Source organism: Flavobacterium fluviatile (assembly GCF_010645065.1).
Lineage (GTDB): Bacteria > Bacteroidota > Bacteroidia > Flavobacteriales > Flavobacteriaceae > Flavobacterium > Flavobacterium fluviatile.
The window spans coordinates 1-57,671 of the sequence record NZ_JAADZW010000018.1; the positions used below are offsets into that span (position 1 = coordinate 1).

52 protein-coding genes and 1 pseudogene (1 of these 53 running past the window's edge) are annotated in these 57,671 nt (G+C 35.2%); 27 read left to right on the forward strand and 26 right to left on the reverse strand.

Annotated features, from left to right (window positions below; translation table 11 throughout):
- On the forward strand, positions 1–690 hold a 690-nt coding region (locus GXM17_RS15960; RefSeq protein ID WP_208796456.1), incomplete at its 5' end, for a hypothetical protein.
- Positions 691–901: 211 nt separating this feature from the next.
- On the opposite strand, the gene GXM17_RS22005 is transcribed toward GXM17_RS15960, so the two are convergent.
- Positions 902–1,090 (reverse strand): hypothetical protein, encoded by a 189-nt coding sequence (locus tag GXM17_RS22005; protein WP_425280023.1) that lies wholly within the window; start codon positions 1,088–1,090, stop codon positions 902–904.
- Between the two features lie 26 nt (positions 1,091–1,116).
- Between GXM17_RS22005 and GXM17_RS15970 the strand changes: the two are divergent.
- The 17 genes and pseudogenes from GXM17_RS15970 to GXM17_RS16050 all read left to right on the forward strand — a co-directional run.
- Positions 1,117–1,335, forward strand: a pseudogene (locus GXM17_RS15970) (hypothetical protein); the annotation flags it as partial.
- Positions 1,336–1,418: 83 nt separating this feature from the next.
- A complete protein-coding gene (locus tag GXM17_RS15975; RefSeq protein WP_341872909.1) occupies positions 1,419–1,718 on the forward strand; it encodes a type II toxin-antitoxin system RelE/ParE family toxin in 300 nt (99 codons plus the stop codon).
- A 40-nt stretch (positions 1,719–1,758) separates the two neighbouring features.
- A complete protein-coding gene (locus GXM17_RS15980; protein WP_163400324.1) occupies positions 1,759–2,058 on the forward strand; it encodes a helix-turn-helix domain-containing protein in 300 nt (99 codons plus the stop codon).
- A gap of 310 nt (positions 2,059–2,368) precedes the next feature.
- Entirely contained in the window at positions 2,369–2,794 is a 426-nt protein-coding gene (locus GXM17_RS15985; protein WP_163400325.1) for a VOC family protein, read from the forward strand.
- 92 nt (positions 2,795–2,886) lie between these two features.
- Complete coding sequence (locus tag GXM17_RS15990) at positions 2,887–3,498, forward strand: leucine-rich repeat domain-containing protein (RefSeq protein WP_163400326.1); 612 nt, start codon at positions 2,887–2,889, stop codon at positions 3,496–3,498.
- Positions 3,467–3,853, forward strand: a complete 387-nt coding sequence (locus tag GXM17_RS15995; protein ID WP_244307417.1) for a DUF1801 domain-containing protein — start codon at positions 3,467–3,469, stop codon at positions 3,851–3,853. The genes GXM17_RS15990 and GXM17_RS15995 overlap by 32 nt, the downstream gene beginning before the upstream one ends.
- 171 nt (positions 3,854–4,024) lie before the next feature.
- Complete coding sequence (locus GXM17_RS16000) at positions 4,025–4,393, forward strand: nuclear transport factor 2 family protein (RefSeq protein WP_163400327.1); 369 nt, start codon at positions 4,025–4,027, stop codon at positions 4,391–4,393.
- 61 nt (positions 4,394–4,454) lie between these two features.
- On the forward strand, positions 4,455–5,495 hold the full coding sequence (locus tag GXM17_RS16005; RefSeq protein WP_163400328.1) for a serine hydrolase domain-containing protein: 1,041 nt from the start codon (positions 4,455–4,457) through the stop codon (positions 5,493–5,495).
- Between the two features lie 6 nt (positions 5,496–5,501).
- Positions 5,502–5,924 (forward strand): DUF1801 domain-containing protein, encoded by a 423-nt coding sequence (locus GXM17_RS16010; RefSeq protein WP_163400329.1) that lies wholly within the window; start codon positions 5,502–5,504, stop codon positions 5,922–5,924.
- A gap of 8 nt (positions 5,925–5,932) precedes the next feature.
- Complete coding sequence (locus tag GXM17_RS16015; RefSeq protein ID WP_163400331.1) at positions 5,933–7,030, forward strand: MBL fold metallo-hydrolase; 1,098 nt, start codon at positions 5,933–5,935, stop codon at positions 7,028–7,030.
- A gap of 186 nt (positions 7,031–7,216) precedes the next feature.
- Positions 7,217–8,233: a lactonase family protein gene (locus GXM17_RS16020; RefSeq protein WP_244307418.1), complete on the forward strand. Its 1,017-nt coding sequence runs from the start codon at positions 7,217–7,219 to the stop codon at positions 8,231–8,233.
- Between the two features lie 231 nt (positions 8,234–8,464).
- Positions 8,465–8,989, forward strand: coding sequence for a GNAT family N-acetyltransferase (locus GXM17_RS16025; protein ID WP_163400333.1), 525 nt, complete (start codon positions 8,465–8,467; stop codon positions 8,987–8,989).
- A gap of 3 nt (positions 8,990–8,992) precedes the next feature.
- A complete protein-coding gene (locus tag GXM17_RS16030) occupies positions 8,993–9,574 on the forward strand; it encodes an LOG family protein (RefSeq protein ID WP_163400335.1) in 582 nt (193 codons plus the stop codon).
- Positions 9,575–9,669: 95 nt separating this feature from the next.
- Positions 9,670–10,356, forward strand: coding sequence for a DUF2490 domain-containing protein (locus GXM17_RS16035; RefSeq protein ID WP_163400336.1), 687 nt, complete (start codon positions 9,670–9,672; stop codon positions 10,354–10,356).
- 19 nt (positions 10,357–10,375) lie between these two features.
- Entirely contained in the window at positions 10,376–10,843 is a 468-nt protein-coding gene (locus GXM17_RS16040) for an SRPBCC family protein (RefSeq protein ID WP_163400337.1), read from the forward strand.
- A gap of 18 nt (positions 10,844–10,861) precedes the next feature.
- Positions 10,862–11,239 carry an iron chaperone gene (locus GXM17_RS16045; protein ID WP_163400339.1) on the forward strand — a complete coding sequence of 126 codons (378 nt, stop codon included), beginning with the start codon at positions 10,862–10,864 and terminating at the stop codon, positions 11,237–11,239.
- Between the two features lie 7 nt (positions 11,240–11,246).
- A complete protein-coding gene (locus tag GXM17_RS16050; RefSeq protein WP_163400341.1) occupies positions 11,247–11,936 on the forward strand; it encodes a 2'-5' RNA ligase family protein in 690 nt (229 codons plus the stop codon).
- 11 nt (positions 11,937–11,947) lie between these two features.
- Here GXM17_RS16050 and GXM17_RS16055 read toward each other — a convergent pair whose 3' ends face one another.
- A complete protein-coding gene (locus tag GXM17_RS16055; protein ID WP_163400343.1) occupies positions 11,948–14,095 on the reverse strand; it encodes a cation:proton antiporter in 2,148 nt (715 codons plus the stop codon).
- A gap of 298 nt (positions 14,096–14,393) precedes the next feature.
- Here GXM17_RS16055 and GXM17_RS16060 point away from each other — a divergent pair, with 298 nt between their 5' ends.
- The 7 genes from GXM17_RS16060 (at position 14,394) to ypfJ (ending at position 24,854) form a co-directional block, all read left to right on the forward strand.
- Complete coding sequence (locus tag GXM17_RS16060; RefSeq protein WP_163400345.1) at positions 14,394–15,821, forward strand: L-serine ammonia-lyase; 1,428 nt, start codon at positions 14,394–14,396, stop codon at positions 15,819–15,821.
- A gap of 86 nt (positions 15,822–15,907) precedes the next feature.
- Entirely contained in the window at positions 15,908–16,726 is an 819-nt protein-coding gene (panB, locus tag GXM17_RS16065; RefSeq protein WP_163400347.1) for a 3-methyl-2-oxobutanoate hydroxymethyltransferase, read from the forward strand.
- A 94-nt stretch (positions 16,727–16,820) separates the two neighbouring features.
- Positions 16,821–17,510, forward strand: coding sequence for an RluA family pseudouridine synthase (locus tag GXM17_RS16070; protein WP_163400349.1), 690 nt, complete (start codon positions 16,821–16,823; stop codon positions 17,508–17,510).
- 75 nt (positions 17,511–17,585) lie between these two features.
- On the forward strand, positions 17,586–18,914 hold the full coding sequence (locus GXM17_RS16075) for an aldehyde dehydrogenase (RefSeq protein ID WP_163400350.1): 1,329 nt from the start codon (positions 17,586–17,588) through the stop codon (positions 18,912–18,914).
- 122 nt (positions 18,915–19,036) lie between these two features.
- Positions 19,037–19,828: a hypothetical protein gene (locus GXM17_RS16080; RefSeq protein WP_163400351.1), complete on the forward strand. Its 792-nt coding sequence runs from the start codon at positions 19,037–19,039 to the stop codon at positions 19,826–19,828.
- 36 nt (positions 19,829–19,864) lie between these two features.
- A complete protein-coding gene (locus GXM17_RS16085) occupies positions 19,865–23,914 on the forward strand; it encodes a PAS domain S-box protein (protein WP_163400353.1) in 4,050 nt (1,349 codons plus the stop codon).
- A gap of 85 nt (positions 23,915–23,999) precedes the next feature.
- Complete coding sequence (gene ypfJ, locus GXM17_RS16090) at positions 24,000–24,854, forward strand: KPN_02809 family neutral zinc metallopeptidase (protein ID WP_163400354.1); 855 nt, start codon at positions 24,000–24,002, stop codon at positions 24,852–24,854.
- 77 nt (positions 24,855–24,931) lie between these two features.
- Here the strand turns inward: ypfJ and GXM17_RS16095 are convergent, their stop codons facing one another.
- The 21 genes from GXM17_RS16095 to GXM17_RS16195 all read right to left on the reverse strand — a co-directional run bounded on the left by GXM17_RS16095 (position 24,932) and on the right by GXM17_RS16195 (position 46,475).
- Complete coding sequence (locus GXM17_RS16095) at positions 24,932–26,764, reverse strand: type VI secretion system baseplate subunit TssF (protein WP_163400356.1); 1,833 nt, start codon at positions 26,762–26,764, stop codon at positions 24,932–24,934.
- 488 nt (positions 26,765–27,252) lie between these two features.
- Positions 27,253–27,594 carry a hypothetical protein gene (locus GXM17_RS16100; protein WP_163400357.1) on the reverse strand — a complete coding sequence of 114 codons (342 nt, stop codon included), beginning with the start codon at positions 27,592–27,594 and terminating at the stop codon, positions 27,253–27,255.
- A gap of 2 nt (positions 27,595–27,596) precedes the next feature.
- Complete coding sequence (locus GXM17_RS16105; RefSeq protein ID WP_163400359.1) at positions 27,597–28,865, reverse strand: hypothetical protein; 1,269 nt, start codon at positions 28,863–28,865, stop codon at positions 27,597–27,599.
- 3 nt (positions 28,866–28,868) lie between these two features.
- Complete coding sequence (locus GXM17_RS16110; protein ID WP_163400361.1) at positions 28,869–30,671, reverse strand: type VI secretion system Vgr family protein; 1,803 nt, start codon at positions 30,669–30,671, stop codon at positions 28,869–28,871.
- A gap of 28 nt (positions 30,672–30,699) precedes the next feature.
- A complete protein-coding gene (gene tssD / locus GXM17_RS16115) occupies positions 30,700–31,095 on the reverse strand; it encodes a type VI secretion system tube protein TssD (protein WP_163400363.1) in 396 nt (131 codons plus the stop codon).
- A gap of 129 nt (positions 31,096–31,224) precedes the next feature.
- Positions 31,225–31,611 (reverse strand): type VI secretion system tube protein TssD, encoded by a 387-nt coding sequence (gene tssD, locus GXM17_RS16120; protein WP_110345063.1) that lies wholly within the window; start codon positions 31,609–31,611, stop codon positions 31,225–31,227.
- A 106-nt stretch (positions 31,612–31,717) separates the two neighbouring features.
- Positions 31,718–32,149 carry a GPW/gp25 family protein gene (locus tag GXM17_RS16125; RefSeq protein WP_163400364.1) on the reverse strand — a complete coding sequence of 144 codons (432 nt, stop codon included), beginning with the start codon at positions 32,147–32,149 and terminating at the stop codon, positions 31,718–31,720.
- 12 nt (positions 32,150–32,161) lie between these two features.
- Positions 32,162–32,875, reverse strand: a complete 714-nt coding sequence (locus GXM17_RS16130; protein ID WP_163400366.1) for a hypothetical protein — start codon at positions 32,873–32,875, stop codon at positions 32,162–32,164.
- Between the two features lie 83 nt (positions 32,876–32,958).
- Positions 32,959–33,486: a hypothetical protein gene (locus GXM17_RS16135; protein WP_163400368.1), complete on the reverse strand. Its 528-nt coding sequence runs from the start codon at positions 33,484–33,486 to the stop codon at positions 32,959–32,961.
- Positions 33,487–33,582: 96 nt separating this feature from the next.
- Positions 33,583–34,962, reverse strand: coding sequence for a DUF5458 family protein (locus GXM17_RS16140; RefSeq protein WP_163400369.1), 1,380 nt, complete (start codon positions 34,960–34,962; stop codon positions 33,583–33,585).
- A gap of 21 nt (positions 34,963–34,983) precedes the next feature.
- Positions 34,984–35,433, reverse strand: coding sequence for a hypothetical protein (locus GXM17_RS16145; protein WP_208796457.1), 450 nt, complete (start codon positions 35,431–35,433; stop codon positions 34,984–34,986).
- A gap of 52 nt (positions 35,434–35,485) precedes the next feature.
- Positions 35,486–35,998 (reverse strand): type VI secretion system TssO, encoded by a 513-nt coding sequence (tssO, locus tag GXM17_RS16150; protein WP_031457441.1) that lies wholly within the window; start codon positions 35,996–35,998, stop codon positions 35,486–35,488.
- A 21-nt stretch (positions 35,999–36,019) separates the two neighbouring features.
- Positions 36,020–37,189 carry a hypothetical protein gene (locus GXM17_RS16155; RefSeq protein WP_163400371.1) on the reverse strand — a complete coding sequence of 390 codons (1,170 nt, stop codon included), beginning with the start codon at positions 37,187–37,189 and terminating at the stop codon, positions 36,020–36,022.
- A gap of 30 nt (positions 37,190–37,219) precedes the next feature.
- A complete protein-coding gene (locus GXM17_RS16160; RefSeq protein ID WP_163400373.1) occupies positions 37,220–38,380 on the reverse strand; it encodes a tetratricopeptide repeat protein in 1,161 nt (386 codons plus the stop codon).
- Positions 38,381–38,705: 325 nt separating this feature from the next.
- Positions 38,706–39,497: a hypothetical protein gene (locus GXM17_RS16165; protein WP_163400375.1), complete on the reverse strand. Its 792-nt coding sequence runs from the start codon at positions 39,495–39,497 to the stop codon at positions 38,706–38,708.
- Between the two features lie 11 nt (positions 39,498–39,508).
- The gene (locus GXM17_RS16170; protein ID WP_163400377.1) at positions 39,509–42,283 is read right to left on the reverse strand and encodes a M23 family metallopeptidase; all 2,775 of its coding nucleotides are present in this window, start codon (positions 42,281–42,283) and stop codon (positions 39,509–39,511) included.
- Positions 42,284–42,314: 31 nt separating this feature from the next.
- Positions 42,315–42,812, reverse strand: coding sequence for a DUF4280 domain-containing protein (locus tag GXM17_RS16175; protein WP_163400379.1), 498 nt, complete (start codon positions 42,810–42,812; stop codon positions 42,315–42,317).
- A 48-nt stretch (positions 42,813–42,860) separates the two neighbouring features.
- Positions 42,861–43,928: a LysM peptidoglycan-binding domain-containing protein gene (locus GXM17_RS16180; protein ID WP_163400380.1), complete on the reverse strand. Its 1,068-nt coding sequence runs from the start codon at positions 43,926–43,928 to the stop codon at positions 42,861–42,863.
- Positions 43,929–43,949: 21 nt separating this feature from the next.
- On the reverse strand, positions 43,950–44,903 hold the full coding sequence (locus GXM17_RS16185) for a TssN family type VI secretion system protein (RefSeq protein ID WP_163400382.1): 954 nt from the start codon (positions 44,901–44,903) through the stop codon (positions 43,950–43,952).
- A 2-nt stretch (positions 44,904–44,905) separates the two neighbouring features.
- On the reverse strand, positions 44,906–45,832 hold the full coding sequence (locus GXM17_RS16190; RefSeq protein WP_244307419.1) for a type VI secretion system baseplate subunit TssG: 927 nt from the start codon (positions 45,830–45,832) through the stop codon (positions 44,906–44,908).
- A gap of 1 nt (position 45,833) precedes the next feature.
- Positions 45,834–46,475 carry a C40 family peptidase gene (locus GXM17_RS16195; RefSeq protein ID WP_163400386.1) on the reverse strand — a complete coding sequence of 214 codons (642 nt, stop codon included), beginning with the start codon at positions 46,473–46,475 and terminating at the stop codon, positions 45,834–45,836.
- A 303-nt stretch (positions 46,476–46,778) separates the two neighbouring features.
- On the opposite strand from GXM17_RS16195, the gene GXM17_RS16200 reads away from it, so the two are divergent.
- The gene (locus GXM17_RS16200; protein ID WP_163400388.1) at positions 46,779–47,831 is read left to right on the forward strand and encodes a PKD domain-containing protein; all 1,053 of its coding nucleotides are present in this window, start codon (positions 46,779–46,781) and stop codon (positions 47,829–47,831) included.
- Positions 47,832–47,838: 7 nt separating this feature from the next.
- Complete coding sequence (locus GXM17_RS16205; RefSeq protein WP_163400390.1) at positions 47,839–50,298, forward strand: AAA family ATPase; 2,460 nt, start codon at positions 47,839–47,841, stop codon at positions 50,296–50,298.
- Positions 50,299–50,412: 114 nt separating this feature from the next.
- Here GXM17_RS16205 and GXM17_RS16210 read toward each other — a convergent pair whose 3' ends face one another.
- From GXM17_RS16210 to GXM17_RS16220, 3 genes are all read right to left on the reverse strand, one after another.
- Entirely contained in the window at positions 50,413–50,805 is a 393-nt protein-coding gene (locus GXM17_RS16210) for a hypothetical protein (RefSeq protein ID WP_163400392.1), read from the reverse strand.
- Between the two features lie 2 nt (positions 50,806–50,807).
- A complete protein-coding gene (locus GXM17_RS16215; RefSeq protein ID WP_163400394.1) occupies positions 50,808–51,722 on the reverse strand; it encodes a hypothetical protein in 915 nt (304 codons plus the stop codon).
- 76 nt (positions 51,723–51,798) lie between these two features.
- Positions 51,799–57,671, reverse strand: the 3' portion of a protein-coding gene (locus GXM17_RS16220; protein WP_163400455.1) for a LamG-like jellyroll fold domain-containing protein. It continues 2,680 nt past the right edge of the window; only the last 5,873 of its 8,553 coding nucleotides appear in the window; the start codon falls outside the window, past its right edge; it ends in the stop codon at positions 51,799–51,801.

Below are 57,671 nucleotides of genomic sequence, written 5' to 3' on the forward strand. Positions count from 1 at the left end.
GCATTATTAAATATAAACCTTTTCTGCCTTTTATACAATTGTTTTGCTATATTTGGAACTCAACAAACGGAAGTTTTATCACAGACTGACGTTAGCCGTCAGTTTGGCGCGACAGCGGAGAATAAGAATATTGATAAAAGGAAAAATAAAATGAATCTTTTCAGTAAACTATTTAATAGCAACGAAAAACCAAATTTAAATTTATTGTTCGAGAATGAAAAGTTCAAAAAGTTCATTTCAAAAGCAGAAAACATATCGATTGGCTTTAGCGAAATAAATGTATTCAAATTAGAGCAAATTGAAAAAGAACAAATCGGATATAGCGTAACAGAAAATGGAAAATCATTAGTCGGAAATAAGAATGGAGATTGGAAAAAAAATTGGATTGTAATTGCGACTGACAATATGGATGATCCAATATTTGTAGATATTGAAAATCCGAATTTACCAGTTTTTATCTCTGAACACGGAAACGGAGAATGGGAAGAAAATTACATATCAATTTCAATTGAAAAATTTCTATCAATTTTAAGTGATTTAAAAGTTTTATCGTTCAACAGACAAAATCCAGTTGAAATCGAGAAAAATCCAATTTCACAAACTGAATTAGAATTGTTTTTAGCTAAAACTAAAAATGATAATAATTGGATGGATATTGAATATTGGAAAATATTTTTAGAAAATGATTAATAAAAAACCGAACGGCTAAATCGAGTAGACGGCTCCGCCAGTAACTGACGGAGTGCTCCTCTCACACCACCGAGCCCTTCGGCTTAGCTCAGGATAAACCAAGCGGGTCACGTACCCGGCGGTTCGAAAAGTGATGGGTTAAGTTCGATGTAAACATCCGTCAAGGATTGATAGCCTTTCTGTTTTAGTCGTTTCAAGGTAATGGTGGTACTTAAAACCGGACTCTGAGCAATTCCCAACCGCCTTTTCGGGTGCGACTAAAAGCATAGGCGTGGTCTGGGTCAACTCCTAATCGGATGAGATTTTTTCTCTTCCTTTCAGGCTTCTTCCAGTCGTGCCAGATGCAGTAACGCAGTCGGTTTCTGAGCCAGCCGTCTAAATCTCGTAGTTTGCCTGCGATATTCGTTCCCCGAAAATAGTTTAACCATCCTCGTTGCCAGACTTAAAAAAATGGTAAATTGGCAATTCGTAGATAAGGAGCTTTATTTACAAGCTATGGAAAGAAGCCCGATTAATGATTTGGAATTGAGAACATTATTAAATGCTAACTTAACAGAAGACATCAATAATAGAGAAATAATTTTTAAAGGAATCGAACAATCCTATTATTATGAAGGATATAAAAAGGAAGATGATGACGAATAATTTTCTCAATATCACTTAAAGAAAACGTAGAAAAGAACTTCAAAAAATTTGCTTCTTGTTAACTTTTAAGATAACTTTGCTGAATGAGCAGAGAAATCATATTTTATGAAAATCACTTTATTGAATTTTACCAACAACAAGATGGAAAGGTAAAAGAGAAAATAAAATACGTTCTTGAATTAATAAAACAGGTTGAAAAAGTTCCTGAAAAATTCCTAAAATACTTAACTGGTACAAATGGATTGTATGAAATTCGAATTGAATATCAATCAAATATTTACCGAATATTTTGCTGTTTTGACAAAGGAAAGTTGGTTATTCTTTTTAATGGTTTTCAAAAAAAGACACAAAAAACTCCAAAATGGAATTGGAAAAAGCTTTAGGTTTAATGAATGAATATTTTCAACAGAAAAACAAATAATTATGAAAGAATATAAAAACATAAAAACATTTGATCAACTTATTGAAGTTGAGCATGGAAAAATTGGAACCGAAAGTAGAAACACTTATGAAGAAAAAACTCAAATGTTTATAATCAGTGAAATGCTAAAAGAAGCAAGAAAAGAAGCGAAAATTACACAAGAAGAACTTGCTCAAAAAACTGGCACAAAGAAAAGTTACATTTCAAGAATTGAGAATGCAAAAGGAAATATTCAACTTTCTACATTGATTAGAATTTTCGAAATTGGGCTCAATAAAAGAATCGGGTTAACTTTCTTATAAAATTACAGCACCTAATCGAGTAGACGGCTCCGCCAGTAACTGATGGAGTGCACCTCTCACACCACCGAGCCATCCGGCTTAGTTCAGGATAAAACAAGCGGTCACGTATCCGGCGGTTCAAAGTTATGGGTTAATCTTAACCTGTCCTTATTTTAAACTTACCCACTTTTGGGAGAGTGTCTCCATAATTTTCTGAAACATCTGGACATTAATTGCAAGTTATACAAACAAAACAACATTAAGTTGGCAAGAAAACTCTACACAGCACTGCCAGAATAAAAAAACAAAAATCAATTTAAAAGATAAACTCATGGCAATTATCAATCCGCACATTAACTTCAACGGAAATGCTGAACCAGCATTCCACTTCTACAAATCAGTATTTGGTGGAGAATTCATCAAAATTATACGCTTCAAAGATATATCAGGCTCTGAATATCAAGTACCGGAAAATGAAGCAAATAAGATAATGTATATTGCGTTGCCTGTTGGTCCAAATCTTTTAATAGCGAATGACGTTCCGGAAAGTATGGGGAAAGTAAATGAAAATGAAAACAGATCTAAGATTTCTATAAGTGCAGAAAGCCGCGAAGAAGCCGACAAATTATTTATCGGACTTTCAGCAGGCGGAAATGTCGAAGTACATCCCGGAGATCATCCTGGCGATTCTTATTTTGCGATGTTTAGAGACAAATTCGGCATTGAATGGATAGTAGATTTTAACCAGAAAGTATAATGGAATGTATAAACTAACAAACGTATAAAGCGGTTGTGTTGGTAAAAAGCATCTAAAATCTTGCAAGTACAATTAAACAGAGTGTTAACTTCATGGAAGAAGGATTTCAAAAAGCAAAAGGGCGAAATAAAATTCTCATTCAGAAACGTTTGGGTGAAATTGAAATCGAACAAATCAAAAAACATAAAAACAGCCCCGAAATTGGGTTATGGCACATCAAAAAAAGAGATTTGGATTTTTTAGAATTCCTTCCAAAATTAAAGATTGTGGAATTGTACAGTGTGCATACAGTTAATTTTGACGCATTGGCCAGGATAGATACACTGGAAAGTCTTTTTTTGCATACTATCAAAAATCACGAAGATTTGTCGTTTATTAATCAGTTGACACAAATTAAAGAACTTGATTTACTGTATCTGCCCAAACTTGAAAAATTTCCTGATTTGAGCAACTGTAAAAATCTGAAACGATTAAGAATTTGGCAGTGCAAAAGGCTTACGGATATTCAGTCTCTAACTTTAATTCCGAATCTTGAAGAATTTGAAATCGCAGATACACCGCAAGCTCCCGATGATTTGGAATTTCTAATAAAAGCACCCAACATAAAATATATCTCAGGAGAGTTTGGAGGAACTAAAAAAAACAATCTGTTTGAAGAATTGCTTAAAAAGCATGGAAAAGAAAAATATGGATCAACAACCTGATAACTTTTATTTAAACAAAGCAGAGCCAAATAAGAGCTGTCTGCTTGCTTTGCGGAGTATTATACTGAATCAGGACGCCAATATTACCGAAACAAAGAAATGGGGAATGCCATGTTTTTGTTACAACAAAAAAATGTTCTGCTATTTATGGACAGATAAAAAAACAGACAAACCCTATCTTTTGATGGTTGAAGGAAAACACCTTGACCACCCGCAGTTAGAACAAGGCGACCGTACCAGAATGAAGATTTTCAGGGTTAATCCTGATGAGGATTTACCTGTAAAAACCATTGCAAACATCTTGCAGAATGCTTTGGACTTATACAGAACAGGAAAAATAAAAATCAAAGGATGAGCGATAAATTCAATATTTGCAGCGCTGGCAATGTACACTATTTAGAGCTTGTTTTTTAACTTTACCAAATTATACCAGCAGAACATTCTTCCTTTCAAGTTTTAAGCATATTATTTAATCAAAAACACTTAAATTTCATAACTTAGATTTCTTTTTTTAAAGCGATTTGTCATGACTAAGAAATCCATAGCCCGAAACTTTCTAAAACTCGCTGCTACAGGGCATTCTCACGAAGCATTTCGACTGTACGTCAGTCAAAATTTCAAACATCATAATGCTTATTTTAAAGGAGATGCCGACACTCTGATGCTGGCCATGGAAGAATCTGCAAGAACCAACCCAAATAAGGTTTTACAGATTCATCATGTTTTAAGAGATGGGGATTTGGTTGCAGTTCATTCGCATGTCAAACAAAATTCAGCAGATTCCGGTGTCGCTGTTGTTCATATTTTTCGATTTGAATCAGACAAAATTGTGGAACTTTGGGATTTAGGGCAGCCAATTCCTAAGAAAAGGATTAATGAAAACGGAATGTTTTAAACTAAATTTAAACATAGAAAGAATACACAGAATAAAAAAACATCAAAACAAAATCACCGTAATGACGCTAATTAGAATATCCTTTATATTTTCTTTGTTTTTTCTTCTGTCCAGCTGCAATTCATTCGCTCAAAAAAAAGGCTATACGAACCAAATTGACAGTTTAATTAAATTTGCCGAGCCTAAATTTAATGGTGTCGTTCTAATTACCCAAAAAGGGAAAAAATTATATTCTAAAGTTCATGGTTTTAGCAATTTTGAAACCAAAAAGCCATTAAAATCAAATACTCAATTCGAAATTATGTCGAACAGCAAACAAATTGCTGCAGTCCTGATTTTATTGGAAGTCGAAAGAGGTAAAATCAATCTGAATTCTCCAATAAAAAAATATCTGTCGGAACTTACCCAGCCCTGGGCAGATTCTGTTACCGTTCATCAGCTTCTAAATCATTCACACGGCATTATTGATTTGCAAAAACCTTTAGAATTTGAACCCGGAACGCAATTTAAATACGGAAATCTAAATTTTAGCCTGCTTGGAAAAATTGTAGAATTCAGCACCCAAAAAAATTATTCGGAAGTTGCAGATTCGCTTTTTAAGAAATTAAAAATGAACCATACTTTTTGTTACTCTAAAGATAAAAATCAAAATCTGGCAACAGGATATTACAATGCAAAAAATGTTCTGAATTCAGTTAATTCCAGTCAGATTAACTCCGAAAACTTAGGCGCAGACGGCATAATTTCAACTGCTGAAGATTTAGCTATCTGGAACAACAATCTCCATAAAGGAAAAATTCTAAAGCCTGAGTCGTACAAAATGATGACAACTAATACCATTTTGTCCCAACATAATTTCTTCGGAAAAGAAAAAGAAGGTTACGGCTACGGAATTAGAATTATCGAAAAAGATTCCATAAAATATCTGGGGCATACAGGACTTGGCGATGGATTTTCTTCTGTAAATTTGTATTTCCCCGAAAGTGATATAAGTTTCATTGTTTTAGAAAATCAGATGAATGAAGATTCTAATTTGTTTTATGCATCAGCATTCAAAATCAAAAATATTCTTTTGAAAAGCAATCTCTTCAATAAAAACTAATAAAAGATGGCTAAAAACAAAACTACAGAAACAGAAAGCAGCGTTGTTGATTTTATTAACTCCGTAGGAGATGAAGCAAAAAGAAAAGATGCTTTTGAACTTTTGGAAATAATGAAAAATGTGACTGGTTTTGAACCTAAAATGTGGGGACCAGGTATTATTGGTTTTGGAAATTATCATTACAAGTACGAAAGCGGCCATGAAGGCAACGCACCATTAGCCGGTTTTTCTCCCAGAAAAGATGCGATTTCACTTTACCTCAATTCTTCTTTCGAAAATAAAGAGGAACTGCTTTCTAAATTTGGGAAACACAAAGCCGGAAAAGGCTGTATTTATATCAAAAAATTAACTGATATTAATCTTGAAATTCTGAAAACCATGATTTCCACGTCCGTAAAAGAAATACAAAAATTATATCCGCCAATCTAAAAATAATCATGAACTTAACAATAATTCTTCTTTTACTGGTATTGATTTTCTATTTTTTATTCCATCCCAGATTCGGAAAAAGACCTTCTGGAGAAAGACTGTCCAGAATACAAAAATCACCTCAATATAAAAACGGAAAATTTGAAAATGAAAATTTCACTCCCGAACTTGCGGAAGGTTATGGCTATTATGATGTATTGACCAAATTTTTATTCAAGAAGGTTGCACGAAAAATCCCCACTGACATTATTCCTTCAGTAAAAACAAATTTAAAGGAACTTCCTTTGCATCAGGATGTTTTAGTCTGGTTTGGGCATTCGTCATATTATATACAGTTTGAAGGCAAACGGTTTTTGATTGATGCGGTTTTCAGCGGGAATGCCTCTCCTGTTTACGGAACCACAAAAGCGTTTAAAGGGACAGATATTTACACCTATGATGATATTCCTGAAATTGATTATTTGCTAATCACGCACGACCATTATGATCATTTAGATTATAAAACTATAATGGAACTGAAACCAAAAATAAAAAAAGTAATCACAGCTCTTGGCGTTGGTTCGCATTTTGAATTTTGGGGCTTTCCAACAGAAAACATTATCGAAAAAGACTGGCATGAAAAAGTAGAATTAGATCAAAATCTAACACTTTATACTGCCCCAGCGAGACATTTTTCCGGCAGAAGCATCAGGCGCTGTAATACACTCTGGACTTCTTTTATTTTAGAAACCAACGATTTCAAAATGTATCTGGGCGGCGACAGCGGTTACGATACTCACTTTGCGGCAATTGGCGATAAACATGGACCTTTTGACATTGTGCTTATTGATAATGGCCAATATAATCCGGCATGGAGATACATCCACAATTTGCCGGAAGATGTAATAAAAGCGATGAAAGACTTAAAAGCCAAAAGAGCGTTTCCGGTACATAATTCAAAATTTCCGTTGTCCCTACATTCCTGGGAGGAGCCTTTGATTAAAGTGACTGAATTGAATGCTGCTTCAGAAAATCCCGTTCCGTTGATTACACCGATGATTGGAGAGATCGTTGAACTGAAAAACGACAAACAGGAATTTAAACAATGGTGGAAAGGATTGAAATAATGAATTTTGTAAAATGTGAATGTCTAATTTGTCATTTTCGACCTTTTGGGAGACTCGAGTGATAGAGACAGACCAAGTAAATCACGCGCTCAACTCTAGAAAGATTAGCGACATACTAAACGGAGCTTCAAGTGTGATTTCTCCTTCGTCGAAATGACAAGACTGAACATAAACCTTAAAATAAAAATGAAACTAAAAATTATTTTTTTCGCACTTGCCTTTCTGGCTTCATTTCATATTTTTCCCCAAAATACCTACGTCTTTTTAGGATCTTATAATCGTGATAAAACAGCCGAATCAATTCAGGTTTACCAGTTGAATACTGAAAACGGAAATCTCAATAAAATAACCGGAGTGAAAAACATCATTAATCCGTCTTATTTAACGGTTTCTCCAAACGGAAAATATATTTATGCCTGTACGGATACGAAAACACCAAATGCAGGAAGTGTAAGCAGTTTTGCATTTAATCCAGAAAATAAAACCCTTACTTTTTTGAATAAGCAGTCAAGCGGAGGCGAAAATCCTGTTTATGTTTCGGTTCATAAAAATGGTAAATGGCTTGTAAATGCTAATTATACAGAAGGCAGCATATCGGTTCATCCGTTATTGGAAAACGGAACAATCGATTCGATTGCACAAAATTTTCAATATACCGACGGAAGTACTCATAAAGAAAGGCAAACCCGTTCCCATGTCCATTCGGCTATATTTTCGCCTGAATTTGATTATTTGTTTTTACCTGATTTAGGGGCGGATAAAATCAGATGTTATCAATTTGATAAAAAACAGTTAAAGCCTTTAACTGAAGCTAAAGTTCCGTTTACAAAAACCGATTTAGAAGCCGGACCGAGACATTTTTCTTTTCACCCCAATCAGAAATTTGGTTATTGTATTGAAGAAATGGCTGGCTTCATAAGCGTTTATCAATATAAATCCGGAAGTTTAACCAAGATCCAGCGCATCAATACTCATCCGGATAAAATTAAGGAAGGTTTTGAAAGTTCTGATCTTCATATTTCGCCGGATGGCAAATTTTTATATGCTGCTAATCGGGGTAAAGAAAATAATATTGCCATTTTTTCTATTGATAAAAAAGGATTTTTAAAGAACATAGGCTATCAATCGACTTTTGGAAATCATCCCCGGGTTTTTGCTGTCGATGAAACCGGAAAATTCCTGATAGTAACAAATGTCAATTAAGGAAATGTGATTGTTTTTAGAAGAAATCCAAAATCAGGATTGCTTAAAAAAGTAGGCAATGAAATTCAAATGGAAAATGTTTCCTGCGTTCAGATTAAAAAAATGTAATTTTATTCTCATTTTATCATCCAGAGAAACGAAGAAACTTTATAATCACATCAACAATCTAGAGTAACGAGTGTGATTTTTCCTTCGTCGAAATGACACACTTTGCAATTTAAATATAAAAAAATGGACAACTTATATTTCAATTTACAACCGGAAATTTTAGAAAACGAAATCACAAAATTAATTCCGTTACAGGAAAAACATTTTGAAGCATTATTTGAAGCTGCTTCCGACCCACTAATTTGGGAACAGAATCCTGTAAAAGACCGATATCAAAGACAAGGCTTTAAAACTTTTTTTGAAATCATAATTACAAAACATTCATTCCTAATTCTCGATAAACAAACCAACGAAATAATGGGAACGACTAGTTTTTACGATTACAATCCCGAAAAATCAAATATTGGAATTGGCTACACTTTTATTACAAGAAAATATTGGGGCGGTCCTTATAATAAATCAAATAAAAAATTATTGATCGATTATGCATTTCAACATGTTGATTCAGTACTTTTTCACGTTGGAGCAGAAAATTTCCGTTCACAAAAAGCCGTTTTAAAACTCGGTGCAGAAAAAATCAATGATGTGGTGTTTCAGATTAACGGAGTCGATGTGCCTTATTTTGAATACGAATTAAAAAAACAATAAACTATGAAAAGAATAACAGTCTTTTGCGGATCCAGTTTTGGTACTGAAGAAATTTACAAAGAACAGGCAGTTATACTTGGAAAAACATTAGCAGAACAAAATATAGAATTGGTTTATGGAGGAGCCAATGTTGGTCTTATGGGTGCCGTAGCCGATGGTGTTTTAAATAACGGCGGAAAAGCCATTGGCGTTTTGCCTAATTTTTTAAGATCGAAAGAAATTGCACATCTGGGTTTAACGGAACTTATTGTTGTAGAAAGCATGCATGAAAGAAAAACTAAAATGAACGATTTATGTGATGGGGTTATTGCGCTTCCGGGTGGTTTTGGTACGCTCGAAGAACTTTTCGAAATGGTTACCTGGGCCCAATTAGGACTTCATAAAAAGCCAATAGCTATTTTGAATATCAATGGATTTTATAATTCGCTCATACAACTGACTGAAACCATGGTCAGCAAAGGTTTATTAAAAGATGTAAATCAGCAGATGCTTTTAGTGAGTGATGACATTGATGATTTATTGGATAAAATGAAGAATTACAAAGCTCCTACAGTTGGAAAATGGATCGCGAAAGAGGAACTTTAATCAGTTTTGACACCCTGATTTTCTGTTTTTAACACAATTTCAGGAATAACTTTCTTATCTTGTGAGTCCAAAAAACTGAAAATCCGTTATCTAAAATGAAACATTTAAAAGCCCATTATTTTTTATTCGCCCTTATTTTATCTGTAAATTTCACAAATGCTCAGGATACTGATACCGGAAACTGGTTTATTTATTTTGGAAATCAGGCCATCAATAAAAAATGGAACTGGCATAACGAAGTACAGTACCGCAATTATAATTTTGCAGGAGATACTCAGCAGTTATTGCTAAGAACGGGAATTGGATACAATCTTACCGAAAACAATAATAATATTTTATTGGGTTACGGTTTTATCAATTCACAAAACTATATCCCAGGAACTGACGATAAAGCAGACAGTAATGAACACCGCATTTTTCAGCAATTTATAACACGCCAGAATTTTGGAAGGGTATATCTGCAGCACCGTTATCGTGTCGAAGAACGTTTTTTAAAAGATGATTTTCAAATGCGTTTTCGTTATTTCTTAGCTTTGAATGTTCCAATAAACAAGCCTAAAATGGAAGACAATGCCTTTTATTTTTCAGCTTATAATGAAATTTTTATAAACGCAGAATTGCCTGCTTTTGACAGAGACCGCGTTTATGGTGCATTAGGTTATGTAATCAATAAGAATTTCAGGGTTGAAGCAGGTTTTATGAGACAGATTCAGGAAAAAACAGGCAGAAACCAGTTTCAGATCGTAATTTTCAATAATATACCTTTTAGCAGCAGTAAATAACATTTCAAAATCCGTAAATATGGCAACAGTAAATAATAATTTTGCAAAAGCCGAAATGCTGATCAGAAAACCCGTTTCAGAAGTTTTTGAGGCTTTTATAAACCCTGAAATTACCAGCAAATTTTGGTTTACTAAAGGATCCGAAAAATTAGAAGAAGGGAAACCGGCTGAATGGACCTGGGAAATGTATGGTTTTTCGCTTACTGTTTTGACTAAACTAATAGAATTAGATAAACGAATTGTAATTGAATGGGGAAATAGTGGAGAAGAAACCCTTGTAGAATGGATTTTTAATCCCCTGGATGAAAAAGAAACTTTTGTAAGCGTTACCAATTCTAATTTTAAAGGCGATGCTGATAAAATACTTTCTGAAGTTCGAAATTCTACTGAAGGCTTCACATTGGTTTTAGCTGGAGCGAAAGCTTTTTTAGAGCATCAGATCCAGTTGAATTTAGTGTTAGACAGATTCCCGAAAGGTTTGAGTTAATCACCCAAAAATAATGTCATGGCAGCTATCCCTACTCCTAAACCTGCAAATATAGATGAATATATTGGCGGTTTCCCAAACGATGTTCAGGAAGTATTAGAAAATGTCCGAATGACAATCCGTAAGGCAGCTCCTTATGCTAAAGAAAAAATAAGTTACTCCATGCCCGCTTTTGAGCAAAACGGAATCGTGGTTTACTTTGCCGCATTTAAAAATCATATCGGGCTTTATGCATTGCCAAGTGGTCATGAAGAGTTTAAGGAAGCGCTTTCAAAATACAAATCGGGCAAAGGCTCTGTACAATTTCCGTTGAATCAGCCTATGCCGTTTGATTTAATTACAAAAATTGTAAAATTCAGAGTACAGGAAAATCTTGAAAAAGCAAAAAATAAATAATTAAAATATGAATTTGTCTGAACATTACAATTCGCTTTTCAAAACATCATCTGAGTTGATTTTATCTGAGAAATATTCTATAGATTCTAAAATTAATGATGATTCGGATAAACGATTCGGCATTACATTACTGATTCGACCAAACGAGGAAATAAGCAACAATATTCAGGAATTCTTAAAAGAGTTAAAAAAAGCAGAACCGGAACAGTATTATTATCCAAATTCTGATATTCATATAACTGTCCTGTCTATTATTTCGTGTGCTGAAGGTTTTAATCTTAATCAATTTTCTGCGTCAGAATATGTTGAAATCATTGAAAAAAGTCTGGTTGATGTAAATGAAATTGAAATTGAGTACCGGGGCGTTACGTTATCTCCGTCAGCAATAATGATTCAGGGATTTCCCTCAGATAATTCATTGAATATGCTGCGTGACAAACTGCGAGAAAATTTTAAAAATTCTTCCCTTCAACAAAGCATGGACAGCCGTTACACGGTAACTGCTGCACATTCTACCGTAATGCGGTTTCAAAAAAAATTACAAAGCCCAAAAAAGCTTATTGAAGTTGTAGAAAAATTCAGAAATCATAACTTTGGAAAATTCACAGTTGATAAAATTGAATTGGTGTATAACGACTGGTATCAGCGTGAAAGAAACACTATAAATTTGTGTGATCTTTATCTGAAATTTTTTTAGACGCAGCAACCTTAACCTTTTTTCAAAATATTCCCTAACCCTTTTCCAATCTGTTCAATCGCTTCGATACCTTTTGTTAACGGGGTTGCAGTAAAGTCTTCATAAGCATCCATTGCGCTCTCTTTTCGCCCATCCTGCGGGTAAACCAGAATAAGGTTATTATCATTAAAAGATTTTTCAAATTTTTGTGGCAATTTATCAAAGATAGACTGATAGGAAACAGATCCTTTTCTGGACAGATTAAATACAATCAAATCAGTCGGTTTAATTTCATCCGAAATAGCTTCAAAATCCTCCCAGTCCAAAATGCTTTTGAATGCCAGTTTTGTATTTAGTTTTAACTTATTCACTATCTGCTGAATTGCCTGATGTGTTTTATACTCCCCATAAATAACAATCTGACTACTCAATTCCTGCGATAATCTGCACATTTTCTGGATTAGGGGCGGAAAACCAATTCCTCTTTCAGAAAAAGGAGGACAAACAAAAACGAGTCTCCTGTCTTCTATAAATGGTTTTTGAAACCTGCAGATAAACAGGTTCTTGTCTACATTATTAATGATTGAGTCAACGTTTTCTCCAAAAATCTTATCAAGAAAGCCTGTTTTTCTTGGCCAGCCTATAATCACAATATCAGACATTATTTCCTTAGAGGTACGTGCAATTCCACTAGCCGGATTGTGATCTATTCGTGCAATTGTATTAATCTTAATTTCAGAAGCTGATCCCTGGATGACAAACTTATCAACTTCTTTTTTATATTTCAAAATATTGATTTCTGCCTGATCATTATTAGGAACAATCGTTAATAAAGTTACGGGATTGGCTGATTTTTTGTCTTTTATTAAAAGTGCGAAATCCAACAAAGGTTCAGTAGCTGAAGTTTTTGCCAGTGGAATTAAAATGTGTTCGTCCAGAATCAGATCTTTATTTGCATCTTGCGGAGAAACTTCTTCCTCACAGATGGCAATCTTTTTACCTGCTTTTTCAGTGGCAAAAGATGCTATAATACAAGTTATCAATATCAATATAATGGTTCCGTTTAATATATTTTCGTCCAGGATTTTTGCTTTAAAACCAACCAGAATAACAGCCAGGGTAGCTGCAGCATGCGCACTGCTTAATCCAAAAATTAACTGCCTTTCTGTTCTGGTATATTTAAAAGCAATCTGAGCAAAAAAGGCTGCAATCCATTTTCCAAAAATAGCCACCAGACTCAATGTTGCAGCAACAATAAGAGCTGTTGGTCCGCTTAAAATCACACTAATATCAACAAGCATACCTACAGAAATCAGGAAAAACGGAATAAACAACGCATTTCCTATAAACTCAATCCTGTTCATTAAAGCAGATGAATGAGGAATTAAAGGATTCAGTGCCAAACCTGCTACGAAGGCACCGATGATAGGCTCTACACCTGCAACTTCAGCTAAAAATGCGGCAAAGAAAACCACAGAAAGTACAAAAATATAATGGGCATGCTTTTCACTTTCCAGTTTTTTAAAAAACCATTTTGCCACTTTTGGAATGACCAAAAACATAATAGCTGAAAAGATAGCCAGCGAAATAGTTAATTTGATCCAGAAAGCCTGATTGAGATTTCCCTCATTGCTTCCCATGATGACGGCCAGAATAATCAAAACAGCGGTATCCGTCAGGATAGTTCCTCCTACTGTTATAGCAACCACCTGATTTTTAGCAATTCCTAATTTACTTACAATCGGATAAGCTACTAATGTGTGCGTTGCAAACATACTTGCCGTTAAAAAACTGGCGTTGAAATCGTACTGCAGTAAATAATAACAAACGGGAAACCCTATTGTCAAGGGAAAAATAAAAGTAAAAAAACCAAACAACAAGCTTTTGTTACGGTTGGCTTTAAACTCATTCATATCAAGCTCCAGACCTGCAATAAACATAATATACAGCAGCCCTATAGTTGAAAATAAATCAACTGCGGAGTTTTTTGCTAAAATATTGAGACCGTGTGGGCCAATTATTACACCCGAAATAATTAAACCGATAATTCCAGGAATATTAATTTTTTTAAGCAAAATAGGGCTTAACAAAATGATGAAAAGTATTAACGAAAAAATTAATACCGGGTTGCTAAGCGGTAGTTCAAATTCTTGTATAAAATGCCTGAAAAATTCAATCATACTGTAAATTTAGCTGCTAAGTTTTTTTATTGATTTTTAACCCAAATCAAATATTCAAAGTTGCCTTTGTTCAATTATCAAAAAACTAAAAATCCAGTTTTTCAGATAAAGTCTGAGTACAAAAATACCTAAAAAGGGCTGAACTTTTCATCAAAGTTATATATTAAGTAATTAATTTTATTTCCTTGACGAATTATTATTATTTAATATATTTTTCAGTATAAACCGCAATATTAACAAATAAAAAAGAAGCTTCATTGCGTTATTCAATTATCTTTGTTTGAATAAAAAGTGGATAATGGAAGAATGTATTTCTGTTTTTGATATGCTAAAAATTGGTGTTGGGCCATCGAGTTCCCATACACTTGGACCGTGGCGTGCTGCTGAGCGTTTTTTAAAAGAACTGAGAGAACAGTCAATATTAGAAGATATCAGCAGAGTTAAAGTTGACCTTTACGGATCGCTTTCGCTAACAGGCAAAGGCCATGCTACCGATCTGGCTGTTATGCTGGGTCTCAGCGGTCAGGATCCGGAATACATTCCTATTGAAAATATTTCAGGAATCATTAAAACGATTGAGACCAAAAATGAGATTATTTTGGGCAATGAGCATACGATTCCGTTTCATTTTCTTCAGGATATTGTTTTCAATAAAGAATTCCTTCCGTTTCATGCCAACGGACTAAAATTTACGGCTTATAAAAATGATGGCTCTGAATACGAATCTGTTTTTTATTCTATCGGAGGCGGTTTTGTAGTTAAAGAAGAACGCACCAATGCCAAAAATAAAATTGCCATAAAATGCGCCTTTCCGTTTATGATAGATAATGCCGACGATTTATTAAAATATACGATTCAGAAAAGCAAAAACATTTCTGACATTGTGTATGAGAATGAAAAATCGATGCGTTCTGAAGAAGAAATTCAAACCGAATTAATGCGGATCTGGCATACGATGCTGGAATGCATGTATATTGGCTGTCATTCTGAAGGAACTCTTCCTGGGGGATTGAATGTACGCCGAAGAGCTTTTGATATGCACCAGAATTTAATTGGCTTGTCGAACTATAATGATCCGCAATCGTGGCTGGAAGAAATCAGAAAAACCGAAGTCAGGTTTCGTCAAATCCTGAAATGGGTAAGCTGTTTTGCATTGGCCGTCAACGAGGTAAATGCCTCTTTAGGACGTGTCGTCACTGCCCCTACAAACGGAAGCGCAGGTGTAATACCGGCAGTTTTAATGTATTATCTGGTAATCGAAAACCACAATGCGGGTGAAAAAGAAATCAAACAATTTTTGATGGTCGCCGGAGAAATAGGAAGTCTTTTTAAGCAGGGATCGACCATTTCTGCAGCAATGGGAGGCTGTCAGGCAGAGATTGGTGTTTCGTCATCCATGGCTGCTGCAGCCCTTTGCGAATTAATGGGTGGCACTCCTGCCCAGGTATTGATGGCTGCTGAAATTGCCATGGAACATCATCTTGGTTTAACTTGTGATCCCATTGGCGGCCTGGTTCAGATTCCGTGTATCGAAAGAAATACAATGGGGGCAATAAAAGCCATCAACGCTGCCGAGCTGGCTCTTGAAACCGATGCTAAAAATGCCAAAGTTCCACTAGATAAAGTAATCAATACGATGTGGCAAACAGCAAAAGATATGAATTCGAAATACAAAGAAACCTCAGAAGGCGGTTTGGCAATTGCGGTAAATATGGCCGATTGTTAGTATAATATTGCTTAATTTTGCAGAAAAAAATCGTTTTAAGGAATACCAGCTTTAATACTATTCAAAAAAAACTAAAAAAAATATCAATGTCAACAGCAAAAAAAGATTACAAAAGAATCACTACAAAATCATTAATCGAAATGAAAAGTCACGGAGAAAAAATCTCTATGCTTACCGCTTACGATTATACGATGGCGAAAATTGTTGATACCGCTGGTGTTGACGTTATTTTGGTTGGAGATTCGGCTTCTAATGTAATGGCCGGTCATGAAACAACTTTACCTATTACTTTAGATCAAATGATTTATCACGCTTCATCAGTCGTTCGTGCTGTAGAAAGAGGTCTGGTCGTGGTAGATTTGCCATTTGGAAGTTACCAGTCTGATCCTAAAGAAGCTTTGCGTTCTGCTATCAGAATCATGAAAGAAAGCGGCGGACATGCTGTGAAATTGGAAGGCGGAAAAGAAATTAAAGAATCGATCAAAAAGATATTAAATGCAGGAATTCCGGTAATGGGACACTTAGGTTTAACTCCTCAGTCTATTTACAAATTTGGAACTTACAGCGTTCGTGCCAAAGAAGATGAAGAAGCAGAAAAACTAATTGAAGATGCTAAAATGCTTGAAAAAATTGGCTGTTTCTCAATTGTTCTTGAAAAAATACCCGCTGATTTAGCCGAAAGAGTAGCTAAAAGCATTTCAATTCCAGTAATCGGAATCGGAGCAGGAGGCGGTGTTGACGGTCAGGTCCTGGTTATTCATGATATGCTGGGAATGAACAATGAATTCAGTCCGCGTTTCCTTCGCCGTTATCTTAATTTGTATGACGAAATGACAAAGGCAATCGGCCAGTATGCAGCTGATGTGAAATCGAAGGATTTTCCTAATGAGAAGGAACAATATTAGTCTAGAATTTAGACTTCGCAGACATTAGACTTCTAGATTTAATTCTAAATTTAATCTAAAAGTCTAAGCCAGTCTGAAATCCAAGTAAGTGAAAATGAAAATTCTTTCCAACAAAAACAATCTCCAGATTCTTCACGAAGACAACCATATTATTGTGGTCAACAAACGTGTGGGCGATATCGTGCAGGGCGATAAAACCGGCGACAAACCTTTATCTGATATTGTAAAAGAATATATTAAAGACAAATACAACAAACCCGGAGATGTATTCCTGGGCGTTATCCATCGCCTTGACCGCCCTACAACCGGGATTGTGGTATTTGCCAGAACCAGTAAAGCCCTTTCACGAATGAATGAATTATTCAGCAATCGTGAAACCAAAAAAACATATTGGGCTGTAGTAAAAAATAAACCAAAGGAAACATCAGCCAAACTGGTTCATTATTTAAAAAGAAACGAAAAAAACAATACTTCAAAAGCCCATTTAAAAGAAGTTCCGGACAGCAAACTGGCCAGTCTGGATTATACTATTATCAAGGAACTTCAAAATTATACCGCCTTAGAGATTAATCTTCATACGGGACGCCATCACCAAATCCGTGCGCAGTTATCCGCCATTGGTTCTCCTATAAAAGGGGATTTGAAATATGGCGCAGAACGAAGCAATCCTGACGGAGGTATCCACCTGCACGCACGAAAGCTAGTTTTTATCCATCCGGTTTCGAAAGAAAACATAACAATAACAGCCCCAACCCCGGATGAAACAATCTGGAATGCTGTATGATTTTTATGATTTAATTGTCAGATTTTCAATTTATATCCGTTAAATTGCATAGCCAAAATTTAAGTTTTTACTAAAATGGACTACAAAAACGATATAAAGTACCGAAAAGAAACGCTTAAAAAATTACTTTTTAATGTTCAGAAAAGTGAGGATTTAATTGTAAAAGCCTTGTTTGATGATTTTAAAAAACCTGAATTTGAAGCTGTTGTAACAGAAACCAACTATGTTATTTCAGAATTAAAAAGCACAATCAGAAATATGGAAAAATGGGCCAGACCAAAACGTGTTTTCCCTTCCCTGCTCAATTTTCCTTCTACTGATTTTATTTATAAAGAACCCTACGGGAATGTATTGGTCATCGCTCCGTGGAATTACCCTTTTCAACTCGCTTTATGTCCCCTGATTTCTGCTGTTGCAGCCGGAAATAAAGTGGTTTTAAAACCCTCAGAACTAACTCCGAATACTGCTGCCGTCATTGCCAGAATCATCGAAAAATCGTTTCATGTCAATCATGTGGAAGTTGTTCAGGGTGGTGTCGAGACCTCTGATCGGCTGCTTGCCAAAAGATGGGACTATATTTTTTTTACCGGCAGTGTTTCGGTTGGTAAAATTGTAGCCAAAGCCGCTGCCGAACACCTTACTCCCATCACTTTAGAACTGGGAGGAAAAAACCCCTGTATTGTTGATCAGACCGCCAATTTAAAACTGGCCGCTAAACGTATTGTGTGGGGAAAATTTATCAATGCCGGACAAACCTGCATTGCACCCGATTACATTCTGGTCCAAAAAGACATGAAGATCAATTTTATTACTTACCTGATTGAAGAAATTATTCAGGCCTATGGCAAAAAAATAAAGAACTCCCCTGATTATGCCCGCATTATCAACAGTAAAAACTGGGTGCGCCTAACGGGTATGATTGCTTCAGAAAAATTGATTTTTGGAGGAGAATCCGATGCCAGCGATCTTTACATTTCGCCTACTCTAATTGATGAACCTGAATTGGAAAGTCCTGTAATGAAAGAAGAAATTTTTGGCCCAATCCTGCCTGTTCTGGTTTATGAATCAGAAAATGATATTGACATAGTCATCCGCAACTATGAAAAACCCCTGGCTTTGTATGTTTTTAGCGAAAACGATTCTTTTTCTAAAAAAATGATTACACGTTATTCTTTTGGAGGCGGGTGCATCAATGATACCCTGGCTCATTTTACTAATAAACGGCTTCCTTTTGGCGGTGTGGGCCAAAACGGAATGGGTGCATATCACGGAAAATTAAGTTTTGAAACATTCTCCCATCATAAATCAATCGTAAAAAAAGCCAACTGGCTCGATCTCACTATGCGATATGCGCCTTACAAAGACAAATTAAAGGCCATTAAAAGATTATTAGACCGGTTCTAAGAGACACACCACTGCCCTTCTGCTATATAATCTTATATTATGGAATGCATTGATTAAAAATACTATATTTACGTTTGAATAACGCACTAAAATATTAAAAGTATAAAACAATTCTACTACATATGAAATCTACTCTTAATCAAATAGAAGACATAAAAAACAATGGATATTCTTTAGATTTTTCAGATGTTTTTAATCATGCTTTTGAGAATTATAAAAAGATCGCCCTTTATGCAGGGCTTATTTTATTAGTTGTTTCTATACTCAGCTTTTTCCTTGGCGGCGGAATATTGGTTGCTTTATACGGTGCTGAGCACTTCAACAAAGAATTTTTTGAAAGTTTACAGCAGAATCAGCCGGGAGGGACGACTCTTCTCATCTATACATTAGTAATTAGTTTTATAACTGCCCTTATGACCCCTTTTACAGCAGGCTTTTTGAAAATGGCCGACAGTGCCGATAAAGATGAGGCCTTTAATTTCTCTACCGTTTTTACGTATTATAAAGCCCCTTATTTTTCACGCCTTTTTATTTCTGCCTTATTGATTGGCCTTGTCAGCGGGGGTATTTCTGTCGTTTTCAATCTTATTGGAATTACATTCATTGATACTATTATTGCCATCCTAATTTCCTTGTTTACGTCCATGACCGTTCCTCTTATTGTTTTTGGAAATCTAAATGTAACAGATGCTATACAATCCAGTATTGTCATTGTGAGCAAACAGCCCCTTGTTATCGCCCTGTTATTTATAGTCGCCGGAATTGGTGCCGGAATTGGCTTTATAGGCTGCTGCATTGGTGTCGTTTTTACCATTCCTATTACTTATTCTGTAAAATATGCCATATACAGTGCGATCCTCGAAATGGAAAACCCGGATTCTATTGATGCTATTGGCCAGTCTGATCCGGAATAGATCAAGATTATTTTAAAAAACAAATACCCAAATTCTATGGTATCCAGCTGTAGTTTTTTAAATTTTCCAGTTTCAGGGCTTCCTATTTTTGGCAGTACCCTGAAATCACTCTGGGTCAATTTTCATGTTTTTAAATCCCATCTTATTTTCTACTATACCCCCAGACAAATCATGCTGGAAGTGTGCCTGATTGCTTTTATGGGATTTATGGTGTACCAGTTTTTCAACATAAAAACCAAAATTGGTTCCTTTATCGAAAAAAACAGAGACAAAGAGGTTTCCCATAAAGAATATCAGCTGTATCTTTTGTTTTTCAGTATTACTATTATTGTAATTGAAATCATCAATGAGATTTTTCAGATACGGCCGCAAAGCCTTTTGTATGTTAATTTATCCATTGGAGGCCTGATCTTATTATTTTATTTTTTAACAGTCCGTGTCGAATATCTTAGAAATAAAATCCCACTCGTTTTTATTACCATATTTTTATTATTCACCTGCCATATTGCCCGCAATATCATCATTCATCCTAATGATATTGTACCTGTCATCGCTTTTTTACTTACGTTTTATTTTTCTTACAGCGTTCTGAGACCTATCAGGATCTACTGGTATTTTGCCGGAGCGACATTTATTTTTCACATCATCAGCCTGGCTTTTGATTTTATTCCGCTGAAATCATCTGTTATACTTCTCACTAACTCGCTGGTTATTTTTGTTATCAATCAGGTGAAATATGCGATGTTTCTGAATACGCGGGATAATTTCAGGTTTACTAATGAGATTGTGCATAAAGGAAGTTCCCTCACGGTTGCTTCCAACAAAAAAGGCGAACTCATTTTCTGCAGCGAATCCATCATCGAAATATTGGGCTATACTCCAGATGAAGTTATAGGAATGGGTTTCCGGAACCTTACCGAAGACCATGATTTTATTGGAGACCGGTGTTTGGACCACTATCAGGATGATGTTTTGTACACCCGAAAATTAAGGTGCAAAAATGGCGACTACAAGTATATCCAATGGAAAGACAAACGTTTTTCGGAGGACTTGTTTATTGGCATCGGACAGGATATTACTGAGCAGATCAAGCTTCAGGATCAGTATAAAAACCTCATTCAGACTGCGGCAGACATTATTTTTGAAATTGATACCGAAGGCAATTTTACGTTTATAAATGAATTTGCTTTTTCTGTTTTAGATTATACTGAAAAAGAGGTCATTTCGAAGCATTACGCTACTTTTATTCACCCCGCCTTTCGAAAAAAGGTTGCAGAATTTTATAAAAATCTTGAAGAAAAGGAATTTAATTATGACACAATTGAATTTCCCATCTTAAAGAAAAACGGTGATGCAATATGGATTTCCCAAAAGGTCATCATCCGCAAAAATGATATGGGCGAAACTATAGGTTTTGCAGGTATTGCCAGGGATATTACCGAACTGAAAAACAATGAGAATGAAAAACGGATCCGGCTTGAAAAAATCGAGGCCTATACCACTTCGACCAAAAAAATATCCACTACCGATTTTAGCCATTATGAAAGCCTTCACAGCGTAATTGATTTTATCATTGAAGAGGCGGCTGTTTCAAAAGCCAACAGAATCAGTTTCTGGAAATATTATAATGATACCATCATCTGCAAAAACCTGTACAGCCAGGACAAATCTGATGTTTATTATAAAGACATCCTGGACAAGGCCTCCTATCCTATTTATTTCGAAACCCTGCAAAACAAGGCGGTCATCAACGCCAGCGACGTGTTCAGCAAACTTGAAACCTCTGAGTTTCAGGAAGCGTATTTTATCAAAAACGGTATCCAGTCTATGCTGGATGTCCCTATTTTCTTTAATGGAAAACTTGCCGGGGTAGTGTGTTTTGAGAGCACCGTGAAGAAAAGGGAATGGGATAATGAAGACATCAATTATGCCCGTACTATTGCTGACGTGATTTCGCTTGCTATTTCATCACAAATGCGTTTAAAAGCAGAACGAAAACTCGAATTTAAAAGTCAATTACTATCTGCACTTGCACTCTGTACCGAGAAATTCTTACTGAGCAAAACGACTGAGGAAATGTTCAAAGAAACCTATAATATTATCGGGAAAGCTGTACATGCAGACCATATCTATTATTATGAAAAGGATTTTGAAACGAATACCATCAGCCAAAAATATAAATGGTCGAGAGCTGTGACCCCAGATGAAAGCATTATTCTCCAAAAGTTTACAGAAGACAACTTAAAAGAAATAACCGAAAAGGCACGAAACAAGAAAATACTCAATACCCTTACCCGACAACTGGACGATACTTTTTTTAAAAATCTGCTTCTGACTCACAATATCAAGTCGATCCTGATCCTGCCTTTGTATGTGGAGGATGTTTTTAGCGGATTTATCGGTTTTGACGACTGCCATACCGAACACAAATGGTCTGAAGAAGAAATCTATATTTTCCAAACCCTTGCGAACAATATTTCGTCTGCTTTGGAAAGAAACCGAAACCAGAGCAAAATTATCGAAAGCGAAGAGAAGTTCAAACTGATTACCAATAATATTCCGGGCACAGTTTACTTGTCTAAATTTGATGCTTTTTCGACCAAAATATTCCTCAATGACCAGATCTTTAACCTAACGGGCTATTCAAAGGCTGAATTTTTTGAGACCAACCTGTCGTTTTTGTCGCTCATCCACCCAGATGACAAAGAGGAAGTCATCGAGAGCCAGTTCCAAAATCTGAAGAACGGAAAAGCACTGCACAATACTTACAGAATCAGGCGAAAAACGGGCGAATATATCTGGATTGAAGAATTTGGGGATGTGATTAAAAAAGGGGACGAAATTGAGTTTGTGGGCGGGATTTATTTTGACATTACCAATAAAAAACAAACCGAAGACGCCATCAAAGCGAAACAACTTGCCGAAGCTGCGAATAAATCGAAGTCGGATTTCCTTGCCAATATGTCGCATGAAATCAGAACGCCGCTTAACGGTATTATTGGCTTTACCGATCTGCTGATGAAAACCAACCTTGAAGAAATCCAGCAGAAATATATGACCACCATTAATCAGTCGGCCCATTCCTTACTGGAGATCATCAATGATATCCTTGATTTTTCAAAAATTGAAGCCGGGAAATTAGATCTTTTTATCGACCTGTACGATATCCATAAAATCGTGGGACAGGTATTTGACCTGATCGTGTATGAGTCTAATCAAAAAAAACTCCAGCTTGAACTCCACATAGCGCCAGATGTGCCACGCTATATCCGGACCGATATCGTAAGGCTAAAACAAATCCTGATCAACCTGCTGTCGAATGCCGTAAAGTTTACCCATCAGGGTTCTATTACCGTTAATGTAGTGGTTATAGAAAAAAAAGAAGACGATCTGTATGTGATCCGGTTTTCTGTAACAGATACCGGCATCGGGATATTAAAGCAAAACAAAAAGAAAATCTTTAAAGCTTTCTCCCAGGAAGACAGCTCTACCACCCGAAAATTTGGCGGAACCGGACTAGGCCTTACCATCTCTAACCAACTGCTTGCCCTTATGGATAGCCGCCTGCGTGTTAAAAGCAAAATAGAAAAAGGCAGCACCTTTTATTTTGACCTGACACTCAAGACCAGTGATCAAAATACCAGCGAAAAGCATAAAACTGAATTCAACACCTTTACCAACAAAGCTGTTCCGGTACCTGACACCCCCAATACGAACAAGTTTACTTTTATGATTGCCGAGGACAATAAGGTCAATATGCTGCTGCTGAAAACCATTATAAAAAAACTATACAGCAATGCCATCATCCATGAGTGCGAAAATGGTTACGAAGCTTTAAAAGTATTTGAGACGATTACCCCTGACCTCATTTTTATGGACATCCAGATGCCTCTTATGAACGGCTATGAAACTTCGGCGGCAATACGCAGTACCCCTGAAGGAAAACTGATCCCTATTATTGCCGTGACGGCAGGTACTGAAAAAGAAGAGCGCAATAAGTGCCTGGCATCCGGTATGAACGATTATATCCCGAAACCAATCATGAAAGGTTCTGTAGAAGAAACCCTGACCAAATGGCTGAAATAATTCCTTGTTTTTATTAGCCATTTGTTTAAAAAAAATATAAATTCGTGTACCTTAAATTCCCCAATTAACTTAAATACATTCTTATATGAAATGGTTAGGCAGAAGACAAAGTGACAATGTTGAAGACAGAAGAGGTCTCTCCGGTGGAAAAGCAGTTCTTGGAGGCGGTGTTATCGGGATCATTATTTTACTGCTTAACGTTTTTGGCGGTGAAACCGGGCAAACGGTAGGAAATGCATTAGAACAGCTTCAGGGCAGCCCACAACAAACTGAGGCAGCAGCCCCATTAAGTGCAGCCGACAAGGAGATGGGTGATTTTGTACGTGTTATCCTTGCTGACAATGAAGATATCTGGGGAAAAATCTTTGCCGAGAACGGCATGACTTATAAAAACCCGAAACTGGTACTGTTTAGAGGAGCTGTGCAAACGGCCTGCGGGGGTGCTTCCTCAGCATCCGGCCCATTTTACTGTCCTGGCGACCAGAAAGTCTATATGGACCTGGATTTTTTTGATGAGCTTAAAACCAAGTTTGGCGCCAAAGGCGGTGATTTTGCCATAGCCTATGTTATTGCCCACGAAATAGGCCATCATGTGCAAACCCTGCTGGGCACCTCAGCCAAAATGCGGGATGCACAGCAAGGAAAAAGTGAAGCCGAGGCCAATAAACTATCTGTTGCCTTAGAACTACAGGCCGATTTTTATGCCGGCGTGTGGACCCATTATAACAAAGAACACCTTGATACCGGAGATATTGAAGAAGCGCTGAGTGCTGCGAATGCTGTTGGCGACGATGCGATCCAGAGCAAAATGCAGGGGCAGATCGTGCCTGACTCTTTTACGCATGGTACTTCTGAACAGCGTATGTACTGGTTTAAGAAAGGATTTACCAGTGGAGATATCCATCAGGGGACAACCTTTGAAGCAATTCGATCATTTTAAAACCAACCTATAATAACCAGAAAAAGCATGATTTACAAGTCATGCTTTTTTTTGCTAAATCCATAAAATCAATCGAACTAATTTTCTATAAATAATCGATATGGAAATACATTTGATGACTTGTTTTTTAAACTTTTCATAAAGCTTTCACACAAATAATCCCATTCTGTTGCGGATAAAGATTGTTTTTCATCTTGGTTAGGTTTTATATGGATATCCACAGTTCGGCTAAATCCAGCTTTAACCGAAATTTCTTTTCGAGTGCCTTTTTCAATTTTAACATTCTCAATGTAGCCTTTAAAATGGTTAAAACTAAATGCTTTTATATCAGCAAAAGTTACTATTCTCCCTCTTGTCAATAAAGCATTTCGGTATTCTAAAATCCGGTCTTTATTGTTTTGTTTGTTCCTTCCTCCTACTGTATTAGTAACTAATGTTGATGCTTTACTCATAAAAAACAAATCATCCCTGGCTTCCAGAACTGTACCAGCTTTAATGTCATTTGCTTCCTCGGCGCAAGTTGACCAATAACTGATTGTAAATGTTTTCCCTACAGATTCATTTACTTTAGGTTTAATCATTAAATAGGGATCATTGTTTTTAGAGAAATTACTTTCTTTGGCCTGCTGTTCAACAGAAGCCAACAATTGATTGATCTCTATTAATGAACTATTCATAAAATCTTTCCCTAAACCTGCAAAAGAAGAGCTTTCGTCTTTTAATAAATCCAATACATTCTGAAGCATTTCTGAAGCTGATCTTGCATCGAATCTGGAAACTCCTCCGGTACGCAATACAGCATTTCCTTCTTCGATTACACCATCACTAAAATCTTTAATCTCGTAATGATTAGCGAATGTATCTACAACAGCATCTACATCCAAATAAATATCGTCTCCCGTATCTAAAGCCACATAAGATAAAAAACCACCAAGGGTTTTGTTTATTACATGGCGTTTTTTATTAATTACCGGAAAACAATTTGCCGTAAAAGAAACATTGTCTATTATTTGAGGAATTAACGACTCCGGAAAAACCATTTTTATCCAAATAACCGAATTTCCGTTATACTCCGTGATATTCTCAAAAAATTTATATTCAGAATTATATTCGCTTATTTTTTTATGTTTTAGCACTCCTTTTAGTGTGTAAAAATTATCAAAATAAAACTCGTTTACTTCCTGCATCAACTCGCTAAGATGTGTGTAATTTCGATTTATAATATTTTCAATATCAAGGTTATTAACTGCTACGTTATATCCTTCTTTTACTTTTATTTCTATGTCATCATGATAACATTTCATTTGCTTTAGATAATAATGAAACATCTCTTTCTGATGGATATTTTTGATATCTATGTACAACATTAAATCCTCTACCTCTACGGCATCTTTTAGTTCAATTCCTAAAAACACCTCTCCGGAAGGCAAAGAATGTTTGTAATCTCTCACTGCATCTTTATAAAAAAGATTAGAAATCTCATACAGATTTCTTTCGTACGCTACATACCTAACCTCACAGGAAGAGAATTTTACTTCAAGGGTAGGAGAAAATACAATTTCTTTAGTAATTGGTGCCAAAGGATTATAAATATTATGCAGTCTTCTTCTCACCGTCATTTGGTTTTGCAGAGAAACTTTCATATTGTTATCTATTGGTAAAGCATGCATGATTGCTCTTGCCGGTTTAGCACCGACAGCAACTTCAGGAAACATAATTTCCAGCACTCTTTCGACTATCCGTGTTTTGGAATCTTCCAGTTCATGTGCTACTTTTTCTAATTCATACGATAATGCATTTAGCATCATAGATACAACAGGATCAAATGAAGTTTCCATCTCTACATCTGAAAAGCCCCATGATCTGGCCGCTCTTTTTAAAACCCTGTCTTTTATTCGTTCTTGTCTCATTATTGTTCGTTGAAATCTATGCTTTTTTTATCTACGATTCTGTCTTTTAATACATATAAAAACTTATTCTACAATATTACACTTACCGGGAAGTATGTTATAATCGATATTCTTTTTAAATTCATCTAATTATCATACAATACTACTTCATATACTCCATCTGGTGCATAAGTTAGAAATCTATTGTCTTTTATTTTTGTTAGATCATGAAAAATAAAAGTGCTCCCATACACTAATATTGTTATTCTTTTTTTCATTTCTATTTCATGGTTTTGGAGGAAAATCTATAGCCTCCTTTTTCACTATTTTAATTATTGCTGATTCATTTATATGATCCTTTGAAGTACTTTTAAATTTCTTTAATTCATTTAGTAAACCAATGGTTTTTGTGTGTCATCACTAATATAATTTTTACTAGCTCCAAAATATTCAAAAGGAAATGCTTCCTGTATAGAAATTTTTACCGCGGTTGTACATTGTTCAGCTATTTATTTTTTTACAACATCTATTCTTCCTGTTTTAGAATCGATCTTTACTAGATATGCTAAGTGAGGATTTTCGACTCCTCTTTTATCTAAAATAGTGGCGTAACCGATATAATATGATTTTCCTTGAATATAAATTACTTTATCATAATGCTTTAAAAAATCATCATTAATTTTCATTTTCATTAATTTTTCAAAATTTTCGTCATAAAGCTTATTGGCAATGTCTACTTTTATTGAAAAATTTGTTTCAATATCTTTAAAATTTGAATCATTGGGATAATACTTTTTATTATTACACCCAAAAAGTGAAAATATTCCCATTAGAATTATTATTTTTTTCATTTTTATCCCTTAAAATCTATCGCTTCTTTTTTTATTACTGAGACTTTCGCCAATTGTCCTAAATGCTCTTTGGATGTACTAGTAAAAGCTCGCAAATCTTCTAGCAATCCTGAAGGTTTTTGTGTGGTATCTGGGATATTATTTCCTCTAATTATATTAAAGGGAAAGGCTTGTTGAATAGCTGTTTTAACCGTAGTCGTACATTGTTCACCTCTCCAAGGATATGCACTGTAAATTTTAAGGTGTTTATATCTCTCCTCCCACCATTTTAACATTTTATCTGCCTCATGTTCTTTTACATAAAACTCTATTTTATGAACTTCTCCATAAATATAAGTACCATAATGTATTATATTTCCATGGACATCTTGAACATCTTTCCACGATAACTGAATATATTTAAGAGCCATATCTAAAGTGACTTGTTCTGGTTTTATTTTTTTTTTATTTGCAATATGTGTGCCCCACCAAGGTTGTCCTGGAGAATTTTTATAACTAGGACGGTCTAAAAATACATTATCATTTCTATCACCATCATTATTAAAATCAACATCATATTCATTTTCTGAATACGTTCCAGGCGTGTTATTGGGACCATAATCAAAGTATCTCTGTCCAATTGCCATAGCAGAATGTCCTGCCATACCTAATGCACTTACTGGGTCATTAAAAATTGTATAATACGAATGTGGCAATTCAATGATAACGGTAATTAAAACTTCTTTCTCAAAAATAACTAAATAATCATCCATATTATAAGGCAACTCTATAACTTCTCCCTTATAAGAACAGCTTACATATAATTCTACTTCATCATCTCCTTCTTCTTCAACTAATTTTTGTGTTCCGCTCCCTGTTGTCCATTCAATTATTCCTTTATTGCCTTTTATTGTTATTTTATTATATGGACTTGAAGTGCCATTTATAATTAAACTAAGTTTATCATCAAGATTTAATATTCCATCCCAATCATAGACTGTAAAATTAACTTCTTCACCATCCTTTATATCTTTTGTTTCTAAATGAAATCTAATTGTATCACCAATATAAGCTTTTTTTATTGGTTTATCTTTATCATCAGTCCACCAGCCTTTTACAAAATGCTTCCCAACTGGTATTTCTTCCCAATTATCCACATAATGCTGTTCCTCAGCATTGTAAATTACTTTCGAGCCTGCAGAATGTGTTATTTCATTAAAGTTCTCTAAATAAGTTTCACTATGAGAAGTAAACCCTCCAGATGCCACACGAGTAATAGTTCCTCCTGCCATAACTTAATTAAAATTAGATTGATCTCCTGAATTACTTTTCATTATTGATTTGGTATTAAATTTTGTTTCTTTTTCAGTAGTAGAACTTTTAGAACTTCCAATCTCCATCAAATCTTTAGCCTTTGATTTTTTTTCACCCTTAGCCTCTTCAAAAATATTTGCCGCAGATAAACTATAATCAGCAACTGCATTTTGAGAAATCATAGCACATGCATTATTCAAAATATCAGCCCCAGCACTTTCACAAATATTCATAGCCGCTGATGAATTGATATTTTGACCAGCTATCATAGAAATATCCCCACCTGCATTTATTGTAAAATTCTTTGGCGCATTAACATCAATATTTCCCTGACCATCCATCTTCCATGTATTGCCGCTTGGATCTTCAATCAAAATACTTCCATCACCATCATTCAGAATAAATTTGATTCCCGAACGCGTATGAATCGCCTTTACATTATTCTGACCATCTGCATAACCGCTGGTAGCGCTTCCATTATATTGTGTTCCTAAAACATACGTATTCTGGGCATTGCTCCCTTCAAAGCCTACCAAAACCTCTTCACCTATTTCCGGAATAAAATAAAATCCTTTTCCCGAGCCTGAATGTGGCTGTATCATTCTAATCCACTCGCTTGAATGGTTTCCGCCTGCCCAGTTAAACTCTACTTTTACACGTCCCAATCCTTCAGGATCGTCGTTGTCTTTTACTTTGGCTGGCTGTGTTTCTGCTTTCGCAAATGCGTTTACGTTTGTATAATGTGGTGCTGCGACATCAGCCGGGATGGCTTTGAAATGACAGGTGTAATTTCCGTGAACCTCTGAGAGGTGTTGGGATTCAATAACGATAAGTTCATGCTCAACGGTTTGATTTACGATGCTAAAAACCTGTCCTAGTCCTAACGGAAAATAAGAAGTACCGCTGTAATATACGCTATTGGCATCACTTCCTGCGGTTTGCAGTCTGACCATTTCTTCGATTTCTTCACTGCTTTGGGCATTGGTTGTGAAAGCTCCGTTATTCAAATCATTTTGTGCAACTGTTCCCTGATTGTGTCCTATAACTGCTGAAAAGCTGTCTTTGCTTCCAGATGAAGTCCTGGCTGAGGCATTACGAATACTGGATGCTCCATTGTAATCATAACCTCCCAAAGAAATCTTATGCGAAACCATATTCGCCTGTATTTTAAAATTATGCAGCGAAGAACCGTTGATGAGTTTTATTTTACTGGTTTTGGTCTGTCCGAACTGCATTCGCATTCCGTCAAAATAGAACCATTGACCATAACGTTTCGCTAATCGTTTTAAGAAATCAAAATTAGTCTCATTGTACTGGGCCATGTAGTTGAACTCCTGAAGGCAAGTAGATTTTATAGCATCTCTTTCATAGAATTCTCCAGGACCTTCTGCTAAAATATCCAGCACGATATCATCCATCCTTCTTTGCTTGAAGGTTCTTGATTTTTTCATATCATCCAGAACGATAGTGTGGCTAATACCTTTGACATGCAATCCTTCGGCGCTGCCATGAAGATCTATAGAAGATAATTCTGTTATGATTCCTTTGCTCATCAAACGGATTCCCGTAAGGCTTTTAAAGGTAAAAATAACCTCATCACCAAGATAGTTTCTGATTGCCTTTGCCTGATCTGCCGGATTGATGATCGCCTTGCCGGTATATTGCCAAACAAAAGAAAAATGATGGTGATCGGCCATCTTTTGTGACAATTCTAAGTTATGATAAACCACGTTTTGGGTAAAGCTGCCTATGTTGATGTGTACCTGTTCTGAAAAATGTCCCATAATAATACTATTTATTGGTTCTTTACAATTAGCTTAAGGCAATCCAGTTATTAGAAAATTTAGCATCACCAAAAGTCAATTCTTTAGCTGCTAATTCTATCGTAATTTTCATTGGTACTTCTGTAGTACTTGTAAATTGTTCGTCATAACCAATACAAAATGCTTTCGTAAACGTAAGTTCTTTCATTTTACTCATAGCATCCCTTCTGTAAAAAGTGATTTTACCATCTTTTGTTAAATCGCCATTTAGCATCCAACTCAAAAAATTGGTATCCTTAGTAGCCTCGATTACCATTTTTATAATTCCGCCTTTAGCGTTTCCGGTAGGTTTACTTGTGTTATCAATCTCTTGTTTGAAGTTTACATTGAATTCAAGAACATTGTATTCTTCTCCGTCTATATTTAATTTAGATAAAAAACTCATGTGTAGATTTGTTAGGTTATTAAAAGATATGAAATAGATTTAGTGCTGATTAAACAAAAAAAGGAAGTCCCATAGCAGGACTTCCTTTAATAGTTTCAAGCTTAAAAAAGTTTGATAAAGTCCAAAGGATTATACCCATGCATTATCAAATTCTCCTCCGCCCATCGAAATTTTACGTGCTGAGATCATAAAAGTTTCCGTTAAAGGAGTGTCACTGTTATGATCAAAGTTTTCTTTGTACTTAACCATGTAAGCCTCTGTAAACTTTAGCTCTTTTAAAGTAGCATTAGAATCACGTTTGATGAATTTTACAGAACCATCTTTTCTTTCGAAATTATTGGTCATCCACTCAAACAATTCAGTACTACCTGTAGATTCTACTTCAAGCATAATTCTTCCTCCACGTGTTACTGTAGATGGACGCCCTGAAGCATCTGTTTCCTGAGCTAAATCGTAACTCACATTTAATACTTTGTAATCCTTTCCGGCTACTGACAACGATGTTAAAAACGACATAATAAAAATTTTTAATTATTAATTTATTTATTCATGCAGCAAATATAAAAACAATTCTTACAATAAAAAATATTTTATTAATATTTTATTTACTTTTTTATTAATTTTATTTATATGATAATGGACCAACAAAAAAATATCCTTTAAAATCAAAATTTCTATTAGTACTCTTTACTGTAGCGTCAATAATAATATCAACTCTTTTTTTGGCTCTGCTCATATCGTCTACAAAAAACATTTCTTCAGACAATTCAACTCTGAGATCATTTAGTTTGATCCTGCCTTCATGTAAAAGCAATGATTGCTTCATGGTTTTGGAAATTATATCTTTCAGTGTGTTTTCATTCATCAGTAAATCAAAATCTATTTCCCATATTTTAGATCCAAAAGTTTCATCAAATTTGCATTCGCCAAATGTGGTAGTAGCCAGCAAAATTATCTGTTGCGCTATGGAATGTTCAATAGATGTTTTTTCTAATTCTTTTTTCTGAATGATGGCATTAAAATCTATAGGCAGTTTATAAAAAGCTCCTTTCATATTTTCCTCAATTTAAATATAAATTACCCTGTCCATTTTTCCGTTATATCCTGTTTCTATGGCTTTAGAAACTTTTTTCCTTTTAATAATACTAAGTGTTACTTTGGGTGTAAGTTTTAAAAATTTCTCACGGTACAAAATATCACCAATAAAACGCTTGCCTTTATTTTCGTCAACAACAATAAAATAGCTCGTTCCTTTTTCAATTTTCAGTGTATTGATGTCTCCTGCAAAAAGCTGAATGTTTTGATTTTCTTTTTGAAAAGTATAACACAGTTCTTCGTTATTTAATTTTCTGTATTTCGAAATATCAAAAACTTCTATTTCTTCTTTTAAAGGTTCAAAAGGTATATTTTCAAAAAGAAAATTCTTTGGCGCTAAAAATTTCAGTCCAAAAAAGCTCCAGATTCCTTTTTTTGTAGTTTTCTCTTTAAAGAAAAAAGTGTCCCGTGTAACTTTATATATTTCTTTCTCATTGGTTTTATCATCAGTTACAATCATTTGATACGTTGGAACCTCTATTTCTACAGGGATTTCAGAACTTTCAAAGAATGTTTTGAGATTTACAGTTCCCACTTCCTGCTCTGAAATTATGATGCTTATTGTATGCTTCTTTAAAGCTGAATCGGTTCTGACAACCACATCTCCTTCTCCGCTGCCTGCATAAAAAACAGAACCTTTATTGTCTGTAAGTCCTAATGAAAGATTTAATTCCGGGAATGGCATATTTTAGCTATTTATGAGATGGTTACTAATTTTATTTGAAAAAAGGCAGCTTATCTATAAACTATTTGAAATTTAAACTAATGCTACTTTTTTCTAATCTTATACACTTTCAAACAATTGAGATAATGTTTTAGATTTTGATTATCGACCGCACTCGGACTAAACTCATAATCTTTTTTAAGGGTGTAAAATTTTATTGAATTAATGGTATTGGCATTAAGCTTTTTTATATCAGCGCCCGAGAGTTCCATAACAGCTGTGCCATCACAATTTACTGCAAATGAATTTTTTAAAATATACATATCTCCATTTTTGAAATAAAGTTCTAATGGTTGTTCCTGTTTTACACAAACATTATCTGTGAATATTTTAAAGTATAGATATAAACTACTTTTTCTTTTCCCTAACTGTAATACAGCATATTCAGAATCTTCATTAAAAACTCTTAACAAAATTGGCGGCGCACTTGCAAAAAGCTTACCATCGAGCAATAAATCATTCTGTGTAACAGGACAGTTTATTTCACTTAACACAGGTAGTTTTTGAGCTTTAACAGGATTGGAAGCTAAGAACAATACAACGATTGCAGGCAAAATTTTAAGTAGGTTCATAAATTTGAATTATTTGGTTTGACCATTCAAAAGATCAATGTTTTGTTTAAAAAGGAAACATAAAAATATGTTCCCTTTTTTATAGAGGCATTACTATTATTTTTGTTCGTAATCTGTATCCCATTCAGTTCCGTCGTCTCCTTTATGTCCGTCCATTTTGATAAGGAAGTTTTTTGCAGGGAAATAAGGTTTCATATGGATATCCATATAAATTCTGTCTTTCTGGATCGGATCCTGCTCGAATCTGCGGATTTCAAAATTTTCGATCAATTTATCAGGACCTGTTATTCCGTCAAGGAAAGCCACAATCTGATTCATGATTTCTTTACGTGTTTTTGCTGTAAAGTTTTCGAAAGCACGTCGGTTTAGGAAATCCATTAATACTTTGGTTACATAATCAAAGACACGAACAACTGAGTAAGTTTGTAATCCTAAATTATCTCCGCTGAATAATGTTTTGGCAGAGAAAGCCATTACTTTTCCATACTCATTTACCATAGGAACCAATCCTAAGTTTTCAAGATTTGCGATTTCGCTTTTCTTTAAGTCAAATTTTACTCCGTCAACTTCATTGATACCACCGAATTTTTTACCGGCTGTAACCTGAGACATCAATGTTTTATAAATTTTTCCGGCAAGTGCTGCAGAAGGAGCTATGTGCAAATCTTCGTTTTCTCCAATCTGGTCAAATCTGCCGCGTCCTACTAACCAGTTACAAGTCATGATTACATTAGAACGATACACATCTCCTCCTGTTAAAGAAGCTGCATCAAACATTTCCATTACATCATCCGGTTCATCAAGGTGCTCAAAATCTGTAACCAGCATTACTTTATTCTCATGTGCAATTTTTGCCCATTTTTCGATTACTTTATTTGAACCTAAATAGCCTGGAATTACCAAAATACCGTAGTTGTTTTTAAGATCTAAACGATCGTAATTATCTACCAGTTCAGCATGAATTGCATCGATAAAACGTGTATTATCAAGATCTTTTAATTGCTCTAAATCAGCATTTACGATTGTAACATTTTTTACCTTATCTGTTTCTGTGTTTTTAAAGAATAATGCAACTGTTCTGTAAGCCGCTTCGATTTCCCTTGTATCTTCAACAGCTTTCGCAAGATTCTTTTTCAACAATGCTTCAGACTCTTTGCTTTTGTCTTCACTTTGTGCCACCATATCAGTCAAAGCATCGTTGCTGCTTAAAACTGAAGACCATAATTCTAAAGTCTTTAAAAGTGTTTCTCTTTCTTTTGCTTTATTTACTTCTCCAAGGAAAATTTTTCTTCTTGCTTTTCTCTCCGGATTAAGATTCTGAATTCCTTCAATTGACATTTCCAATAAATCAAAACCACCGTATTTAGCCAGTTTTTCAATATTCTTTTCAATCGAACCTCCACCTTTTGCGATTACTTTAGGTTCTAATACTGCGATATCCTCGTCGTTATTTTTATATGCTTCTTTATTTGACATTTCTATGTATTTTTAAAATTTTTATTTATTTTCTTTTAATTCATTAATAAGCGTTCCAAGACTTTCTAATAAAGCTTTTTTTGCGTCTCCGTCTTCTAAAGCCGCTTTCAGGATTTTGTTAGACTTTAACTGACGAATAATTTTTTGATACTGATCTTTTTCAGTTTCCAGTTCAGACAAAAAATTGCTTTGTGACGTAATTCCTTTCATTCCAAAATCACCCAGGTTTTTAAAATTCAAAGCTTCAACTTTTGTTGCACCTTCAGCAGTTTCAAAGTTTACTTTTACTTCCGGTTTAAAGTGTTCGAATGCTTTTTCGATACTTGTAATTCCTTCAACCAGCTCTGGTTTAATAGGTGCGTCAACCGTTAATTTCTGAGCAACAAGTGTTCTGTTTTGAGGGATCGCAATGATTGCTTCATCAGCATCTAATTTTACTTCATTACCTCCAATTCCATAATTTGATAACATAATTTTTAATTTTTAGTGATTATTCTATTAACTCTTTTACTCTAAATTCTATTTATTGATTTTGATAAATCTGACGGCAGACATCCAAATCCCTGCTTACTTTTTCTAATTCTTCTTTATACGTTTTTGCCGACTGGTTCAAACTGTCAATAAGATGTGAGTTATGTGTAAGACTTCTGATCTGCTTTTTATAATCGATAATATTCTTGTATGCGAGAATGATATTGTTGTACAGTTTTTTATTGTCTGTAGTGTCTTTTGGAATTTTCTGATACATATTAGCAATCATAACATTCGCCAGACGCTGCTGAAAATCGTTATCTACTTTTGGTGAATTGATTGAATCAATCGTCATTCTGATACTGTCAATTTTTACCGAAAAATTGGTTTGGTAATCGTATTCCCTTTTCATCATTTCGTTTTCTGCCTTAAGCAATTTATTTTCTGCTTTTGGCATATAAAAATTAAAGGATACTGCAATTAACATCACTGAAAAAGTCAGGATAAATGCTATTAAAAAAGCTATAAATGCTTTTTGGCGTTCTTGTTTATTTAATACTTCCATATTTATTATTCGTAATTGTTTTTAATCTTTTATGAAGAAACTGTGTCGTTTAGAAGTATGCACAATATCTTTTTGATCTGTTTCGGCAACAAATAATTCGATATTTTCTTTCTTCTTACCTATATAATCAAGTTTGTTTAAGGTCTCGTATAACTTTTCAATCTTAACAAGGAAGTTCATGACCAGCGTTGCAGTTTTATCAATATGCACATGATCGTATCCTGAATTAATAAGGGATGCAAAAAGTACTTCTAACTCTCCCTGTGATATATCACACCATTCTGCAAAATAATTAAGAAGCTCTTCTTTACCTGCTCCTGATTTTGAATCAATAAAGTTTTTGATGACTCTTGCAAATGAAACTACGTTAGTCAGCATTGCTGCAGGATGCTGATGCAGGGTAAACCAACGAAACTGAGTCAGACAACTTCCTAGATAATAACTAGTCGTATCTGTTAACTGAATTACCGTCTGAGGTAAAATTCCAGATTGTTGAGTACGATTAATTTTTTGAGAAATCTGAACCGAATAAATTTCGATCTGGCCAAACGTACGTGCAATCTGTGCGTGCATATCAACCAGTTTTGGATGGCAGGCAACAGTTACCGATGGCGGAATATAATTTTCGTCAAGGATTGTGTTATCACCAATTAAAACTTTACCAATAGCCAGATAAAAACCTCCGTAACCTATCCCGGAACGAAATTCCTCTGCTTTGATTAAGTGAAGTTTATATTCGGGCTGCGTGTATGGATATCTTGGCGGAACTTCTTCCGGATCTGGCTCTCCAAACGGAATTCTTTTCTTCGAGTTCACTGATATACAGGCCAACAATACCAATTGTTCTCCATCTTTAATTTCATAAGTATCCTCAGGATATGGAACCTGAAGATCTAATGTGTCTGTATTACTCCTGCTGATTTCAATTCTTGAACCGTTTGGAGTAATGGCATGACATTCTTCTACACGAACGCGAAGTAATTTATGATTGTCGATTCCGAGTGTGATTTTTGTAGCCTCCTTATTTTGGTTTCCGGAATCCAATAAACCGTAACTCATGGGTGTGGTATGAATCCCTATTGCATCATTTACCAATTCAGAAACATTGTTCTGCATGGATAAGAAATGGCTTTTGTTTATTTTCATCCCGTCAATCCAGTTTACGGGAAAATGATTTAATTTTTCTATCATATATTTTATGTTTTTCTTTTAAACAAACCTTTACTGCATTTTTCCTTTAACCCTAATAATGGCGTTATCATAAACTGTATTTTCTTTTAATTCCTTGACGAGTTTGTAGTAGTTTAGTGCTTCTTCAAAATCATTTTCGTTTTCAAAAATCTTAGCAATATTGTAATAAGCACTGGCTTTTGTGGTGTTAATTGAATTACCTGAAGCATACGTTATTGCTTTTCTGTTTGCGTAAATCGCTTCTGCCTTATACCCTTTTTTGATATACATCAAACCTAAATTTCCGTATGCCTGACCAAATGTTGGATAGTATTCTATCGCTTGCTTGTAAAATTCTAAAGCTGTATTTATATCTTTATTTTGATAGGCCAGATCACCTTTTCTGTTTAACTGCATCGCTCTTTTCTTATCTTCATTGGAGACGTAAACTTGTTCTTCGACATCATTATCACCGTAATTGATGCCAACATCCTGAGTAGTTTTAGAAATGACGGTATTGATATCTATAATTTCTCCATTTTCATTTATTTTGAATAAGTTCCAAACGTTACCTGTCTTGTTTTTAGGCATGTAATAGGTTTTTACCAACGACTGTCCTACATATACAAAGACTTTTGCATCACTGGCTGATAGTTCATTTGAGTTGAGATTATCCTTATTGCTGAAATCGTGAACAAAATAATGATAGGTTTCTCCAAATCTTTTGTTTTCAATTGTTATCGTTTCCGGTCCGTAGCTATCAGTATCATCTACGTCCAGATTTGCCAGACTTCCTTCCTTTCGTTGAAAAAAGATATGATTTCCGGGAAAAGTAAGATGTGAATCTAAATCAGAGGGATATTTTCCCCAGTTCAGCACGATTCTCATCCCGTCCAGATTTTTCATGTACGGACTCAATGCATACGTCATATCGTTGCATGGACATTTTACCACTAAACTCGAATAATTGTCTTTTTTGATAATTAATAATGTGTTTGAATCATCCGGAAATCCACTATTAATTGTGGTTCTGCCCTGATTGTTTGTCAGACTCTTTGTTGATGATTCACCATTTCTCTGAATCATTACTTCTGCATTACTAATCACTTTATCTTTTTCGACTGCTGACAATACCTGTACAGATATGTTTTGTGCGCTTACATTATTACTCAAAGCCAGAGCTAAAAAAAAGATTCCTAATTTAAATTTCATTATATTTTTTATTAAAATTACTTATAGTTAACATATATTATTTAAAGATTTTTTGGGTTAATTATTTTAATTAAACAAGTTTAATCTTAAAAAAATAATTTATTTCACAAAATTCATCCTTATTATTTACAAAAAATCGTGTATCAAATAGCCCAAATTGCAATCATGCCTATTTTAATCATCAAGGTTATTCAGTTTCTATCTCTCTTTTTGTTTTCACTTTTACTTTGTCAATTTACTTTATAACATGGATTACAAATTCGCGCTATCGGGTGAAACAGAATCTCACGTTTTCAATCAATATGAATCTACAAGGTTTACCTAATCAATCAGCACTATGAATAATAGTAATTTTCACATTTTCTTTTATTTGTTCTAGTTTAATAGAGTTAACTCCGCCTTCATAATTAAACTCGATATCAAGTTTATTTGAATTTATTTTATATTCAATATTAATAAGTCCATCTTTTCTAATTTTAATAATCTGATTTTTTTTAGGAATCGATTTTAACAAATATTCAGATTTATCAATTTCTGCATTTTTAATCATGTTAAAGTAAACTTTTTCAATAGTACTATTTACTATTGTGCATTCTTTAATTACGCCCATTTCAATAATTGATGTCTCACAATTTTTATGAATAGATGATTCTTTTTCATCATGTATGTAGTAACTTTTATTCTTATTAAAAAAACAATCTATAATTTCATTCCATACTACTTTGTCAAAATTTAGTCTTTCAGGATTTTCAATGTCGTTAGTAAAATCCAAAAGCCTTTTGTTTTCAGCATCAAAATTTATCCATCCCACTGTACTGTTCCCGTCTTCAACAAATAATCTTAATTTCATATTTATAGAATTCTGACTTTCAATTTCAACTTTCAATTCATCCTTAAAAGCATTTTTAACATTTGATTTTTTAATTAAATCAACTAAGACTTTAGAACAATCTACAATTATCGGTTCTGTCTTTTGATTAATTTCTTGCTTTATTGTATCGATATTCTGAATAGATTTCAACTCACTTACAGACTTTTTGTCAATTTTATCTATATCATTTTTTTTACAAGACAAATTAGTTACCAATATAATAACCAACAATATATTCTTTACCATACATCTTACATTCATAATGATTCAATAATTTTTGCTTTAACTCCTTTTAGTGACTCTATATATTTTTCTTGTTTATCAGCATTCGTATTATACCATCTTGCATAATTCCCTTCATACTTTATAATATATTTTATTTTATATTCCATTCCTACTATAACAGATGGGAGTTTAACAAATTCTTTTTGTTTAGTTGTGACTTGTTCATTTCCTCCTTTACCACTCAACCCTTTCCCTTCAAAAGCACTCCAAATTCCTAATGGTTGTTTTGTAAATAGACTTGAATCCCATCCATAGTATGGAGCACTTCCAAAAGACTCCATACCCCCTGTCCCACAATACTCATATTGTTCTGATGTAAAATGAAATGTTTCCAATCTATACATTTTTTCAACAATTATTAATATATCTTTACCTGACACTACAATTTCTTTCTCAGATCCTTCCCATTTCCAGTTCCATGATTGATTTTTATATTTATTGTACAGCTCAATTAGAGCTTCTTTTGCGTGGTTTATCGTAAACAATTGTTGTACAGCATTTTCTCCAAAAGTATTTCTAAATCCTTCTTGCAAAATAGTAACAGAGTCTACTAAATCGATTCTTCTCATAAATGGTTTATCATCAGTTGATAAGGGGATTGATAAGTCATATCCTTTATCTCCAGTATAATGCTCAAAATGCAACATATATATTGTCTCTCCAGTTATAACTGTTATACCCACTAGATGTCCAGTTACTCCAATTTGTTGTTTTTGAATTACACTATCACCTTTCTTAACAGTTATACTATTTGGAGCCAATTCACCATATCTAATGATAAATTTTCTCCCATCATTTGTTTCGTGTAAAATAGTTACCTGATTAGTTTGAGCATAAAAAGATTTAACTTCTAAAACCTCTCCCTTGCAAATTGCAACCACTGGTTCTTCTGGATTCGTATATAAATCTCTTCCAGCATGTTTTCTTGTCCCTCCTCCCCGATTAGAATTAAATGTTGCTTGATTAGCCGCTTGGTTAGCTGCCCAATAAAAACCTTTTCCCCATTTATTTCCCGTATCGTTTTCTGATTTAACCAATAACGGAAATATAATTTCATGCGCTTTTTTTATAGTAAAATACTCCCCATCCCTTTTCAAAAATTCCCCTTCGTGTTTTACAGTATCACCCAAGCATTCGGCTTTTAACCATAAACTTTCGGTTTGTGTTTTATAGGTATCGAAAGTAATAGGATCACCACCCTTGTAAGTTTTGTTTTCTAAAGCTTTTTCTACATCGTCTACAAAGGCTGTTTTTCCGGCTGCTATCTTGGTATTGCCTTGTTTTCCTTCTTTTGCGTTTTTTAGTATTATTGCTGCAAATTGCTTTTTGTTGTCAACTGTAATTGCAGTGTCATTTTTAAATGTATAGGTATAAGCTTCTTCTTTTTTTCCTTTAAGCAGTTTTTCTTTCCATGTTTTTAAATCTTCATCATCTTTTGGGCGTAGTTTTACATTTACCTTTGCTATACCGTTTTCAACAGTTGCTTTTAGTGTTGTAAGTTCTGCCCCGTCTTCTTTGGCTTCTAAAACTGGTACAGCTGTATCTGCATCTACTATAATGGTTTCTTTTTCTTTTATTGTAATAGAAACTTCTTTCCCATCCAGCAAAAATGTTTTTGCAACGACATATACTTCCTCTTCTAGTGGAGCATTATTTATTTTTATATAGTTTGCTCCTAACTTGTACAAATCAAAAGAAACAGGGTCCCCAATATCATAATTATTTTCAGTCAATGCATTTTTAATATCATCAAGTTTGGAATATTTTTTATCTGCTTTTACTTGTGCATCTACTCGTTGTTTGATGATTTTTGCTGCCTTATCTTTGTCGATAGGAACATTTTTAGTTTTAAAAATGTATTCATGCTTACCCACAGCCTCTGAAGTTTCCAAAGAAAATTCTTCTTTAGCAAAATAGGCACTAATAATGCCTTCTGTTCTTACTATTTCCTCTACTGGTGTTGTATCAATTGTTAAAGGGGCTGTATTAGTTGGTACTTCAATTATGGGTTGTACCACCTTGTTTGCTATGAAAAAAAAGAGTATTCTGTCGCTACCGCTAGCATTTGTAAGATATTCATCTGTTATGTCTTTTACTTTTATATAGAATTTTTCTGACTCAGAATTTTGACCTGATAGGAGTGTATTTACTCCGGAGATAAAAAAATTATACCCAAAAGTGGAAAATTTCACATCCACTATTTTACCATCAATACATTTCTCATTTTTTGTTTGGATGCATTGAGGATTTTTTTCACTATATAATTCTATGGAAAGGATATCCCCATTTACGCCTTCCGTATTTAATGTAATAAATAAGTTATGGCCATAACTTATTTCACTATTATCAGCTACTCCTTTTGTTTTACTCCAGGAGGAGGATGTTATTTTTTTGTCGCATTTTCCATATACATGAAGTCCTGTTTTTCCAGGATCATGTCTGCCATATAAACTGGCTTCTAAGTAGTACGCATAACTCCCACATAGTTTTTTAGGAATAGAAACTCCAAAAGGGGTATTGGCTCGTTTTACTGTTGTTTTTATAACTTCAGTTTTCTTTTGATTTTGCCACAACCATGTAATATTTCGTTGTTTGTCTTCGGGCGTAGTGTCCTCATACCATTCGCTAACATTAAAATTTACCATTTTGTTAGGTTTTATGCATATAATGTTATTATCTCTTGAAGTATGATTTTCAAGAACATTGCTTGTTTCTGATTCCTTTATTTTTTTTACACCTTTTGCCATTTCTATTCTTTTAGAAATAATGAATTTATTTTTAGCTATATTGTATTCCTTCGTCTGTATGCTTCCTTTGAAATAGTTCTTCTATATCTACCATCGGGTTTATTTGCTTTTGGACTTCGGGTTTGGCATTCTTTACATTCTGTTTACTCACTTCTGCTTTTTGTCCGTGTTTGTCAACAGTGATGCAATCAGCCCCTCCAATAGGACAGGTAGCTTTGCTGTCTTCCAGTAATATTTTTCCTTTATTAGACAAGGTGACTTTTTCATAAAAACCGCTCCATTTAGTAATCACTGCCTGACATGGCAGGTAATCACCACTTCCGTTAGGCTGCATTTTACATTTACCAAAAGTGTTTTTCTCTAAGGTCTGACCGATTTCTTTATCTGTGGCTATGAGTTTATTTGCAGCATCTTTGTCATTCGCATAATGCTTACTATGCGTTTTTACCTTAAGTTTATCTAACTTGGGTTCTACACTAAACTTACATTTTACGGTCGCTCCTTGTACCACTACATGTTTTGCACTCATAACCTTATCTTATTTAGTTGTAAAAAAATTACTCAACTTAATTTCTAATTACTTTGTTCCTTTTTCTATTTTCAAAAGCTCAATTTCAATCGTTGTTCTTACAGGTTGAGCGTTCTCAATATTGCATTCCAGATTCATTTTCTCTATACTATAAGTATCCGAATTTAGAAAGTAAACAGCATTATAATTCACTTTCAAATGAGCGTTTCCATATAAAAAACCAAACCCCGAATCTGTATAATTCCCTTTTTGCTCTATTCTAATGTGACCCGTGTCATCTAAATTTGGAGCCATTTTATGTTGCACTCTAAATACTGATTCTGTTTCTTTTTGTAAAGGAAATGACAAATCTTTCTCAAATCCATAATCAGCTGTATAACCTACATGAATACCATTAAAAAAAGCCCTCAAAAAATAATCTGAACGAAGTGAACTCAATAATCTCTCTGAACTCTCAAGTGTAGATTCGACATGCTCTATATACTTTTCAACTACTTTTCCTTCATAATAATCTAAAATTTCAATTTTAATTTTTCCCCAACGGCTTTCAATTTCAGCATGATTATGAAGATCAATCCATTTACCAAATTCATCAACAACAATTTTTAACGGATACAAAACTTCAGCTGTTTTAGCTGCCAATCCATCCATTAGTGTATCCGGTATTTTACCGTTTATATAAATATCTGGTGCTCTGTTAATTTCAAAAAGATGGTATTTATTTTTATCAGTAGCTAACCATCTTACGCTTATCTTCATTTCTGTGACATCAATCTCTTCTCCAACTTCATAAGTGTATTTCACTTTATAACTTTCGTCGATTTGTTTTGGCAAAATAGGCAGCTTATAGTTTTCTCCTAAACTAACTTTTTGAGGCTTTTTTTTAACTTCTTCATCTTCACTTTTGGGTGGTGACAAAATCAAAAACTCCAGATGCCTGTTAAAATCCGCTTCTATCAAATCTGAAATATCACAATACATATTATGATACCGCCTGAGTTCTTGCGCCTCATAGCCTAATTCAGCAGCGACACTTTCCAGTGTATCACCCTTTTTTATTTTATAAGTCCGGATTTTATTATATGCGGGTATCTGTGATTCTTCTATATAATACATTCGTTCAGGTAGATTTAAATTTTATTGATTCATTTCTGCTTTTGCACCATATACAAAATCCGGATCCTTTGACTTATCTTTTTTACTTATTTCAACCTTTTTTTCTTTTTGTCTTTTACAGATAATAACCGAGTTCTCTGTTATACCATTCATTCCCAATGTATATTTTGCATCTACATATCTGGCTGGCTGATACCATTTTGGCTGTAGAAAAAATACCCAGTTGCAATTTTGTCCATTATGTTTCAATTGTATTTTACTCTCAGCATTGTGTTTATTATATCCCGTAACCGTATGATAAAATAAGGCTCCAAAATCAATTCTCACAGGTCCTTTTGATCTAATGGACGTGTACGTTTCGCTATCATCATCTTTTTGAATTAATAAAGTAATCAGTAAAAGATCTTTCATTTCTACATTTTCAACAACCGGAAAAGGGTTTTCTCTTTCCGGAATTTTCCATGTAACATATTCTTTTGGAGGTATCTGCATCATATAATTAAACACTGCGTAAATTCCTGTAGGAACTATAAATACAAGAAAATGCGAACACATCAAAAAAGTTAGTCCAATACCGCTCAATGCTGTATAAATTATGATAAATAATACACTTGAATAAAGCATTATCAAACACGAAAACAGCAATTCACTAGCAACCAGCTTCTGATTAAACTCATTAAAATAAATGCGGTATAAATAAACATGAAGCGTCCCGAATAATAAAGAAGCTATCTGATAAAAAAGAAATTCATCTGATACTTCAGTAAATAATTTGTTGTACCCTAAAAATCCAACAAGGGCATAAATAAGTATTGCGGAGAAAACGTAGATATAAAATTTCTTTTTATATTTTACTGCAAATTCTTTTACTTTATCACTAAATACCATTGTAAGTAAAACACTAACGGCTATAATTACAACCAAAAATACAATGAGCCTTACATCAATTAGTGCTCCTAAATGCTTTTTTACCATTTTTAAAGTCGTGTTGTAAAGCCCAACACAGGCTCATTATTAAAATTAAACTTTTCTGTTTCGTGGTTTATCAATAAGACTATTTTGACTTCAACTTCCATTGGAAAAAAGTGTTCGCAAAAACAGTCTATAAACTTTTTTATATCTCCTTCGTTTATATAATTATGAAAAGGCTTATTCACTATTGGGCCTATTTCTATGGTTACATTCATAGAATAATCCGTATATTCTTTTCCGCTGATAAAATCTACTCCTAATCTGTTTTCACCCAATACTATCTGTTCTCTTTCTTCACTTAATTCTTTAGATGTTGTAGTTTCAAAAGTTACTTTTTCATCTATTATTGTTGATAAACATTTACAGGCTAAATCTATATCTCCAACAATTTTGTATGCGTATGGCAAAAGCCTAATAAACTTAGCCACCAAAACTGCCGGATAAATATGAGGAAGTCCCCAAAAATCATAGAAAAACTCTAATGATTTACCTGAATTAAGTTTGTACAAAAAATCTCTTTCAACACTTTCTATTTTAGTTTTGTAATGAAAAATTTCATTCTCAAAAGGACTAAAAAAGTTCCGTGCTTCAGCTTCCTGTTTTTTTTGATGCTTATGCTCCCTGATCATCTGCTGAACAGATTTATCAGTATAGTTTTCTTTTAAACTATGTATATATCCCTCCGGCAGCGTATCATAAATACTATCTCTTGACAACAGTATATTGAGGTATTCACGTTTATCATAATTATCATCTTTAATCGAAGCTCCTAAAACATCACTTCTGTAAGCTCTCGAAAACTGTCCCTGATTAGAAATCATAATTTCATCCTGAACAAGAGAAGTATTTTGCAGAAGTTCATTAGCAATTACTTCAGCCCTAATATCGTCTGAAATATTCTCTATCTGCCCAACAAGGTCTTCAAGATTCATGTTATTTTTTCTTTGTGTCTTCATTGATTCTTCCTGCTCCTATGTATCTCAACTGAAAATATTCATCATTAAAATTATAAATTGCCAATCCTTTGTTTGTACAGGCCAAAATCCTGTCATTATGTAAGTACAAACCAACATCTGAAATAGGATGATCTTTATCGTATCTAAAAAAAACCAAATCTCCTTCTGCTAAAAAACTTCGTCCCGTAAAAATCTGGATCAATTTTGATTTCCACATTCCGGCAGGATCTTTAGGAAGTGTAACTTTATACACTTCACTATACAAGGACTGAACAAAATAAGAACAGTCAATTCCTTTGTCCGAAAAACTTTTTTCTTTGTAAGGTGTATTAATCCAGGGATCTATGTATGAATATAATTTGTAATTTGTAATCTTGTTTGGTATTATGCCCATCACTATAGAATATTTTTCTTTTAAAGCTAAAACGGCATCACTTAAATTTTCTGAATTATCATTTACAACTGTCTTATTGCTTAAACCTGATTCATCCATATTAGCCTGCTTTTTGAGTGCTTCTAAAGAATAATCATATTTAAAAGGAACCTGAGAAATATATTTCTTACTACCACAGCCTATACCTAACAGTATTGCGAGTACTAATACAATTGTTTTATTCATAAAAAAAATACTTATTGTTTTGCCATTTCCATATTATGGCAATGACGAAATCATCTTTAACTTATTGATGTTTTGGATCAAAAACTGACTGGAGGTGGTATTTATCAGTTTCTATGTTTTTTTATAAAAAATTACTTTTATAAATTATTGAGGTCGCAAACCTAAGAAATTATTCTGTAAGAATTGTAATAATTTTTATAAAAATTTATACTAATTATTTTACTTTTTTAAAATAATAAAAACTACTTTTGCCAGCAAGTTTATAAAAAATATCTTACTTAATATATTATCCTTTAGAAAAACATGAACAAAAAAAATATCGATATCAGGGTTATATTTTTCTTTGTAATCCTTCTATTAATTGGAATTATAGCTTTTTTAATTCAGCTTTTTAATCATGTGGATTGTGAAGATGTACGATTTTATGTTTTGGCAGAAAACCCAGGAATCGAAGAATCGATTGAGTTTTTTGATAAGACACCAAATGCAAAATCATGGAAATGGGATTTTGGTGACGGATCTGAAACTGATGTAAGAAAACATACATTTCACGTTTATAAAAAACCTGGAAAATACTTGATTACCTTAACCATAAACGGGGAATGCATTCATAATAAAGAAATTACAATTAAGGATAAATACATAACTGATAAAATAGGGACACCAAAAATTATCGTCTCAAAAATTATTACTGCCGGCCAGCCTACATATTTCAATTCAGAATCTGAAGACGCTAAAACCTGGGAATGGGCTTTTGGAGAAAACAAAGGAATTGATGATACCTCTGCAAATCCGGTTTATACTTTTTCGACTCCTGGTGAAAAAACAGTTACTCTTATTGTAAACGGAAACTTTGGTACAGTAGCAAAAAAGATTATCTACGTACACCCCCGAGTAATAAAAAAAACAAATCCTCTCGATATAACTTCTTACGAGTTCGAAAAAAAAGCAGAAGCTTTTTCATTACCCAGAGGCGCTGCAAAAAAGGATCCTCTTGAAGATATGCTGCAGTATGTACCTGTAGCTCCTAAAACTAAAACTCAAAAAGACAGCATTATATCAATTAAAAAAGCTCCTAAAATATCTGAAGATCAATTTGAAATCCTACTTAAGAAAGTCGCTGAAGGCAGTAAAGTAAAAGATGATTTCTCTGAATATTTATGTGATGATTTAGAGATTCCAATTGTAAAAAATGATACTGATTTACTTACTTTCTCACAACTATGTGCGGCTATCAAAGGAAAAAAAATAAAAATTGAATCAATTCGTCTTAATAAGGACAAACAAAACAATTGTATTAAGGGATTGAACATTAGTTATAAAGTAAAAAAATACCTGATCTGGTCTAAAGATTAAAATAAGGATGGAAGAAAAAAATATTTTCAGTACAGAATTACTTAGTGCATTTGAAATCGCTAAAAAAATTGCTAAAAACAATTCAAATAAATTTTACTCGGCATCACATTTGTTAAAAGCCATTCTTAACAGAGATCTATCTTTGCTAAAACGTCTTGAGGCTATGGGCAAGGATGTTTATTATCTTGATGAATGGGCAGAGGTTCGTATGGAAGATGAGCCAAAAACTATAAATATTTCGGATGCAGAACCCAATGATCTGATTGATGAAATCATTAAAGAAGCAGAATCGGTGAGTACCATTCTGAACGAGGATGAAATTAGCATTTACGCAATCTTAGTAGCCTTAAGTTCTCCAGGGGTTGGTTTTAATTTTGATCAAATGAAGACCTACCCAATTTCCCGAAACGAATTATTAGAAAATATTGCAATTACTCCTTCTGAAGTTAACATTCCTCAAAAAGAAATAAAAAAAGGCTTTTTAAGTAAATATTGCATTCATAAAAACCTTGAAAAAAAGAACAAAAGAATTCTGGCTATTGGCCGTGAAACAGAGTTGAATACGATAAAGGAAATTCTTTGCCGATTTTCTAAACCTAACGTTTTATTAATTGGCGACAGAGGCGTCGGTAAATCAGTATTAATCGATTCACTTGTTCAAAATGTAATTACCAATCAGATTCCTGAAGTTTTAAATAAAGTTCAGCTTTTTGAACTGGATTTATCAACCTTAATTGCGGGTGCATCCTACAAAGGCGAAATCGAAGATCGCTTAAAAAATTGTATTCAGGAATTGAAACAATTTCCCAAAGCGATATTAATTATAGAGGAAATTTATGCTTTGCTTGATAAAAATGGAGGGGATTCCGGTGTTTCTAATGTACTCAAAGGTGAATTAGCAAAAGGATTAAACATCATTGCGACTTCAACAATTGATCAATATTCCAAAACAATTGAAAAAGAGCAAGGACTTTCAGGGATGTTCGAAATAGTAAAATTAGAAGAATCAAATGATGAAACGCTATTCCGAATGATTCGGGAATCGATAAAACCGTATCAGGAGCATCATAAAATACAAATTGACAATGAAACCATTACAGAATCAATCCGTTTATCCAGAAGGTATTTAAAAGAAAAAAGCTTACCGGAATCTGCAATCAATCTTATTGATCATACTATGTCAGTTTTAAAAACATCCGGTGAAACTTATTTAAAGGAAAAACAGTCTCTTTTGGATAAATTATCACTTTTAAAGCAGAATGACAATAGCTTGTCTGAGGATCGATTACTAAAAGAATATCATTGGTTTCTTTCTGATTTAATCAATAAAACAACATTTTTAATGATTGCAGATGATGAAAATGAGCCTCAAAGCTTTGGTACTTCTGAAACCCTCCTTAAACATATAGAAACTCTCATCAATACCCTTGAAGAAAGAGCTTTGGACAAACGAATTCATATCGAAGCTTTTGACTTATCACTTATAATTGCTCAAAAAACTGGTATCCCCGCAGGAAAACTCAAAGAAGAGGAAAAGCAAAAACTGAATACTATTGAAGATGTTTTAAACCGCAGGGTAATTGGTCAGGATCATTGTATTGCAACAGTTGCAGGATCAATTTTAGAATCAAGATCAGGACTAAGCAAAGCAGGACAGCCTATTGCCTCGTTCTTTTTCTTAGGACCTACTGGAACAGGAAAAACAGAGTTAGCTAAAAGTCTGGCGGAGTTTCTTTTTCAGGATGAAAATGCCATTATCCGATTTGATATGTCTGAATTTAAAGAAGAACATTCTGCAGCATTGCTCTACGGAGCGCCTCCGGGATATGTAGGTTATGAAGAAGGTGGACTGCTGGTGAATAAAATAAGACAGAAACCGTATTCAATTGTATTGTTTGATGAAATTGAAAAAGCGCATACTTCTGTGTATGATGTTTTCCTTCAAATCATGGACGAAGGAAAATTACATGACAGATTAGGAAAAGAGGGAGATTTCTCCAACGCCATTATTCTTTTTACCTCAAATATTGGAGCAGATCACATTGTAGAAACATTCAATAACGGCCAGATTCCAAGCTCAACCTCTTTAATGGAAATTATGTCCAATTTTTTCAGACCCGAGTTTTTAGGACGCTTGACAGAAATTGTACCTTTTGCCCCTATCAGCAAAGAAAATGCTTTAAAAATATTCGAAATCCATCTTAAAAAAGAATTTTCAGATTTGCTTCAAAATATGAAAATCGAAGTTGAAATTCCGATGGAAACCAAACTTTATCTTGCCCAAAACGGATATAATGCAAAATACGGGGCAAGACCTATAAAAAGTATCATCAGAAGTCATTTACGAAGACCTTTGGCTAAGAAAATAATTTCCGGGGAAGTAAAAGATGGTGATAAAATGATTGTTGTAGTTGAAAATACTGAAATAAAATGGATAAGAGAAAATGTTTTTGAAACCAATTTATAAGTTTTTCAATTTTTAGACCTCTTAACACTTTGGAGGCAATCGGTATCTCTATTTTCAATAAAAAATGGGCCATACAGCCCATTTTTTTTAATTCCTCAAGTATAATTAAAAGCATTATCGCACCAGCTCAAAATCGTCATGTGAGAAAAACGAAACCTGTGCTTTGTAATTTGTGCCTACGATTTGCGCCTCGTTTACCCCGTTTACCAATTCTACAGGGAGCAATTGCGTACCATCTTGTGAAAAAGTCATCACATGCTCAACTCCGTTGATGGTATATCTAACCGCTTGCGGTTTTTGAGAACCTCTTTTATTACTGAATTTTGCCGTTATTGCTATTGCATATTCAGCATCCGGATTGATGCATTCGCCCGTTGAAACCGGAAAACCGTTTTTATGTACATAGGCTATTTCTGCTGTAATGATGTTTTCGGGTTCATCGTCCTGGGAACAACCTGAAAATACTGCCAAAACGATTGTTAAAAAAACAGCTAGTTTACTCTTCATGATTATTTTTTTAGATTAATAACAATTTCTTTTACATCTCCGTCCACTACTACCTTATACGTTCCTTCGTTTAAATTGTTGAACACTACCTGTCCGTTTGCGATAGTTTGTGTTGACAAAGCCAGTGTGCCCGTCATCAGGCGTACCGACTCACCTTCTTTTGAATGCAGCAGCTTGATTGCCCCCCCTTCATAACAGACTGCGTCTTTTTTATAATAAACCACATTTCCGGAGCCTTTTTTGACTGTTACTGTCCATTGCTTCAATACCGACTGATCTGCGGACAACACCTGAAACTGTACCGGATTAGTATAGCTGATTGTATTTGCACCAGACTCCTGCTTTACAGTCCCCATATAGATGCCTGCCCCCGGGCTTAACTGAAATACTGTGTTTAAGGCTGTGAGATCCTGTCCGGCATCCAGATATACCGTAATTGTATTCCCCTCTATGGCAATATCCTTGTTCTGTACATTTTTAAAACTTATATTGAGGAGACCAGCCTCTGTACTTAGAGCCGGACTTGCAAAACTGTATGCCTGAAAGAGGTTGCCGTAGTTTTCGTTTGTAATGAAATTTTTAGTCTTCTCTACGTTTTTAATTTCGTTTTTTGCCGAATTGTAAATCTTAAAACTAATAGTCTCATTGTTCTGATTCGAAAAAACGGTCAGGTAGGCGAAGTACTTGTTCTGACTTGCCACATAGGTCAGATTTGCCACTCCCCTGCACTCATTTCCGACAAAGGCTGCCACTTTATCATTTGCACTTGCAAGCGTAGTACCGTCAACATTCAAAAAGCCGACAAACGTCATGGTGTACTGAAAATTATTTTCGTTAACCGACCAATTGGGTGCCTGAGCCTGTACATTGCCGATTGCTAAAAGCAGTACCATGATACTGTATATATACTTTTTCATCTTTTACATTTTCTATCCCTAATCCGGTACTCCCGTAAAACTTTAGACTGTTTTTTACGGGAGGCGAATTATGTGATTACTGGTTTTTAATTACTTTAAAAATTTCTGTCTGCCCCTTGCGCTCTATTTTCAGCAGATACACCCCAGAGGCCACAACAGGATTTATCTTTATAAAATTTGTCCCGGCACTCAGTGTTCGTTTTTCAGCCGACAGCAACTGCCCCGTCAATGCAACCAACTTCACTACTATCTGTTCCTTTTCTGCCGCATTCAATTCTACCGTAATTTCATTATCAAACGGGTTTGGATATACTTTTATGCCGCCTGTTGCTTCGTCGATAATGACCGGCTGTGCCAAAGTACCCAGAACGTTATCACCCGCAAAAGGGAACGTTTTACTTGTTTTTTTCTTCGTTATACCGTCGCTTATATAGAAAGACAAGGTTTCCGGCTTATCGCCGTACACTGTTATAAAACTCAGTTCCTTACCGTTTACAAACTGTGTTTTTGCCTCCCCTTTCAGGATTCCATTCGCATCATAAGCAAACAGTTCTTTATAGCCTTCCGGCAATTGCACGATTGCATTCATGTTGTCCTGATACTGCTTAAACTGTTGCGGAATTGCTTCCTGAGCGATGTTTTTAGCCGTTTTCTTTTTAGCCGTATTCGCCAAATAGCCCGGATATTTGAAGGTCTGTGCCTTGCTTGATTTGATCATATAGCCTTTGCCTGCTTCCAGGTAATTCAGCGTTCCGTTCCAGCCTACCAGAGGATCGTAGATTGCAAACAAGTTTTGCGATTTAATCACATCACCGTCTGCTGCATCAAAGTACGCCAAGGCTTCGTTTACCGACTGATTGCCTGCCAGCGTATATGGAAGCCAGTTCCAGTTGTTCTGGATCGGAAAACTCCAATCTGCCACGTTTACGTAAGTACCTGTTATAATTAAAGGATTTTCCTGTGCCATATATACTTTATACATTTTGGTGCTGTTTACACCACCATTGGCACTGATTGTTCCTGACCAGCCACTGTTTGCCGGTCTTGAACCGTCTTTAAAATACGTCTCTAAAAGAGCAGGAGCATAACTCAGGATACGATCTGAGGTTTCTAATTTTAAATTCGCCGTCAGTTTATTCAGGTCTGAAAAATTAGCATCGTTTACGTTGAAAGAAACCCAGGTCCAGCCCTTGTTAAAGTTAATGTGCTGTTCTACCAAATCTGAATTTTCGAAAATAGCCGGCTGGCTTAACTTCCCAACTGTTTCGTTTTCTGCAAAAGCCACTGATAATTTTCCGTTCAGCGTTCCCTGCAGGATTTCGCCCTGCGACGAATCCCAGATCTTAAATTCGATTTCTTCTCCGAAAGCCGTATTGCTGTACACGGTTAAGAAAGCATAATATTCCTTATACGCTGCGTTATACACCAGGTTTACAGCCCCTCGTACCTGCCCGTTGTAAAATGCCCCAATTTTATCATAGGAATCTTCTGAAAAACGTCCATCCACTTTTATCCTTCCTACGATATTCATGCTGTATTTAAAATCACCCGGATTTACTGTCCAGCCCGGATCAGGCGCCAGCACCCTCAATTTAATCTGCATTTTTTCGTCGTACCCAAAGTCGGTCTGCAGGTACATGTTTTCCAGGTATTCCCCAGCCGTCAGTTCTTTGTCAATAGCTGCCGTAATAATGATTTTACTGTTTGGCGCTATTGTGCCCGATGTACTGCTTAACTTCAACCATTTTGGTATGTTTGTAATGGTATAAGGCTGTCCTTTGCCACCTTTGTTCAGCAAGGTAATTTCGAACGATTTTGCAGCAGCGGTATTTTTTACGATATCTACTACTTCATTATATCCTTCAGCAAACCAGCTTACTTCATTACGTTTCACGTATGCCGTCCAGGTCACCGGAGACTGCTGCATGTTGTTTGCACTATCGAACATTTTGTGTACCGTCACATCCACAATCTGCCCTTCCAGCGAAGCCCAGTCTGTTATCACCGGTTCCAGTATCATTTCATCCTTATTGATGATATGATTCACCATGAATTTCACCAATGCCCTTTCCGGCTTAATTGCAGGTACATCATCCGAATATTTTACCGCTCCATTGCTCAGCATTGCATTGTCTGCAATTACTGTCTGATTTACATCTGCATGGTAATATCTTGGTCCGTTTGCATTTGCCGGGTCCGGTGTGTTTAATCTGGAGTACAACAACAATCCGATGCTTTCCACATCTACTTCATTGTATCGGTCCCTGCTTATCTGCTCTTCGTTTCGCAAGGTATTCCATAACTGGAATTCGTCTATTTTACCTGTAAAAGGCCTGTCCACCGTTTCATTATTCGCCAAATCTACCGATCCGCGAGCCCCAAGCCAGATTTTACTTCCTGAGAAACCACCTATGGCTGCCATTTGATTTGATGAAACATTAGCTGCATCAACATACGTTTTTAAAGACCCCAGCCTGTTGAACAATAACGTTACGTTATGCCAGTTGCCGTCTGCCAGATTCTGGCTGGTCAGTTTGTACGAACGTCCTTCGCTTTCTAAGGTCAGGTTACCATCCGACTTCATGTTAATGGCCCATTTATTTGCCAGTCCGTTTGACTGTACAAGATCTGTTCCGTCCCCTTTTCCGTTTGAAAAGATGGTCGCTTCCTGAGACACCGCCGTTTTTATCCAGAATGATACCGTAGCATCCATTTCTTTGGTCAGCTGCACAAAATTGACATTCGTTAATGCCAGGTTCTGTCCATTTGCAAACTCATACGATGTTCCTTTTGGCTTGATATCCCAAGTGGCTTTTACGACTGCATGTTTGTAGCGTGCCTTGTCGTTTGCCAGCGTTCCGCGACCTTCGTCCATTGGCCAGTAACCGATCAGGCTTGCTTCGTTTCCGATCAGTTTCGTGTACATTTTAGCGTACGCTTCATCTAAACCAATGGTTTTGTTCCAGAGGCGCAGATCGTGCATGTTACCCACAAATGAATTCCCCCCGATTACCAGCGCATTGTTATTCGAAAACTGCATGTTTGCGGTTCCCGTATTGACCCCAATTTCTTTATCATCTTCGTAAATACGAACTTCGCCGGTACTGCTTTTGTGCGTAAAAGTATAATGATGGTACAAATTGTCCTTTGTTACCGGTCCGTTTACCGTTACAGTTCCGATATTAAAATAAATCTCGTCATTTTTCAGGTTGATGTTCAATCCTTCCTGCTGTGCTATTACAGCAGCCGAAGCAGCCGTAGTGCTGTTGTTCATCCAGAACTCAAATGTAAGATCACCCGATGTGATTTTCGGACTGTTTATGACCGCTGTACTCGAAGATCCATCAAAACGCAAAGATACATTATGATCTACCGGCAACTGGTTGGTCTGCCCTTTTATTTCGATCGTACTTACCGCCGAATTGTAGAAAACAGATTCATTAAAACTTACTTTCAGGTCTTCACCTGCACCCAAAATACCGTCAATAGGCAATGGCGTACCGAAACGCTGCGGTGCATGCAAATCCACCCTTCCGGTAATCACATCTGATATGTACTCCGTACCATTGGTACACGTACTTCTTGCCCTGATTTCATAATTTCCGTCCAACAGCTTCAGCGCTGCGATGTCGAAATTATATGCCATGGCTGCATTTGAACCGATATATGTAATCTGCGTTTCATTGTTCAATACAGCAGCGTCATAAAATGCCTGCGAGCCGTAATACGTCTGTAGACGAATCCAGTTCGGGCTTGTTGCCAGACGGTATTCCAAATCTATTTTTTTGAAACTGCTGAACTTTGTATTGTAGCCCGATACGTTAATCAGCAGCGGGTTTGTAGTCCCATCTGTATTGTACGCCGTTTCCATATTGTGCACCCAGTTGTTCAACGGAGCACTCACCGAAACCGGAGAACAGGACGGAACAAAATGTGCCGAAACCAAAACAGATGAACTTACATCCTCGCCATCACATAATGACTGCAATACGATACGGATGTCTTTGTATTCGTAAATATCTGAAATGGATTTCGCCAAAGTCAGCTTGTACGTAGTCGTTTTTCCGTAAGGCACAAATACTATTGTACCGTTCTGCTCAATGTTAATCAACGCGTTATTCGGGTTCGTTGTATTGTCCACTTTCAGCAAGTAATTCGCATCAGATCCCGACATACTGTTGTTTTCCAGTTTCAGTTCAAACTCCGCATTTTTTCCTTCTACGATATTGCTCATATCGTTATCCGTTACCGTCAATACCGGCACTTCTACCTTTTGCGTAGCGAATGTCAAAGGCTGACGCTTTGTCTCAACTAACGGATCAATTTTAATCTTAGCCGCCGCTTCATTATAATCCGTATGGTTATAGAAATTAGTAAGCTCAGCCCCTTCCTGAGGACAAGATGTCCTTCCGCCCTGCGTGATGAATACCGGACCGTTACCATCAAATGAATTCACCACATCTACACTCAAGAAGTTAGCCGGATCATTATCCTTTAAAGTATAACTTATATTCGTCGTATTTGTCGTTTCCTTCGCTAATGAAGAATTGATATCCTGCTGGAAGAATGCTTTTGTATTGAATTCAACCCCAACCTTGTTTACCGAAGTACCCAGTATTGCCGCTACCGACTCATCGATTACCAGGTTATAAGACGTCGAAGATGCCGAAACCACACTTGTTTCTACACTCTGGTTGTACTCTCCGACACCAGAATCAAATGAGATATTTTTTTCAAAATTCGCATCCAGTAAATTCTTAATGTCTTTTGATTCCTTTAGCTGGTTCGTTAATCTTGACTTCGCTGCCGGATCACTTGTACCGTTATAAGCCCCACTAACCTTATCGTTAAAGCCGTTTATCACATTTGCCAAATTCCCTTTGTATCCTGTACGGTCATTTTTAGCTGCATATTTGCTTTTTTCGTTGTCCAGAATCACTTTTCGCCATAATCTTATTTTCTCCGCGTACTCTTCCCTTTTTTGGATGTTTTCTGCTGAATTTGGATTTGGCCCGTTTAAATTCGTTGAAATAAACAACTCGTATTCCGGGATCAGATTGGTTAAAATGTGTTTCTGCGAATACATGAAAAAAGTTTCCGTTGGCTTGTCCACAAAACTCAGTGCTTTCTGTTTACTGATGTAAACCGGAGCAGCAGCCGTACCTAAATTCACATATTCATTTTGCGGCAATTGTAACGTAACCCCATTCACATATTTTTTAGGGATTGTTTTAGACACCTCTACATTATCATAAGAACCGTAAAATATATTTTTCGAGTTCCCTATGTATAAATCTCCGTCTGCACCTACATAATCCGTTGCATCACTGGTTGAGATTGCTTTATTGAACGTATAAGTACTCGTTACCGTATTTCCATCTTCGGAGGTATTATTAAGACCAATACCCGCGATAGCAGAATTTGTCGTTTCGATCGTCACTTTCGGAGTTGGAACCAATCCGCCCTGAAGTTCAAAATACACCCCAGCCCCAATAGTCACTTCTTCTGAAACACCTTCCTGGTGTGCAAAAGAGGCCTCTGACGTAAATGAGATGCTTTCTCCTTTTTCGATCGTAGCAAAACTGTTAGAACCCGGCGGATCCCTTAAAATAATAGCCGGAACATCCGGAGCCGCCGTTACAAACGTCTGGCTTCCATCTGCTTTTCCTCCTAAAATAATCCCGGTATCCTTATAATTTTCCACATCATAATCCACCTCGTTTATCCTGTATTTCAATGTACTTGTAATTTGGAAGGGAGGCGTGATTGAAGGCAGTCCAGCCTTAAAAGTATAGGTTAAATTACTACCGTTTACCGTCACGTTCTCCGAGTTTGCCAACGCCAGGTTATTGTTTTTAATCAGCTCCCCATCTGTTACCGGCACTGTTACCGAAACAGCAGGTGATACATCGTTATTAGTGTAACGCTCAAAACGGTTCAGCACAATTT

Coding starts and splice junctions, on each gene's coding strand:
- GXM17_RS15975 (WP_341872909.1), top strand. CDS start 1,419: ATGAGCAGAGAAATCATATTTTATGAAAATCACTTTATTGAATTTTAC.
- GXM17_RS15980 (WP_163400324.1), top strand. CDS start 1,759: ATGAAAGAATATAAAAACATAAAAACATTTGATCAACTTATTGAAGTT.
- GXM17_RS15985 (WP_163400325.1), top strand. CDS start 2,369: ATGGCAATTATCAATCCGCACATTAACTTCAACGGAAATGCTGAACCA.
- GXM17_RS15990 (WP_163400326.1), top strand. CDS start 2,887: ATGGAAGAAGGATTTCAAAAAGCAAAAGGGCGAAATAAAATTCTCATT.
- GXM17_RS15995 (WP_244307417.1), top strand. CDS start 3,467: ATGGAAAAGAAAAATATGGATCAACAACCTGATAACTTTTATTTAAAC.
- GXM17_RS16000 (WP_163400327.1), top strand. CDS start 4,025: ATGACTAAGAAATCCATAGCCCGAAACTTTCTAAAACTCGCTGCTACA.
- GXM17_RS16005 (WP_163400328.1), top strand. CDS start 4,455: ATGACGCTAATTAGAATATCCTTTATATTTTCTTTGTTTTTTCTTCTG.
- GXM17_RS16010 (WP_163400329.1), top strand. CDS start 5,502: ATGGCTAAAAACAAAACTACAGAAACAGAAAGCAGCGTTGTTGATTTT.
- GXM17_RS16015 (WP_163400331.1), top strand. CDS start 5,933: ATGAACTTAACAATAATTCTTCTTTTACTGGTATTGATTTTCTATTTT.
- GXM17_RS16020 (WP_244307418.1), top strand. CDS start 7,217: ATGAAACTAAAAATTATTTTTTTCGCACTTGCCTTTCTGGCTTCATTT.
- GXM17_RS16025 (WP_163400333.1), top strand. CDS start 8,465: ATGGACAACTTATATTTCAATTTACAACCGGAAATTTTAGAAAACGAA.
- GXM17_RS16030 (WP_163400335.1), top strand. CDS start 8,993: ATGAAAAGAATAACAGTCTTTTGCGGATCCAGTTTTGGTACTGAAGAA.
- GXM17_RS16035 (WP_163400336.1), top strand. CDS start 9,670: ATGAAACATTTAAAAGCCCATTATTTTTTATTCGCCCTTATTTTATCT.
- GXM17_RS16040 (WP_163400337.1), top strand. CDS start 10,376: ATGGCAACAGTAAATAATAATTTTGCAAAAGCCGAAATGCTGATCAGA.
- GXM17_RS16045 (WP_163400339.1), top strand. CDS start 10,862: ATGGCAGCTATCCCTACTCCTAAACCTGCAAATATAGATGAATATATT.
- GXM17_RS16050 (WP_163400341.1), top strand. CDS start 11,247: ATGAATTTGTCTGAACATTACAATTCGCTTTTCAAAACATCATCTGAG.
- GXM17_RS16055 (WP_163400343.1), bottom strand. CDS start 14,095: ATGATTGAATTTTTCAGGCATTTTATACAAGAATTTGAACTACCGCTT.
- GXM17_RS16060 (WP_163400345.1), top strand. CDS start 14,394: ATGGAAGAATGTATTTCTGTTTTTGATATGCTAAAAATTGGTGTTGGG.
- panB (WP_163400347.1), top strand. CDS start 15,908: ATGTCAACAGCAAAAAAAGATTACAAAAGAATCACTACAAAATCATTA.
- GXM17_RS16070 (WP_163400349.1), top strand. CDS start 16,821: ATGAAAATTCTTTCCAACAAAAACAATCTCCAGATTCTTCACGAAGAC.
- GXM17_RS16075 (WP_163400350.1), top strand. CDS start 17,586: ATGGACTACAAAAACGATATAAAGTACCGAAAAGAAACGCTTAAAAAA.
- GXM17_RS16080 (WP_163400351.1), top strand. CDS start 19,037: ATGAAATCTACTCTTAATCAAATAGAAGACATAAAAAACAATGGATAT.
- GXM17_RS16085 (WP_163400353.1), top strand. CDS start 19,865: ATGGTATCCAGCTGTAGTTTTTTAAATTTTCCAGTTTCAGGGCTTCCT.
- ypfJ (WP_163400354.1), top strand. CDS start 24,000: ATGAAATGGTTAGGCAGAAGACAAAGTGACAATGTTGAAGACAGAAGA.
- GXM17_RS16095 (WP_163400356.1), bottom strand. CDS start 26,764: ATGAGACAAGAACGAATAAAAGACAGGGTTTTAAAAAGAGCGGCCAGA.
- GXM17_RS16100 (WP_163400357.1), bottom strand. CDS start 27,594: ATGAAAAAAATAATAATTCTAATGGGAATATTTTCACTTTTTGGGTGT.
- GXM17_RS16105 (WP_163400359.1), bottom strand. CDS start 28,865: ATGGCAGGAGGAACTATTACTCGTGTGGCATCTGGAGGGTTTACTTCT.
- GXM17_RS16110 (WP_163400361.1), bottom strand. CDS start 30,671: ATGGGACATTTTTCAGAACAGGTACACATCAACATAGGCAGCTTTACC.
- tssD (WP_163400363.1), bottom strand. CDS start 31,095: ATGAGTTTTTTATCTAAATTAAATATAGACGGAGAAGAATACAATGTT.
- tssD (WP_110345063.1), bottom strand. CDS start 31,611: ATGTCGTTTTTAACATCGTTGTCAGTAGCCGGAAAGGATTACAAAGTA.
- GXM17_RS16125 (WP_163400364.1), bottom strand. CDS start 32,149: ATGAAAGGAGCTTTTTATAAACTGCCTATAGATTTTAATGCCATCATT.
- GXM17_RS16130 (WP_163400366.1), bottom strand. CDS start 32,875: ATGCCATTCCCGGAATTAAATCTTTCATTAGGACTTACAGACAATAAA.
- GXM17_RS16135 (WP_163400368.1), bottom strand. CDS start 33,486: ATGAACCTACTTAAAATTTTGCCTGCAATCGTTGTATTGTTCTTAGCT.
- GXM17_RS16140 (WP_163400369.1), bottom strand. CDS start 34,962: ATGTCAAATAAAGAAGCATATAAAAATAACGACGAGGATATCGCAGTA.
- GXM17_RS16145 (WP_208796457.1), bottom strand. CDS start 35,433: ATGTTATCAAATTATGGAATTGGAGGTAATGAAGTAAAATTAGATGCT.
- tssO (WP_031457441.1), bottom strand. CDS start 35,998: ATGGAAGTATTAAATAAACAAGAACGCCAAAAAGCATTTATAGCTTTT.
- GXM17_RS16155 (WP_163400371.1), bottom strand. CDS start 37,189: ATGATAGAAAAATTAAATCATTTTCCCGTAAACTGGATTGACGGGATG.
- GXM17_RS16160 (WP_163400373.1), bottom strand. CDS start 38,380: ATGAAATTTAAATTAGGAATCTTTTTTTTAGCTCTGGCTTTGAGTAAT.
- GXM17_RS16165 (WP_163400375.1), bottom strand. CDS start 39,497: ATGGTAAAGAATATATTGTTGGTTATTATATTGGTAACTAATTTGTCT.
- GXM17_RS16170 (WP_163400377.1), bottom strand. CDS start 42,283: ATGGCAAAAGGTGTAAAAAAAATAAAGGAATCAGAAACAAGCAATGTT.
- GXM17_RS16175 (WP_163400379.1), bottom strand. CDS start 42,812: ATGAGTGCAAAACATGTAGTGGTACAAGGAGCGACCGTAAAATGTAAG.
- GXM17_RS16180 (WP_163400380.1), bottom strand. CDS start 43,928: ATGTATTATATAGAAGAATCACAGATACCCGCATATAATAAAATCCGG.
- GXM17_RS16185 (WP_163400382.1), bottom strand. CDS start 44,903: ATGGTAAAAAAGCATTTAGGAGCACTAATTGATGTAAGGCTCATTGTA.
- GXM17_RS16190 (WP_244307419.1), bottom strand. CDS start 45,832: ATGAATCTTGAAGACCTTGTTGGGCAGATAGAGAATATTTCAGACGAT.
- GXM17_RS16195 (WP_163400386.1), bottom strand. CDS start 46,475: ATGAATAAAACAATTGTATTAGTACTCGCAATACTGTTAGGTATAGGC.
- GXM17_RS16200 (WP_163400388.1), top strand. CDS start 46,779: ATGAACAAAAAAAATATCGATATCAGGGTTATATTTTTCTTTGTAATC.
- GXM17_RS16205 (WP_163400390.1), top strand. CDS start 47,839: ATGGAAGAAAAAAATATTTTCAGTACAGAATTACTTAGTGCATTTGAA.
- GXM17_RS16210 (WP_163400392.1), bottom strand. CDS start 50,805: ATGAAGAGTAAACTAGCTGTTTTTTTAACAATCGTTTTGGCAGTATTT.
- GXM17_RS16215 (WP_163400394.1), bottom strand. CDS start 51,722: ATGAAAAAGTATATATACAGTATCATGGTACTGCTTTTAGCAATCGGC.